This window comes from Methyloglobulus sp., assembly GCF_040079455.1.
Classification (GTDB): domain Bacteria; phylum Pseudomonadota; class Gammaproteobacteria; order Methylococcales; family Methylomonadaceae; genus Methyloglobulus.
Window position 1 is genome coordinate 1 of the sequence record NZ_JBEBKJ010000025.1, and the last position, 40,983, is coordinate 40,983.

Genomic DNA, 40,983 nt, shown 5'->3' on the forward strand with positions numbered 1-40,983 from the left:
ACAAGCAATTTAGTAAGTAGCGGCGTAGTCGGATTAGCCGAAGACCAAAACCAATGCTCCGGGCGGGAAACATAACCTTTTCGTACTGGATTTTCGTGGATATAGTTTAACTTCTGGCGATAAAACGCCGGATTTTCGATCTTCTTTGGGGCATTCGTCACCATCCAAAACTGATAACTTTCCTTTGCGTCTACAAACAGTTTCAAAACACTCGGTTCAGTAGCTTCCAGATTGGCCTTAAATTTAGCCGAAGTGAATCGTTTGAAGTCCCGCAAAAATCCTGCCATATCTGGCGAAGTAGCGATGAGATGAATATGGTTTAACATAAAAACATAACCGTTCAATTCCAACTCTTTGTTATCTTGGCAGTAACGGATCGAATCAGCTAAAATTTGCCAACGGTTATAACGGTCAAACAAATAATACCAACGCTGGACAGTTAGTGTGAGGTAGTAAGTTCCAGCATTTAGCTCGGTAGCTACGCGGCGGGACGGCATCAGGCTTCCTATTGAAGTATAAGTTAGGTTATTGTACCAAAACGGATGCCGTAGGTGATTGTGAGTAGCCAACACAACAGGGCATGTTGCCCCGTTCATCCGTTTTTTGAGGTGGTGGGATATGCCGCACGACAACAAACCCGTGCCGCAGAAAAACGTTAGGGACTGGGTTGCAAACCCAGTCCCGCGTTCGGGGTTTGCAACCCCGTCCCTAACGTTTCCGTAAAACTTAAATGACGTGGCTGCGCTTAATCAACGTGAAACCTACAGACGGGGCAACATGCCCCGTCCGGCTGAAGGGATTTTTAGAGATCCCCTGAACTGATAAAATTACTTTTCAAGTAAAACCAGCTTAGGTTTTATAAGATACAAATAGGAATCGTTTGTATTTTATAGTTTATTTGCATTATACTCTTTTCATCGTTAATCATGAGTGGAGGATAAACATGAAAATCAGCCGTATGGCATTAGGAAGCAGCGCGTTGACCGTGCTCTTTGCGTTAAGTGCGTCAATAGGCGCTGTGGAAAAGCCAAAATCAATGGATGACATGTGGAAAATTATTCAGGCGCAGCAACAAGAAATTGAAGCGATGAAAGCCCAAATGAACGGCGCAAAGGTAAGTGAACAACCGCCGGTTGCAAATGTAGCATCAGCTAGTGTTAAAAAGCTAGAACGCAAAACCGATGTGTTAAGCCAGGAAGTTGAAAAGTTACGCACCAACTTGGCAATTCCTGAAGAAGCCAAGTACAAAAGTGCTTATGGCTTGGGCCCTGCGGCATCGAAAATTTATCAAGTAGGGAAGGGTTTGTCGATTGGCGGTTATGGCGAGGCCAATTATCAGGCCTTTGTTGGGGATAAGGGTAAAAATGTCGATAATGCCGATATGGAACGCTTAGTATTGTACGCAGGTTACAAGTTCACCGATAACATCCTGTTTAATAGTGAAATTGAGTTTGAACATGCCACCACTGGTGAAGGTTCTGAAGAAAAAGGTGAGGTGTCCGTCGAATTTGCGGCACTCGATTTTTTCATCGATCCTTTAGCGAATATCAGGGCAGGTTTGGTGTTAATGCCGATGGGCTTTATCAACCAGATTCATGAGCCGCCTTTCTTCTTCGGCAATAACCGTCCCGAAGTTGAACGTCGCATTATTCCCAGTACTTGGCGTGAAGTGGGTGTGGGTTTGTTTGGTCAAATTACGCCAGAGCTGACGTATACCACTTATGTGGTCAATGGCTTGAATGCAGCGGAGTTTAGTTCCAACGGTATTCGTGATGGACGTGGTGGCGGTAGTCAAGCCAAGGCAGAAAACTTTGGCTATGTTGCACGCATGGATTATGCGCCTGAAGCATTGCCTGGCGTGTCGGTAGGTGGGTCAGCGTATGTGGGCAATTCCGGCCAAAATCAAACTTTTGCAGGGAAAAATCCTGATGTGTTGGTTCAGCTTTACGAAGGCCATGCCCAATGGAAATACCGGGGTTTGGAATGGCGTGCATTGGGGTCATGGGGACACATTAATAATGCAGATATTTTAAGTGCCGAAAGTAAACGTTTAGCGGGCTTAGCTACTGCTAACGGAGTGCCAACAACTCCGCAAACTATAGGCTCAGAAAATTATGGCTGGTACACCGAAGTCGGCTATGACATTCTGCCGCTCATCTTCAAAGATACCGCACAATATTTGGCACCGTTTTTCCGCTATGAGCAATTTGATACTATCGCTAAAGTGCCAGATGGATCTCCCGATGATGAGAATATGGATAGGCACATTTATCAATTTGGCTTGCAGTACAAGCCTATTCCTAATGTCGTGATTAAAGCGGATTACCGCAACATTGGTGCTAAAAAAGGTAGTGTGCCGGATGATTTTAATTTAGGCTTTGGTTTTATTTTCTAACAGAATCTTTATGGTCAGCATGGATTATAATTTCAGTAAGTTATGGGATTTTTTGAATTTTTAGAGATTCCCTTAATATTTAAGGAATGATGTAATTAGCTCCTCATTTCAAACTGAGAAGGTGTGTTTAGAATTCAAATCGCTATCACAATTGGCTGTATTGGTTTTACAGACTGGCGTTTTGCTTCTGGCTGAATGTGTTCTAAAACTAAAATGGGTGGCTTGAGATAAATAATGGAAATCTTCAGAAATAGACGGCTCATCATCACGTTGTTGCTACTTGCTGTGGCTATGCCCAGCTTTGCTAAGATTTTTTACAGCAAAAATGAGGCAATGGTGCTGGCATTTGGTGAAGGCGTACAGGTTGAAACGTTGTCGTTATTTCCCGATGACCAGCAAATGTCTACCCTTCAAAAGGAAGCCAAAGTTAAATTGGACTCTGGGTTATTCACTTTCTATGTTGGAAAAGAGAAGGACAAAATACTTGGCTATGCGGCAATTGAAACAAGCACTGTCCGCACTAAGCCAGAAACTTTAATGATTGTGCTAACTTCTGAAGGTGAATTACGTGATGTTTATACCCTGGCATTTCATGAGCCTCCTGAATATCAACCTCCAGAACGCTGGTTTGAACAGCTCAAGAAGCGACCATTGGCCGATATGGATTTTAATAAAGGGATACAAGGCATTTCGGGTGCAACTTTAAGTACACGGGCTGCTGTCAACAGTGTCCGCAAAGTGATGGCGGTCTACCAAACTATGCTAAAAAACCAGGGCAAAAACTGATGCGTTATTTTGTGACAGGTGAGCAGCACCGTAAATCCTTATTGAATGCGCTGGTGCTGATGTTTCTGGGTTATGTTGCTTTGCTATGGCTTAGTAATGGCATGATGTACTTTCACCACATGGATTTGACCGCAAAATCGGTGGTTGCCTATTACCTCGGGTCTGAGGAGGAATTCACCCAGCCCAGAAGCTATCAGGGAATGCTTGAAGTATCGCATTTTCACCTATTTTCTATGGGAATGTTAGTGGTGACACTGACCCATCTAATGTTAATGACGAATTTTTCTACCAGATTAAAAATCTGGTTAAGCGGATTAACCTATATTTCCGCACTCGCTGATGAGGCGGCGGGGTGGTTGGTTAGATTTGTTCATCCACTGCTTGCTTATTTTAAGATAGCCTCATTTGTGGTATTGGAGTTTTCTTTGGCAGCTTTGGTTTGCGTGGTTGCCGCCGCCCTCATTCGCGCAAGAAGGCTTATAGACGTTTCCACAGAATAAGCAAGCAACAAAGCCTTGACTTTAAAGTTGCCTAAAGTATCATTATCCGTTCCATTTGCTGCACTATAGTAGCAATCTCTAAAAATACAACACATAGGTAGGACAGATATGGGCTTTATCTTAGATATGACCGAAACATTAAAAACACCAGCCGGCATAATAGGCCTTCTTGTGATTATTGGCGTAGTTACTTTGCTGTTGAAATGGGTTTTCGCGCCACACCCAGACGACGAACAATAAGCTACACTCGATTTTTTGTTCTTAGGCCGCTAGTGATTTTTTGAATCGTTAGCGGCCTTGGTGTTTATAGCGTTTCCCATTATTTCCAACACCTTTGTCAGGTAGTCCGTACATTTTTTTTCGATAGTTCGAATTTTGAAATGTATCAATTTGTTTACCAAAAAATTTTCCAACTGCTTTTCCAAAAAGTGCCGGCTACTGGTATAGGCCTTTTTCGCGTTTTTTATGGACTGGTTGCCTTACAGGAAATTTTTTTCCTTTATTATTTCAATCACTTAATTTTTGATCCCGTTCCGTATATAGACGTTGAGTTTCCTGGTATTCCGCTTTTCCTCTGTCTATGGGGAATTGTGGCTGTTTGTGTGGCGGTGGGTTACCGATACCAGCTTGCGATAACCGCTAACTACGTATTCTGGATTGTTTTTGTGAATTTCACGCCGATGCAGCGGGATTTTGATGGCGGTTTTGATACCTTCATGATTGGCACGGGATTTTTTCTGCTGTTTATGCCGGGCGACCGAGCCTTTTCTATAGACAGTCTTCGCTACAAACTCAGCATGCCGTTCACCCATTACGCTGACTATCCACAGGCGACAGTTTCGGCTCTTGCTTACCACATCCCTGTATTGGTATGTCTGGGTTTCCTTTATCTGGATTCAGATGTTCACAAACTGTTTGCCGAGCATTGGCGGAATGGTTTGGGCTCCTGGTTACCGGCAACTCAGCCTTACTATGTCTCTGCACTTGATACCTCGCCGCTGTTAAATATTGAGTGGTTACAAAAAACGGTAGGCTATACGATTATGATTTTCCAGCTGACGTTTGTGTTTTTCTTTGCACATCGGCGATTAAGGGTCATATATTTGTTGGTTGGGCTTGCACTGCACTTGGGTATCATAATTACGTTGAATATCTACCCGTTTGGCATAGGCATGTTAATTTTTTACGTACTGCTAGTGCCGTTCAAATGGTGGCGCAATATCGCTCGGTGGTTCACGGCTAAACAACCTGCACTTACCGTTTTTTACGACCAACAATGTCCTTTATGTAACCGTACGGCGCTGACGCTTAATCACTTTGATCTATTCAAGTGCATAGACTTTAAACCTGCACAGCAATATGCGGTTAGTTACCCAGGACTGTCTTCAATAAGCATGAATACCTTGTTGACTGACTTATATGCCTTAGACGGGCAAAACAAGATTTATTCTGGCGTTGATACGTATCGGCAAATTTTGCTAAAAATGCGCTATTTAGCACCAGTCGGAATATTATTGGGTTTGCCAGCAATTAGGCAGTGGGCTGAAAAAAAATATCGCGCAATTGCCGATTCTCGCCAACGCATAAGCTGTGATGCTGGCTGTCCGGTTGATCCGCCGCTGCAAGATAAAACCTTATACCATCAAATATTCGAGCAGTTTGGCCAACAAAAACCCAAAGTCCTGTCCAGGAAATTAGCGAAAATAGTGATCGTACTGTTGTTTTTTCAATTAAATAGCACCATTCATTATGGGCTTTTCTACCGACTGCCAATAGCTGTTGAAAAAATTGCAATGAGTCAGCCCATTTCCCAGGCCAGCAATGCCCTACTCATGCTTTCTTCGACTTTTCTAGGCATTACCCCTCATGCGCTCTATTTACACGACCATTTCGCGGGTTATGACCGTATTCTGGCAATTACTTACCTAGACCAAAATGGAATCGAACACTGGTTACCTTTTGTCAATCAGCAGGGACGATTGCTTGCCCCAAACTGGGGTCGTGTCCATTCAATGTGGGCAAATATTGCTATTACCCCCACCATAGATAACCAGCGCTTACGCAAATTTATCATGAAAGTGACCGCTTTCTGGGGGCATGAATCAGGTTTAAATCTTGGCAATACAATCTTTAAAATAAAAATGAAGAAAATTGATGCACCTACGCACTGGGTATCAGATCAGCTGCATAAAAATTTTTTATCTCAGTGGGTTAACATAGGGATCGTAAGATGGTGCAATGAGCAAATTAGTTACGATTTACCTGAGGACATCAACGCCAACCTGGATTATTCGATGTCGAAGGACGTGCCGCGCAACTGAGTGATATGGGCGTCCCCTCGGTAGGCTTAAAAGCGCGTATGGACTGGGAGGCTTTTCGCACTGCCCTCGTTTGTTTATCGCGGCGCGGCCATTCCTGTCTATTGGTTGCCGTTAAACAAACGGGGCAATTCAAATCGTCGGGAACGCAGGGTACTGTTACAACGCTTCATCGGGCAATTTGGCAAACGCCCTATCAAAGGGCTTTTGTAACCTAAGGATTTATTGGCGACAGGTGGATGGGTTGGCTAATCAAACAGCAAATACCCTTTTTTATTCGGATTCACAACGACGCATAAGTACGGATAGCCAGAGCCAAGAGCGACCTGTTAGCGAGCCAAACTATAAACGGTCGCTAAAGTATTTGGAAAAACTGCTCTTGTTCATATGCCATGCAATTTTCAAACGTTAGTGGGTTATCGGTTAAACGTTGAATAACTAAAGCCCCCTGAACAGTGACCAGAAAATGTTCTGCTCGTACTTCGGCCTCTTTTGGTTGCAAACCCGCTTCCTGGCTTAACATACAGAGAGCTGTACACCAAGCGTCATAATCTTTTTTTAATAACGCCTTGATTTCATCTCTTGCTTCCCCAAGACTCAGTACATTCAACAGACAATTTTTTTGCCCAGCACAATAAAACGCCTTGAGCGTGGCCAGCATATTGCTGAACCGTTTTTCGGGTGTCTCTTGACGCACTAATAATGGCGCTATGACAAGCTGATGCAGTTGTGCGCTAATATAACTCACAACTGCCTTAACCATATCATCCTTACCTGCCGGAAAACGATGATAGAGACTTGATTTTTTAAGCCCTGTCACTTCGGATAGCCGTGAAATTGTACTGCCCTCATAACCGTGGCATCGAATTATTTCAAATAGCGATTCCACAAGAGAGTCGTTATCAATTGTTTGCAGTGCCATAAAACCACCCTTAAAAAATAATCTTGACATTGTACCGAACGTTCGTTAAATTGTCACTGTACCGAACGTTCGGCATATTATTAATTTAACTTTATGGTAGGAATTTAAGATGAACAAGGCAGCAATTATTATTTTTTCAGACCCAAAAAACGGCGGTGACGAAGCATTAGGCCGTGTGTTTAACGGCTTGGCGGCAGCTTATGACATTAAGCAATCTGGCGGGGAAGTAACCATTACTTTCCAGGGAGCCGGCACACGCTGGGCTAGCCTTCTTACGCAAACAGATCATCCGCTACATGGGCTATATGAACTCGTAAAAAGCAATGTTGCTGGCGTATCCTGTGGCTGTGCTGATTTTTTTGGTGCCGCTGAAGAAGCTACGGCGTGTGGTTTTGAGTTTATAAAAGAAAATCCAATTCCAGGTACTTCAGGATTGGCGAGTTTTGGGAAATTATTAAAATTCGGTACAACCATTTTAACGTTCTAGAAGTTGTATTAACCGCTGGTGGTCATGCCACCAGCTTTTTTTAGGAGAAGCACCATGCCTAACGCATTTGCCAGCATCAGTTTCACCGATAGCGTAAAAGCCGCTCAAACGCGCTATGGTAGCCGTGAAAATAACCGCCGCTTTGAACTTTCGGATGAGCCGCGCAATGAGCTGGGTAGCTTTGAGAGTGAGTTCATTGCGTCTCGTGATAGTTTTTATATGGCGACCATTTCAGAAAACGGTTGGCCTTATGTGCAGCATCGGGGTGGTCCGCCAGGTTTTATAACGGTGCTGGATGCTCGTACGATTGGCTTTGCTGATTTTAAAGGCAACCGGCAGTACATCAGCGTGGGTAATATAAATGCTAATGCGCGTACTTCAATGATTCTGATGGATTACCCTAATCGTCGCCGTCTTAAACTATGGGGCATTGCCCGTATTATTCATGAGGAGGAGGATGAACCTGACACATTCGCCCGCTTAGCCGTATCGAGTTACCGCGCACGGGTTGAGCGTGGCATGGTAATTCAAGTTGAGGCGATTGAGTGGAACTGCCCACAGCACATTACACCACGTTATTCGGAAGCCGAAGTGGATAAAGTGCTACAAACTTTACAAGAGGAGAATAGAGTGCTGCGTGAGCAACTGCGGCAACAAGATCAATCAAGTATGCCTGACAGGTAACAACTTCATTAATGTACAAAAGGAAACACTCATGAATACCCCACTAGAAACCCGTCCACCACTACCGCCGTTCACACGCGAAACCGCTATTCAAAAGGTACGCATGGCAGAAGATGGCTGGAATAGCCGTGACCCGCAACGGGTGTCATTGGTATACACACCGGATAGCCAATGGCGCAATCGTGCTGAATTTCCCTGTGGTCGTACCCAAATTGTAGAATTTTTAACCCGTAAATGGGCGCAGGAATTAGATTATCGGCTGATTAAAGAGTTATGGGCGTTTGAGGACAGCCGTATTGCCGTGCGCTTTGCCTATGAATGGCACGATGATTCAGGTCAATGGTTTCGTTCGTATGGTAATGAGAACTGGCAGTTTGATGCGAACGGGTTGATGGAGTTTCGTTACGCTTGCATCAACGATTTACCGATTGAAGAAACTGAACGCAAATTTTTCTGGCCGTTAGGTCGTCGGCCAGATGACCACCCAGGTTTAAGTGATTTGGGATTGTAAACACTCTCAAGATGCTCATTTTAACGGACTGAAAATATGAGCATCATTACACTTCCGTCTTTTGGAGGTTACGGCGCTAACGTAAAGCTTTAGCGATAATGAATTTGGCAAAGGTTCTCACATTCATTATCTCCACGATTTCAAATCCAGCGTTTTCTAACAACTGCTTCCACTCGCTTGGAGTACGTTCACGTCCACTTGTACCAATTAACATTTGCATGTCGAAAGCGGCTATGGTTGGATTAATATGGGTTTCCTCAGCAACGGCATCAGCAAAAAGTACAGATGATTGGTGAGTGGCAGTGACTGTTTTCAAGTTACTTAATATTGTTGTGCATTCTTCGTCACTTAAGCAATGAAATATGGCGGAAAATACGAAGAGATCATTGTCTGAGGCGGCGGTTGGCAAGGACCCAAACATATTGCCGCCCTGAAAATCAATACGCGCAAGTATATCGGCGGCCTGTCAAACACAATCGCTTTTAGATTGGGGTAGGAGTTAAGAATTGATATGGCTTTGCTGCCTTTGGAACCGCCGACATCAATAACACGCTCAAAAGCTCCCCAGTTAAAATCTAGGGGCAAGATTCAACAATGCTAACAAACACAGAGCCGATCTCTCGTTATGCTGCCCACGCGGCAAACCTAGCGAAATAAGGATTTGATGCGCCTCGTCGATATGATCGTTATTGGTCGTCATGCGATCAGTTTTTCCAATTGTTCATCAATAATTAACTGCGTTGGCTCGTCGCTATACTTAGCCCATTCTCCAAGAGCGATTAGAGCTTGTCGACTCGGATACTTCATCATCTTAAGGTCGGTGGCATTGACTTGGGTATGCCCACTCGAACGACGAAAATTTTCATCAACGCCTTGTTGTATTAAGGTAGGTAGCCAAGCCTCGCGCAAGTGCTTCTGGTAAGCCGTGTTTATTTTCATGATATACATTTAGGTGATTTTCTATACCCAGCATTTCCGCGTCGCCAAAGGTGTGCGGCTGCACAACGCTGGCAACGATCCGTCGTTTTTCTTCTTTCGATGAAAAACGACGCACTACACAATAGAAACCATTCGGATAAAGCCATTTTTCCGTCTCAGCGTTACGCTGGAGAGCATTGGGCTTTTTGATGCCAAGTTTCGGCCATTCTATGTTGTTCCCTGAAAAATGAGCAGGGTACAGTAATGGCACTGTACCCGATTCTGGTATCTCACGAAGATGCTCTTTCATTCGAAAATCAACAACTGGCCCTGTCGATACCTTGATGCCGATGTCATTCAACGAACAATGAATTACGGTTGAAAGTTCGATGATATTGAATTCTGGTGAAGTCGGTACATGGATAAAACGCTCGGAGTCATCGGGAAATACTATCCGGTTGAATGGGTGTGTATGTGTTATGAAATCAGCAAAACGGTCATCAGTCGACGTGGTCACCGTTACATCAGCTTGTTGACCGCCACGTTCAAGTAAGAGGATAATATTCTCTTGTAAAACATCATCATCCTTGAATGCCTTGTTACGCGAGTCGAACAGGTGTATATGTCGAATTGCTGCCCGTTCCAGTATAAAATCACGAAAAGGGCGGTAATATGGCCCATTACAGAAGCTACGAGGAATAATTGTAACTATTTCTCCACCCAATTCCATCATGGACAAAGCCAAGGCAACAAAAGCAGAATAAAGATTTACCGTTTCTATGCCTACCTCTCGAAGTAGCAGACGGTGACGGGAGTTATTGTTAATTTTTTTGTAAGGCGGATTCAAAATTGCATGAGTAAATCCGTTACCGAAACCAAATTGTATCCTGTTAACAGCCTGTTCTTATAACTGGAAAGCGAGTTATTTAATTCATTGTGGATAAAATCGTCCAATTCAAAGGCAGCTATTTCTATCTTTCGAAAATTTATTTCTGCAGCAATGCACCGTTCAAGAAATGCACTTGAAAGTGAACCAATACCCGCACCAGCATCAAGCAAACGACAGTTATCGATGTTTTTTGATGTAAACAAGCTGGCCATAAACTGAGCCGTCCTTGCAGGCGTAAAAAATTGGCCAAGTTGTGATTTTCGTTCGGCCTCAGTATTTTTCGATACTTTTAATCTTGTTTGTTCAACGGTGGCTAGCAATGGTGCGTCCTCTGATGTACTCAGTCCGATTATAAAGCAAAACTCCAAAGCTTACCCAACTGTACAACCGCTGAAAATCCTGGAAACGTAGCGTTAGCGGAGTGAAGATTTTTAGTCCCCCGAAGCGATAGTGCTGTGTGTTTTCACGAAGCGCTGTTTGCGGCGTGAAAATGCACAGCTTTACGACATTGCGTCGAGTCATTGCGTAACGATGTCCCATACCCCTTGTCGGGTATGGGACGAGGGTGGCAGGACGGCTGGGGCAGCCGCAGGCATTGGCGGTCGCGTTAAGTTTTTGCCGCTTGTTTGGACAGGACGTCCTCAAAACAAGCTTTCGCAAAAATAGCGACTCCCCGCGCTCTCCAATTTCACCCAGTAACAAAGCTAAACAGTAACAAAATAAGTTTGCCAATTTACCAAAAACAGTAAGTAGAAAAACTAGGAGCCGACCATCGCTAACGTAAAAGTAAGGGGCGCGCCGGTTGGCAGATTATACCGAAGCCGACGAACCCAAATAAACCAACAACCTTCAAAAGCGCCCGCGTCCGGCGCGTCCCTTTGACTGCCAGGTTAGGCCAGAAACAAGGTGATTTTTTAACATTCGACGTACTGACCTACTCTGAATTAGGTTCATTTTTTTCATTGATTGCCCTACAAAAAACCGAAGATATTAACAACACAAAACTTAAAAATGTTTGTATCAAAAACACCCCGATTTCTAACCCTTTATAGGGATCAATTTTTCCTTCAAGTTCCAAATACACTGTACCGGCAAGGATTGTTATGATTAAACAAGAAAATGTGACTAATGACTTGTATGTATTAATAAGTTTTAGGCAAATAAAAAACATTAAATATGGGATGCTTGTTAGTACGATATAACTTTTATAAACATCAGGTTTGCAATCACCGATATGTTTCCTGGCCCATTCGATTCCCATTTCTTTTACGTGAAAATTACACATTTCTGAAGAATGGCTAAGATTTACATTTATGTTTATAAGCAGAAAAATGACTAGAGCTGTATAACTGACTAATTTTAAAGTAGTCATAAAAAACGCTGTTGTTTGATTTGCCTAACGTAAGTTATACGACATAAAATATCGTATAACTATTATGGCTTGTCGTATAATCTTCATAAAATTACCCAATTCATTGTTTTGTATAAGTAAGATATAAAGCACCCGGACGTTCTATTATTACAATTACGTCAATTACACCTATTAAATATTCATGATAATTAGCCTACCAAAACTAGGCTTTAATCCACGCGGCATAATCAGTATAGCCTTTTTCATCCCCGCCATAAAAAGTCGCATTATCAGGCGTATTTAAAGGCAGTTTATTGGCAAACCGGTAAGGCAGGTCAGGGTTGGCAATAAACAATTTGCCGAAAGCCGCCATGTCGGCATGGCCTTCTGCAATTGCGGTATTAGCCAACTCTAAGTCGTAGCCGTTATTGGCCATATAATAGCCATTGAAACACTTCCTTAATTCCACATAATCAAGCTGACGCTCACCAGTCATCATGTCGCCTTCCAGGATATGCAGGTAAGCCAATGGAAAGTCGGAAAGTGCTTTGGCAACCGCATTGAAAGTTTGCTGCGGATTGCTGTCTTTCATGTCGTTAAACGAATTTTCCGGTGATAAGCGCACACCCACACGGTCTTTACCCCAAACTGCGACGACTTGTTTCGTCACTTCGATTAACAATCGCATACGATTAGTTATGTCACCGCCGTACTGGTCTTGCCGTTGGTTAGTGCTGTCCCTAATGAATTGGTCGAGCAGATAACCATTAGCCGAGTGGATTTCCACGCCGTCAAAACCCGCGCGTTTAGCATTTTGTGCGGCGTTGACATAATCGGCAATAATGCCGGGTATTTCATCCGTCGTAAGGGCGCGGGGCATTTCAAAATCTTCCAGGCCTGTATAGGTAAAAATCTGACCGTTAGGTTTGAGGGCGGAAGGAGCAACGGGTAACTCGCCGTTGATTTGTAATGAGGTATGGGAAATCCTGCCTACATGCCAAAGCTGGCAAAAGATTTTTCCGCCTACTTTATGCACTGCTGCTGTCACTTTAAGCCAACCTTCGACCTGGGCATCGGAATGGATTCCTGGTGTGCCTGGATAACCCAAACCTTGTGGAGAAATCTGGCTGCCTTCGGAAATAATCAACCCCGCGCTGGCGCGTTGCCGATAATATTCGACATTCATATCTTGAGGGACATTGCCTTCTGCCGCTCGATTTCGGGTTAAAGGTGCCATTATGATTCGGTTAGATAGTTCGAGATCGCCGAACTTGATGGGTGAAAACAGATTGGTTTTTGTTGATGACAAAATTAAGTACTCCGAAAAAATTTAGTTAAAAAATAATGCCGTACACTGTTGAAAATAGAGTGCATACTGCCATGGTTTAAAGCATCTTTTAAGCAATTATGAAATTATTTTTTCCTCTCTGCTTTAAGTAAAGAATACGCCATACCAGCCAGTAGCAACACACCAAGCACCAGCCCACCCCATAACAGCCAGATTTTATAATCCGGCGGGGATACCCAAGTGCCAGCAGGTGCTGTAACTGGTGAGCTTTGCGTAGCCGCATTGAGTTGTAAGAACGCCACTGGCAGCGAGTTTATGCGTTGGGTGTCGTACTCAGGCAGCATGGTGGTGATTGGAATGGTGTTGACGATGCTAGGGTTGTCGCCTACGTGCAAGGTAAATGGGGCTTTACCGCGCGCATTCCACACTACAGTACTTGGCAACCAGCCTAAGCTTAATGTGGGATTATCTGTGCCTATGCCGCCGCCAGATTGGTCAAATTGCAGCCGCCAAAAACGGGCATCAATCGGTTGCCATAGGATTTCAGGTGGATAAGGCTTACCATCGGCAAGACTGCGTAACAATGTGCTGGTGATTATTTTCCAAGGCTCGTTTGTGGCATTGCGAACTAAAAAGGTAACGTTGGTGACCGTGTTTGCTTGCGGTAGCTTTACTTTTAAGCGACTCGTTGGAAAATGCCCAAACGACTCAAAATCAATGTTCACTAGCCTTGATTTATCTTGATTTTCTCGACCTATAAAACGCGGCTCTTGCCATAGAGGTTGTGGCGCAACGGTTTGCAAGACATCATAATTTGCTCGCACTTGGGTGAGCGTAATGGTGCCAGTGTCAGTTGCATCAGAAGGGCGAATCTGTAAATAGCGCGAGTTATTTGAATAATCCCAATTGTTATTGAGCTTGATGGTATGTTGAGAAATGGTGTGATTTAGTTGGGCATACTCGTCAGTGCCGTTTTGATCGCTTGCGGTTTTTAACTGTTGCTGTTCAGTTCCGCTACTGGGTAAGGTGTTTAGTAGCGTTGCATCGCCTGCAATAGTCCAGTCTTTAAGGTCTATACTGCTTAACACTTGAATATTATGCAGCGTGTTTTCGCCACCCTGCCAATCAACTAAAAGCTCGCTTATCGGTGGGTGCTTAACGCCAAGGTCAATCAAAAAAACCGTACTTGCGGTATGTTTCACATCGCTAGAAGCCAGGTTAATTGTGGTCTTTTCTGCGCTTTTTTCTAATTGAAGCCGAAGCTCATTTGGGTTTTGCAGGGCATTTATTTTGATGGGTGAAAACTGTAACGGGATCGTTTCTTTGTGCGTATTTGTTTCTGGGTGCAGCGTATCATAAGGCACTAAGGCGTAAGGCACTTGCTCACCGGTTGCGTTGGTAATGGTAAGGTCTTGCAGAGTGCTGCTGCGTGTTGCTTGGTACACTTCAATCGGCAGGTCGCTTCGGTAAAATGGCTTAGTGGCACTTAGCCCAACTTGCTCGTCCACTTTTTCTTGAAAGCGAAAATCGACTGCAAGAACTGGTTGCGCTAAGAAGCTGCCGCTTAAGATAAGCAATATCGTACGGGACAATTTCATGCCGACACCTCTTCTGTAGCGTTGGTTTTGACGGGTGGCAAGGGCGCAAAATAACCCATCACCAGTAACATCAGTCCTGCGCCTATGAATGACACAATGCGTTCTACTGAGCCGTGCTGTGCTAAATCGAGCAAGAATATTTTAGCAACGACTAAGCCCATTAGCGCTGCCCCCATAATCCATAGCTTACGTTGTAGGCGTTTGTGGGCAATCACCATGAGAATAAATGCAGTAATCCCCCACAACAAGGTAAACGACATTTGTACGGTTGAATTGCTAAATATTGATGTCCATTCAAATGGTGTACCTGCCCAGTGATGCAATGTGCGTAGCAACATACCGTTGAGCAAAGCAAAGCCCATCATGCTTGCCAATGTGGGCTTAATTTCATGCAGTTTGTTGAAAGCTTCACCAACGGCACGTTGCCAAACAAGTAGCAAGAGCATCACGGCGGCGAGCGTTATATCTAACGGATTTAGTAGTGGAATATAGGGTAGTGGCGCGGCGTTGCCACTGGAATGCAACGACATGATTACAAACCAAGCCACTAAAAATACCGCCAAGGGAGTACAGCCAATCCAAAGCCAAGTGTGCTTGGTGTCAGTTTCTTGCCTTATACTTTGCCAGCGCGTAACAGCGCCCATGATCATCATCGGCACAATTGCCCAACCAATTTCTTGCCATACATTAGATTCGCTCACAGATTGACCAAGCTGATATCGCCATTCAATTACGCCTACAATTGCCATTAACCATAGCAACGGTGCGCGTAACAAAGCATGTTTTGGCAACACATCCCGTGTTAATATCCACATATAAACGGCAAAGGCTAGCGGCCATATGATGTAGCCGTAATGAGCAAATGGGTGGACATTATCAAAACCATTAATCGTTAATGCAATTACCATGACGGGCAGCAACAGTCCTGCCAAAGCTGTCAGTTTCGGCCATTTAAAATAACCCGAAGCAAAAGGCAGTAGCGCACTGGTTATAGCAACAAATGCAAGCCCAGTGTGTACAAACAAGTTTCTGGGCATAAATTCATCAATTGCCGTTAAGCCAGATGCCACCCACCATAACCAGCCCCACAAAGCTAATGAGGTTGTTAAAACGCCAAACTGGTCTGGGCGATATTTATTCCACAATGCGCCACAAGCCCAGCCAGATAACGCGATAAAACCCACACCTAAGAACATATTTTGGGTAGCAACCCCTGTTTGCCCAGTTAAGCCCCAGCCTTGCATAAAAGCACCTGCGCCGAGTAACTGTAGCGCCAAGCCTGACAGCGTAGGAAAAGTGCGATTTTGTTTTAAGCCTACCCACAACAAACCTACACCTTCTACCGCCCAGGCCGCTGAAGTCCAACGTCCATCTAAGGCGAGCGGCAAGGTAAGTGTAATAAAGCCTATGCCCAAAGCCAAAAAGCATTCACCCAAAAATTTGAGCGTGTCGCGTTTACGGATTAGCACCCACGAAGCTAAAGCGATGTAAAACATACCCAGTACCAGCGCACTATAAGCCAAGCCAAAGTGCGAATCGCGCAGCAACGCGTATTGCAAACTAAAGCCCACCAACGGAGTGCCAAATACTAACGTAGCATCGACATAATCACTGGCTTTGGTCGCTTGCCGATGTGCAAAAAGCACGGCAATTGCGGTGAACAGCAAAAAATGAATAATTAAGAAAGGTTCGGTCGTGGCAAAATGTTCGGGTTGATAACTTTTAGCACCCCATATACTGCCGATAATAAAAGTAAAGGCAAAGCCCAATACATTTAGGCCGCGCCAGCTTTTGTGGAACGCAATAAACGCAATAGCACTATTAAGCACCAAGTAGTAACTAAACAAACCAACGTGGCTACCATGACCCGTAGAGGTAAAAACAGGGGCTAAAAAGCCGCCAGTAAAGCCAAGGATAGCTAGCGGCAACGCTGATTGCTTAACGGCAATAAATGCCGACAAAAACGCCACCATAATCAGCAAACCAAAAGCCGCGCCTGATGGAATCAACTGATATAACTTGAATGCGGCAAATATCGTTAGGTACATGGCACCGATGCCGCCGCCCTGCAATGCCCATGAATATTCGGCACGTTGGTCACGCAAGCGCCACCCTATTACCAGCAAGCCTACACCAAGTAAAGCAACTGCCGTCAAGCGTAATTCAATGGGGATAAAGTTTTTATCAACAGCCAACTTAAGCAAAAAGGCAACGCCAATAAACAAAATGACAATGCCAGACCGCACCAAAGTATTCCCGCCAAACAGCCAGTCTTTAGCCGCTGAAATGGACCGTTCAATAAAGCCGGGGTCTTCTTCTGGTAAGTCCCAGTGGTTTGTAGGTGCAGGTTGAGTATGGGGTTTTTCATGGCTGGCTACAACTGGGGCACTGGCTGATGCTTTTTGAATGACCCCATCATCAAAATCCTTTACTGCGAATTTAGCTACTGTCTCAGTTGGTATTGCTGAAGAGAGGTCAGTAGTTATATTCGCTGCCATAGCCACTGGCGTTGTAGGCGGTGAGGCTTGCTGAGGTAACTTATCCAAGCGTTGTCTAAACGACTCTAACTGTATTCTTAACTGTTTAATTTCTCGTTCAAGCTCATCAATGCGGGTGCTTTTGCTGCCCGATGAAAACAATGCGAAAAAGGCAGAGATACCCCCAATACAAGCAGCTAAACTCACTAGCCCCAGTATGACAAAATGCAATTCCATGGATTTTCCCGGTAAAGATTTAATTCAAGCTGATGTTTCTGTAACTAACTCATTTTACATAAAAAACATTTGCCCTAATTATTTTAGATAGCGTCGTCAACGCATCACTAAGATTCGGCCTTGTGAAGTTTTAACTGCCGTTCGCCTTGAGCCTGTCGAAAGGCTTGTGTGCTTCGACAAGGCTCTCCTGAGCGTAGCCGAAGGGCTCAGCACGAATGTTAAGGTGTTGATTCCGTTAGTGGTGAGCTTGCACCACAGGCACTTCCTTCAGTCGTCGAACCATGAATGGAATCAATTTATTCAAAGTTTCCTAAAGTATAGTTGAATTGATTGCCCTTTCTCTTCACTTAACATTACCTGTGAATAGAGTTTGTAAAACTAGATATTCGTAAAAACGTGTGGAAAATGGTTGAAAAACCCGCGTATTTCACTATGTCAAAATCGGTAAGAATCTAGTGTAACAGTTACATGTCGTCGCTATTATGTAGCAACTGCACAATTAATAAAATCAATAAGATAGACTACCTATTTCCTTTCGCACGATTATGCGTCTTACATAGCATCTGGCAATTGCTCGAATCAGTTGCTCCACCTTTGCTCCATGCAGCAACATGATCAGCATCCATTTCACTCAAAGCCCACAGCTTAGTTTTAATGGCATCATGTCCAATAGCGCAAAGAGGACAGTTTGAAATGCCTTTAGCTTTAGCCTCTTCTGTTTGTTTCGCGTGAATTGATTTTTTGGTGGCCTCATCGAAAACACGAACATCCAGCAATTTTGTATCGGTTGACCCGCCTAAAATATACTCAAAAATTCCTTTTCGATTCTTTACATAAGGATCACTGTAAAGATTTTTTACCTTTTCGGATACCTTTTTAGGGTCGTAAGGGTTATTGTGATATGTCTCGTACAAGCGCCCCCACTCAAGACCACGCATTTCTGCTTCTACACCTGTAAATACCCCCGACACCCAATCAATAACGCTATTGAAATAGGTTTTAAGCTCACTAATTTTGTCGTCGTTACGGTGACGGCTCATGTAGTCGCCGATATTACCTTTGCTTACCCAATCTAACGCGGTTGCCAAAAATTCTTGCCTAAGTGCGCTGCCGCTGACATACGCCGCCCATTTTTGGATATGTGCATTCCTGCTGTTGCTAAATTCGGCTTTAGCGAGGGTCACAAAGCGGCCTGAATACACCGCATTCAACAATTCTTGGTTATTTAATGGTACACCGGCGATATTGATGGTTTTAAACCACTCTTTGATTTCGCTTTCAGTGCCTTCACAGACGTAAATTAGAAGATTTGTTTCCAAAATCTTAGCCTGCTTGTCCGATGCTATGCCGCTAAAGTATTGCTCCATGCCATTGTCATCTTTAATGGCAAACTTATTGGTGATAAAACGACCAAAGCTGGTAATGCGTTGCTGCCCGTCCAACACCTCAAATTTATCTTCATTGACTTGGTTAAAATAGATTAGCCCTAGTGGATAGCCTTTTAAGATTGATTCAATCACGGCCACATCTTTTTTGCCGTCAGCATAAATATAGTTGCGCTGGTATTCTGGCTGGATGGTTAATTTTCCTGATAAGCCAAACAAACCCTTGCCTTCAAGCTCGTTATATACAAAGCCTTCGCAAATGTCTTTTATTGTGACATTAGTTTTTAGGGTGGTTTTCATTTTTTTGGCTTTCTCCTTATCAAGAGACGAGCATAAGTGGATTTATACTCACTTCCAATTCTGATTACACCCCGTCTGTTCAAATCACCAGGGTTAGTTACATCTTCTTCGGTATATTCTCTAGTTTTTAATCCTGAATTGTTATCCCTGTCCGTTATGCCCATAATCTCAAACTGCTCAGGGCTATATTTGTCGAGAAAACTAATCGGTACACCCATTGCCCCATCATAATCACTTGGAATCGCATCAGTAAATGGCACTTCAATAGCATCGTAATTATCGTATTTGTCGTATGATTCTTTGCCTTTAATTTCTTTATGTTTGCTGAACCTTAAATTATCAATCATCGACATTAACGGCAATGGTTGATGGCGTCTTCCGTGGTCAAGATTGGTAAACCAACAAACATTCCTAAACTTCACCAAGCCAGTTTCGGGGTTATAAATCCCTTCCGCGTATTCATTGGCAAAAGGGGTTGAAAAATAGGCGTTGCCAGCGTGAAAACCGTTTCCCAGCCACATTTTATCGTTCTTGATTAACGGAAAAACTTCCTTATAAGTAATGGCATTCATATTACCTATAATCACAAACTGTTTATCGGCTTCTATAATCCACGCTAAAAACTCACGAAACAACGAGAAAGGTGGATTGGTAATAATAATGTCGGCTTCATCCCTTAATCGTTTAATTTCTTCGCTTTTAAAATCGCCATCACCCTCCAGGTAATGCCATTCCAAATCCTTAATATCTATTTTGCCGTCATGGGTACGGTCAGTAGTAAGGGTAAAAATTTTGCCATTAATGACGGTTTTGTTTTCGTCATACTGCGGATCGTTTATTTCAAACAAAGTCGCCTGATAGCCGTATTTATATTGCTTGCTATTCACCGCATAGCTGGTGCTAATGAGTTTTTTAAACCCGAAACGGTCGAAATTTTGGGCAAAGTATTTAGTGAAATTGCTCCATTCTGGATCATCGCAAGGCAGTAAAACCGTCTTGCCACGAAATATATTGGGGTCGTATTCTAAGTAAGCGTTGATCTCTTTTTCAATATCACTATATTGAGTGTAAAACTCATCATTTTTTGCCCTTTTTGCATCCGCTAAATTGTTATTTGCCAATTTTTACTCCTCAAACTTAACAGGACTTATAGGCGGGTCTCGCGCCGTCCTACAGCTATCCAACAATTGTTCAAACTTATCGACCATTGCGGTTGCTTAGAGATTTGCCACGAGCCAATCGGTCAACTTCACGCTATCCATTTTACCGGCCGCCAACTCCAAGATGACGTTGGCGGCATCAATTGGGTCTGCCTTCAAGTCAAGTCCATTCAAGCCAAGGAAAAGTACGCCGACACCGAACCCAACGCGCTTGTTGCCATCAATAAATGGGTGGTTCTTGACAATGCCTGACATGTAAGCCGCCGCTAAATCAGGCAATGTTGTGGCTTCGGTGTAATAAAGAAACTGTTTTGGTTTTGCCAAGGCGGAATGCAACAAGCCACTATCACGGATGCCGTCACTGCCGCCGTATTTTTGGAGTAGGCGGCTGTGAATCAGCAAGGTTTCTTCCAATTCAATCCAAATTGGCTCGATCATTTGGACAGGATTTCAAAGGTACGGTCGTATTTCTCAAGTGTGCGTTCAAAGCGTTCCATCTTCTGGGCGACGGATAGTTTGTTTTCCGCTGCACTGGCGACTTCTTCCCAATATTCCAGTTGTTTAGGGACGGAACGATGGGCTTTTTTTGCGGCGGCTTTCGCCCTTTCAAGAAAAGCGTCCGATACTTGGATTGTAGCCATGATGTTTACCTAAAAATATGACAATACATAACATTATATGACTTTATGTTATGTTTTCAAAAGGGAAAAGACACTTGTTGTTTGACCTAGCAAGCAGAATTAGCCTGTCTGGAATGACAGGAATCCATCCCCATCGGCTCCGGGGCTATTTTGCCGATCTGGACAGGGAAATCGACAACTGGCACAAAGCGGTATTTAACTATTTCGACCATAGGGTCACCAATGCTTACAACGAATCCGCCAACAATCACATCAAGCCAGATGCAAGGCAAGGCCGTGGTTATAGTTTTGAAGTGCTGAGGACAAAGGTGCTGTTCACAATTGCCAAGCACAAGTTAAAGAAGAAATCGTTTAAATCGGGAATCCGTGAAAATATTTTGGGCCATGGCTTGCCAAATAGTGATGAAAGTAACAAATGTACTGAACCATTCAAGCAAGAATTTCTTAATTTTGGGGTCATAATTCCACACGGTGCTGAAAAATGATATTTTTGGATTTTCCACAAGGTTTTACGAAACCCGTAAAAGTTTAGCGCCCCTATCACCTATAAAAAACAGGTTTTTTTAGTATTTGAATGCCGTTTACTCGTTGTATGTTGATAAATAATGTGTATGATTGCAGCCTAAGCGATACATAACGTCAAGCTACAAATAATTGAGATAAATCATGAAACTAATAACAGCGATTATTAAACCATTCAAGATGGATGATGTGCGGGAAGCCTTGTCTGAAATTGGCGTGGCAGGTGTGACTGCCACCGAAGTCAAAGGCTTTGGTCGGCAGAAAGGCCACACCGAGTTGTACCGTGGCGCAGAGTATGTGGTCGATTTTTTACCTAAAGTTAAGCTAGAAATCGCCGTGAGTGATGATGTGGTGGATAAGGCAGTGGAAACCATTGTAAATGCCGCTAATACAGGCAAGATTGGTGACGGTAAAATATTTGTGACAAGTCTGGATCAGGTGATACGTATCAGGACCGGCGAAACGGGAGAAGATGCCATCTAAACGGCGCTTAAGATACACGATGAAAACTAAAAATAATTATAAATACTTAGCCCTTACTTTACTTTTGGCTCCTGGGCTGGTTTTAGCGGCTGAATTAAACCAGGCGAATACCGCCTGGATATTGACTTCTACCGCGCTGGTGCTATTTATGACTATCCCTGGCTTATCGCTATTTTATGCAGGCTTGGTCAGGAGCAAAAACGTGCTATCGGTGTTGATGCAGTGTTTTGCGATTACCTGTTTAATATCCATACTTTGGTTGGCTGGCGCTTACAGCCTGATTTTCTCGGATGGCGGCGAGCTGCAAAAATACCTAGGTGGGATGTCGAAAGCATTTTTGCCAGATATAAGTACAGCTTCGTTAACTGGCGATATTCCAGAAACGCTGTATTTCATGTTTCAAATGACTTTTGCCATTATCACGCCAGCCTTGATTGTGGGTGCATTTGCCGAGCGGATGAAGTTTTCGGCGATGTTATGGTTTAGCGGTTTATGGTTATGCTTGGTTTATGTGCCGATTTGCCACTGGATCTGGGGTGGCGGCTGGTTAGCCTCATTAGGTGCAATGGATTTTGCGGGTGGCATCGTCATCCATATCAATGCTGGTGTTGCGGCTTTAGTTTCAGCTTTGGTTATCGGCAAGCGCAAGGGTTTTCCAACTACTGCAATGCCGCCGCACAACATGACGATGGTTGTAACTGGCGCGGGAATGTTGTGGGTCGGCTGGTTCGGCTTTAATGCGGGTAGCGCATTGACCTCAGATGGTCGCGCAGGGATGGCGATGTTGGTCACCCATATTGGTGCGGCGGCGGGTTCATTGACCTGGATGACAATCGAATGGGTACGTTACGGTAAACCCAGCGTATTAGGTATCGTAACGGGCATGGTAGCAGGCTTGGGTACAATTACCCCAGCATCCGGTTTTGTCGGCCCTGCGGGTGCATTAGCTATTGGCATAACCGCTGGCATCGTGTGTTTTTATGCTACCCAATTTGTCAAACGTAAGCTAATCATCGACGATTCCCTGGACGTTTTCCCTGTACATGGCATTGGTGGAATTACCGGATCGTTGCTAACTGGCGTATTTGCCGACATCAGCTTGGGTGGTATCGGACTTGCTGATGGTGTTACGATTAGCCATCAAGTTGGTGTTCAAGCCTTAGCGATATTAACAACTATCGCATGGAGCGGAATGTTCAGTTACCTTATCCTTAAGGTTTTAGACAATTTTATTGGTTTACGTGTGACCTCTGATGAAGAGGTTCAAGGACTGGATCAGGTCTTACATGAAGAAACTGGTTACTTGGATATTTAAGGCCAGCCAGCAGTTTCGGTCTAAATTTAGCCTGGGGTGGCGATCAATGGTTGATCGCTTCTCCGGGCTATTAGGTAAAGGTCGTTCAGGCTTAACTGGGATCAGCCCATTTAGCAAAGATAAAGGGGCTGATGAACAGAACTCATCAGTTAGGGTTAATTCTGGCCTTATCGCAGAACTCAACCAGAAATACCTCAAGTTACCAGAACCTTTCGCAAGCTTCCTTAAGCCACTTATCATTACCGTCAGCATAATTACTGCTTATGCTGTCCTAGGCTTTTATGTAGTGCCAGCGGTTTTAAAATCAAAAATACCCAGCATCATTCAGCAGGAAACTGGGAGGAAAGCCTCGGTTGCCAATATTGAATTCAACCCGTTTACGCTTATCGCCAGTATCCAGGGCTTTAAAATATTGGAAAAAAACGGTAAGCCGTTTGTAGATTTCGACAATTTCAACGTTGATATAAATGGCTTCCAATCCATCAAACAACTGGCTTTGGTGATTGATGAGATCTCCCTAAAAAAACCCGCAGTTCATCTTGCCAAGCTAAAAGACGGCAAATTTAATTTTGAAGATATGGCGAAACCTAAGAAGAAGGAAGAGCCAAAGAAACCGGATGATAGCAAGCTGTTCCCGCTCAATATCGTCAAGTTGTCGATAAAAGAAGGGAAACTATTCTGGGACGACAAACATTTCGCCAAACCCGTATCAGAAGAAATAACCCCAATTAACCTCAATGTAAGCAATTTAAGCACTGAGGCCAAAGCAAGCGGCAAACTGGATTTCAACCTGGCACTTAAGTCCGGTGGGAAATTGGACTGGAAAGCAAGCGTCGGCGTTAATCCGATCTTTTCCGAAGGCGGAATAAAGCTGGATAAGTTGCAGTTGCAGAAAGTGCTGGCTTTGGCCTTGTCTGAGACTGCCGCTTTCGATTTGCAAGGCCATGAGTTATTCAATATTGATTACAAGATAGAACAAGACAAAAAAAACCTGAAAGTCACTATCAAGAAAACCAAGTTTGAGCTAAAAGATTTTCAGTTTGCCGACAAAAGCGCCGACAAAAACCTTCTGAAAACACCGACTTTTTCCGTTGAAACCGATGCCATTATCACTGTCGCTAACAGCAACCTGGATGTCGTGGTTAAGAAAGCCAAGCTGGATAGCCGCGAACTGCAATTTTCCAATCAGGCATCCGATCCGATAACTGTTTCCATCCCTAATTTCAGCCATGAAACAGACGTGACTGTTAACCAAACCAAGGATGGACTTAAAGTCGCTGCGAACAAAGCCACTATAGCAATCAAGAATCTTTTATTAAATGGTCTTAACCAGCAAAAGGTCGAAGTTAAAATTCCTGAACTAACCTTAGAAACTAGCTATCAATTGGGTTTAACCCAGAAAGCCAAGGATATTCATGTTAGCCACGGCAAGTTTGAGTTTCACGATTTGCATCTGGCTGAAAAAGGGGAAAACGCAACTTTGGTCAAAATTCCGGCCTTTGGTCTTAGCGATATGGACGTCGATTTAAAAAATAGGGAAGTCAAGATAGCGTTAATATCATCGAAAGATGCCGAATTTCAAGCTTGGCTCAATCCCGACGGCTCACTCAATTATCAAAAACTGATTCCAACACCGGAAGGCAAAAAAGTCGAAGTTACCCGACCTGATTACGCCACCGCTAAATCTGTTGATTTCAAAGAGGATGTGAAAACCGCAGCCACAGTGACTACTGCGGCTGCACAACCGGTGTTACCTGAAAAAGATTGGCTTTTAAATATCAATACCTTAGAGTTGAAAAATTACGCAGTAAATTTTGAGGATAGAACGCTCAAAAAACCCGTAAAAATGACGGCTAAGCCGATTAATCTCAAAGTCAGCAACATCACCAATAAACCCGAAGCGAAACTGCCTTTTCAACTTGATATTGGTGTAAACAAAACCGGTTCTATAAAACTTAAAGGTGACACTGTAATTTCGCCACTTGCGGCAAAAATAGATCTCGATATAAAAAATATTGACCTGGACACTTTCCAGCCTTATGTCGATAAATTTGCGCGGTTAGATGTGCTGGATGGTAAATTCAACATCAATGGCAAACTAGCTGTCCAGCAGCCGAAAGATAAACCTTTGGATGTAAAATTCAAAGGCAGCACGGGAATTGCCAACTTGTTGACCCGCGACCACATCCAAAGCAAGGATTTTGTCAAATGGGTTAACTTAACATTCAAAGACTTAGATGTCGATTTATTGGCAAACCGTTATAGCGCTGCGCTGTTATTAATCGAAAAACCTTATGCCAAAGTCACCATCAGAAAAGATAAAACGATCAATTTTTCTGACATCATGATTCCTGAAAAGGGTGCAGCAGATAAGTCGGCAAAACCCGTTAAAACTGTCAAAGTGGCGCATAGCAAAACATCACAAAATACCAAACCAATTTTCAAATTGGATAAGGTCAAAATAGTTGATGGCTCATCAGATTTTGCCGACCTTTCTCTAATACTGCCGTTTGCCGCGCAAATAAAAAGCCTAGATGGCGGCGCACATGGCATTTCGTCAGATCAAAAATCCACCATCAAGGTCGATCTAAAAGGTAACGCCTACGACCTTGCACCCGTGGACATCAAGGGCGAAATCAGCCCATACCAGGGCAACTTCGATGTGGATCTCAAATTTGATGGGATGCCCATGCCTTTAGTCACGCCTTATATGGTGCAGTTTGCTGGATATAAGATTGAGAAAGGTAAGCTGACGATGGGCTTGCATTACCAAGTGGAGAAAGGCCAGTTGAAGGCATCGAATAATATCTTGATCGACCAGCTTGAATTAGGCGAAAAAGTTGATAACCCCGATGCCGTGTCGCTGCCGCTTGGTTTGGCAATCGCATTGTTGAAAGATTCCGATGGCAAAATAAAGCTGGATGTGCCGTTGACTGGTAGCCTGGAAGATCCCCAATTCAGCATAGGTGCGATTGTCGTTGATGCGCTGGTTAATGTGCTGACCAAAATAGTCACTTCGCCATTTAATGCCATTGCATCTTTGGCAGGTAGTGATGAAGATTTGAGTACAGTTAGTTTTGCGCCCGGTAAAGATGTATTGGACGCTAAGGAAACAGGCAAATTGGATGGCGTAGCCAAAGCATTGAAAGAAAAACCCGTGCTTAATATCGAAGTTAAAGGCGCGGCTTTTGAAGAACAGGATTGGCCTATTTTGCGTGAAGAAGCCTTATTGGATCAGCTTAAAAAAATCAAAGCGGTAGAATTGAGCGAGGATGCAGGCAAAAAAGTCCGTGCTGAATATGTGGAATTGACCGAAGACGACTACAACGATTTGTTGGCGGATGCGTTCATTAAACAGTTTCCAACCCTAGGCAAGAAAAACCTATTAGGTACGCCAAAATTGATTGGTTCAGAAGGCGATTTTTTTAAGGTTGCTAAACAAAAGCTGTCAGAAATTATCAAACCAGACCCAAAACGCCTTAAAGATCTGGCTTCAGAACGTTCCCAAGCCATCGCCAAATACATCGTTCAGAAAGGCGGCGTACCCAACGAGCGCGTCTTTATCCTGGATTCGGCGCTTGATCCTAAGCGGGAAGGTAAGGATATTGTCAGCGCTTTATCGTTGAAAACTAATTGATTAGCTGTAAAGAAATGTTTGTACCCGAAGTTATTTTATTGATTCGGTTATTTTATAAAATTAACCAGAACAACAGCACCATCTGATCGTCTATAAGCTCCCACAACTAGGTTTTTACTACCCGTTCTTGTCCATCAAGTAAACTGAATGTAACACTATCACTCGTTACAAGATTTCATGTCGTTCCACAAACACTTTAACTTGCCCCTTGGAAGATTCTTGATGGCTCTTTGCATTAGGTAATCAAACTATTGTTTCTTTAGGCCCTTGCACATCAGCGGGATCGCCTTCATAAGGCGTGGCGTATTTGCAGTCTTTTTGGGGGCAGGTTTTTTCCACGCCGCGTGTTTTGGTTTCCTTTACGACCAGGACGGGCCAATTGCATTCAGGGCAACTATCTTTTATCGGCGCATTCCAAAGCGCATAATTGCATTTTGGATATTCGGAACAGGAATAAAATACTTTGCTGTTACGCGATTTGCGCTTGAGGATAGTGCCTTTTTTGCATTGTGGGCATTCGACTTTTGTGTCTTGCGGTTTTTCCAGTGGCTCGATGTGCTTGCACTTGGGATATGCGCTACAGCCGATAAATTTGCCGTACTTACCGACTTTAAATACTAAAGGCGATTCACAGGTCGGACAAACGCGACCTTCGACGGTTTCCGGCGCAGTGCTGGCACTGGCATCGTCGTTCAAGTTACGGGTATACGCGCATTCTGGGTAGTTAGTACAGCCGATAAAGCGTCCATTTCGTCCAAGACGAATAGATAAAGGGCTGGCACAAAGCGGACATTTCTCGTCAATGGCTTCTTGGGTAACATCTTTGCGTTGGACTTGCGCTTCTTTTTCAATGATTAAGTTGCTGAACGGCTTCCAGAACTTGGTCATAAGCGGAATCCAATCCTGCTCGCCGCGTGATACCGCGTCCAGCTCATCTTCCAGATTGGCGGTAAAGTCGTAGTCTACATATTTGGTGAAATGTTCAGTCAGGAATTTGTTGACGATCCTGCCGACATCAGTCGGGTAGAAGCGTTTGGTTTCCAGCGTGACGTATTCACGGTTCTGTAAAGTCGAAATGATCGACGCGTAAGTGGACGGGCGGCCTATACCGTGTTCTTCCAGCGATTTGACCAAGCTGGCTTCGCCGTAACGCGGCGGCGGCTCGGTAAAGTGTTGTCCGGCGTTGATGTCATTGAGTTTGACCGGACGACCTTCTTCCATAGAGGGCAAAAAGTTTTCCTTATCGTCACTTTCCTTGGTGTCATCTTTGCCTTCCAAGTACACCGCCATAAAGCCTGGATTGGCAATGCTGGAGCCTGTTGCTCTGAAGGTGTGTTTGCCATCTTTGCCACAACTTAGATCAACGGCAACCAGATTCAAAGTGGCATGGATCATCTGACAGGCAATGCTGCGTTTCCAGATTAAATCGTAAAGCTTAAATTGCTCTGCGCTGAGGTGGGCTTTAAGCTGATTGGGCAGATGACGCGGATACGTTGGACGTATCGCCTCATGCGCTTCTTGGGCGTTTTTGGACTTGGTCTTGAACACGCGGGGTTCTTTAGGGACATTATCCGCGCCGTATGTTTCGGCGATCAAGGTGCGAATTTCTTGTACGGCATCCACAGACAGGTTCACGGAATCAGTACGCATGTAAGTAATCAAGCCAGCCGTTTCACCACCTATGTCGATACCTTCGTACAATTGCTGGGCTACCATCATGGTGCGCTTGGTAGTGAAACCCAATTTACGTGAGGCTTCTTGTTGTAACGTTGAAGTGATGAAAGGCGGAGCAGGATTGCGGTTTTGCTGCTTTTTTTCCAGCTTGCTGACGACAAGCTGACCGTCGGCGGCATCCAGTAAGGTTTGTTTGGTTTTTTCTGCTAATTCGCCATCGGTTATGCTGAATTGGTTGAGTTTTTCGCCGTTAAAATGCGTCAGCTTTGCTTTAAACGCCTGTTCCTGGGCGGTTAATGCGGCATCTATCGTCCAGTATTCGCGGGTTTTGAAAGCCTCGATTTCCAGTTCACGCTCGACAATCATACGTAAAGCGGGGCTTTGCACACGACCTGCGGATAAGCCACGGCGGATTTTTTTCCACAATAGCGGCGATAATTTAAAGCCAACTAGATAATCCAAAGCCCGCCGAGCTTGTTGGGCATTGATTAAATTGATAGCCAGTTCTGACGGGTTGGCAATAGCTTCAGTAACCGCTTTTTTGGTGATCTCATGGAACACAACCCGATGCACTGGCTTGTTTTTTAATAGGTTTTTTTCCTTGAGCAATTCGTACAAATGCCAGGAAATGGCTTCGCCTTCGCGGTCAGGGTCGGTAGCCAGATAAAGAACATCAGCCGCTTTAAGTGCCTTACTGATGGTTTGTACGTGCTTTTGGTTGCGCTCAATCAGCTCATATTTCATGGCAAAATCGTTGTCGGGATCAACCGCCCCCTCTTTGGGGACAAGGTCGCGGACATGGCCATACGAAGCCAACACATGGAAGTCTTTGCCTAAATACTTCTCAATGGTTTTGGCTTTGGCCGGGGATTCTACAATAACGAGGTTCTTGCTCATTCAATCAAATGCAAGCGGAGGGATTAATTTAAATAAGTGGGTACGAGGTCGTAAACTATATCTTCCATTCTGGAAAAGGCAATTTCTTCGTCCGGTTGGCTGAGCAATACCAGCATGACAATCCACTTGAGTTTTTCGATGGAGAGTTCTTCATCTTCGAGTGCCAGCGCACGGTCTATGACCACTTCCCGATTGGCGGAATTTAAGATGTCGCTACGTTCAAGAAACATAATTAGATCGCGGCATTCAAGATCCAGCTTGGCCTTTTCTTCATTGCTGAAAATGCGGAACGAAGTGGCAATCGTGGGACGTATTCCGCGTTGCAAGCTAAGCGATTCCAACCAAACAAAGGCTTTATTGACTTCGCAAGTCTCAAAACCCGCTGCCAATAATTCTGTCCTGACGCTGTCACTGTCTGGAAGAATTTCAAGCTCATCTTCCATATAATGTTCAAAAAGGTACATCAGGACATCAAAAATAGTTTCTTTCATAGGTTCAGTCGGTTTATTTCAAACGGGTATAGCTACCGCCAGCGTTCGCCTCTACGTATCCAGATAACTCCAATATCAATAGCATGGATGAGATGACTTCTACCGATGTTCTGGATTCTTCAACCAATTTGTCGATGGAAGTTGGGCTGAACATGACGCGATTCAATAGTGTTTGTTGCTCCAGGTCAAGCGTTGTTTGTAATGTTCCTCCAGAAATGTTTTCATCTTGTTGAATATATTGATTAAATTCTTCAAGAATATCCTGTGTGGTTTCGACCAGTTTAGCGCCTTCACGGATCAGTGCGTTGCAACCTCGCGCCAATGGGTTATGGATAGAACCTGGAATAGCAAAGACTTCCCGGTTTTGTTCCAATGCCATCCGTGCGGTAATTAATGAGCCACTTTGCTTGGCGGCTTCAACCACCAGCAAACCTTGGCACAGTCCGCTGATAATACGGTTGCGTCTGGGGAAGTGGTTGGCTTTTGCCAAAGTACCGGGGGGGAATTCGGACACCATCGCGCCGGTATTGACGATTTCCGTTGCCAAATCAATATGCCGCGCCGGATACACGCGATCCAGCCCAGTTCCTGCGACGGCAATGGTGTAGCCTTTGGCGCTCAATGCACCTTGGTGACTGGCGGCATCAATTCCCAATGCTAAGCCGCTGGTAATGACAAAACCGTATTGACTTAAAGTTTTGGCAAAGGCGGTGGCGGTTTCCATGCCTATTGTCGAGGGATTACGGCTGCCAACAATGGCAATCTGCGGCAGAGATAACAGCTCAGGATTGCCCCGTACAAACAGGACTGGCGGTGGATCGTGGATTTCTTTAAGTTGGGCGGGATAATCAGGATCAAACAAGGTAAGAACGGCATTATTGTTTTGCTCCAACCAGGCGAGATCAAAATCAACAATCGACCAATCTGGATTTTTAATGGCCTGTACGATGTCGCTTTTAAGACCTAACGCGGAAAGTGCCGCAGTAGATTCTGCAAATAACTGTGCCGGTGTATGGCTTTCGAGCAGCCTAAGGAAAGTCCTGCCGCCGACACCTGGCGTACGCAATAGCGCAAGCCAGTATTTAATGTCGTCGGTATTTGCTGGGTCGGATGTATTCAGGGGGTTTGGACTTTGTCGAGAACATGGATGGCTTGTGAGGCCTTCATGACCAACGCATAACTCACGCGTTCAAAAGGCCGGAAAACCATCAAAGTTCCGGCTATTTCATCAGGAAGCTTCACCTGATCGTTCTTGACCACGCTATAGGTATCCCTGGCAATTCTGCCACGTTTAAAGATTTCAAGCTCATGCCCCGGCAGTAAACCATCTTTAGTACCTTTATCAATCACGACGACATTATATTTACCAATTTGGTTTACCCCATCAAGCACATAAATAATGCTGCCTTTTATGCTTTCTTCGGGCGGTCTTGGAAAATAATTCAACGTGAACTGTTCCTCAGGTTTTGGCATGAGCCGGTCACCCAGCATAATATCACTGATTGATTTGTCGATAACAACAGTTGCCGGATCGCCTTCTTGCACCAGGGATGTATCGGCAATGTATTTGGCCTCATAGCCTAATACTTCGCCAGTTTCAGGACTTTTAAACGTCTCACCAGACCGATATAAGGTATATGTCGAGGTTTTCGGCTCGATAATTGTACGCACATAAAGTTTGTCGCCGGTTGCTGCAATCAGATGCTCACCCGCAAAATCGACCACATAAGGCGCGGTATTGAGTTCGTTGACACCGACAACTTTGGGAGAGGTCAAGTATTTGGCGATGGTTTCCGTAGGAATCAACTGAATGGCTGCTTTTTGGCTGGTTTCGCGGATACAGGGTGACAATTTGCCACCTTGTGCCATTGCAAAACTGGTACGGCCATTGTGGATATCCTCTTCACTAACGACACAAGTATCGCTAGACGGCATGACACCAGATTCTTGATAACCTTCGTTGCCCTTGGAAAAACTCAACCTAGGCCTGCCATCAACGACAGAAAAGTAAATGGTTTGCCCAGGATAAATCAGGTGTGGGTTTTTAATCTGGGAGTTGTAGCTCCACAGTTGTGGCCATTGGGTAGGATGATTTAGAAACTTCCCCGAAATATCCCATAAGGTATCACCTTGGACAACGGTGTATTGGTTGGGATGGGATGGATTGATCGATAATTCACCTGTTCCGTATGCCCATACTGATGCGCTTACAAAAAAAGAAACTACTAATCCTAAAAGTGTTCTAAAAACCATAGTGTATTCCCGTGGTGTCTTTTTAATCATTATGAATTCAAAGTTTAGATGAATTCATATAGAATTCCAGTATTAACTAATTATAGTGGAGAGTTTGTTGAGCGTTTTAACTATTCTCGAATTTCCTGACGACCGTTTGCGCAAAAAAGCGGCTGAAGTTCAGGTTGTCGATGGAAAAATCAAAAAACTGGTCGACGACATGCTGGAAACCATGTATTCGGCGAAAGGTGTCGGCTTGGCCGCAACCCAGGTCAACGTCCACCAGCGCATTGTCGTCATTGATGTGAGCGAAGCGAAAGATAACCCTTTGTGTTTGATTAATCCAGAAATTATTGCAAAAGACGGCGTTGAAGAGTCTGAAGAAGGCTGTTTGTCAGTGCCTGGTTTTTTTGAAACGGTTAAACGCGCCGAACACATCAAGGTAAAAGCCTTGGATAAGGAAGGCAAGCCTTTTGAAATGGAAGCAGATGCTTTACTAGCAGTGTGTATACAACACGAGCTGGATCATCTGGAAGGTAAATTATTTGTGGATTATATATCGTCCCTTAAGCGGCAGCGCATCAAGAAAAAACTGGAGAAACTCCACAAGCTGGAACAAAACTGACGTGCGGATTATTTTTGCGGGAACGCCCGAATTCGCCGTTCCGAGCTTACGAATGTTGTTGGCATCCAAACATGAAGTCTGCGCGGTCTACACCCAACCTGACCGACCTGCTGGCAGGGGCCGCAAAATGCAGCCCAGTCCGGTTAAAGAGCTGGCATTGAGTACCGGGATTCCCGTATTTCAACCCATTAGCCTAAAGCCAGATGCTGATTTGCAGCAACTTCGTGATTTGGACCCTGACCTGATGGTAGTGGTGGCTTATGGTATGATCCTTCCGCAAGCCGCTCTGGACAGTCCGAAATTCGGCTGCCTTAATGCTCATGGCTCCCTGTTGCCGCGCTGGCGCGGTGCAGCGCCGATTCAGCGGGCTTTGATGGCTGGGGACAAAAAAACTGGCGTAACCATTATGCGGATTATTCACAAACTCGATGCTGGTGATATGCTGCACAAGGAAGAATGTGCGATTACGGCACAAGATACCTCCGGTGATTTGTACGATAAACTGGCTGCTTTAGCTGCGGTTGGTTTGGAAAAAGTGCTTGCACAGATCGAATCTGGCACTGTGCAAGCTGAAATTCAGGATGAAAGCTTAGTCACTTACGCGGAAAAACTGAGCAAAACCGAAGCCGAACTCGATTGGACGCAATCTGCGGAACAATTGGATAGGATAGTAAGAGGACTTAATCCCTGGCCTGTCGCACAAACACGGTATAAAGGTCAGGTATTACGAATTTGGCAAGCCGAAACGTTGGCATCTGACATCAAAGCTGATCCCGGCACAGTCATCTGCACCAGCAAAACCCTGGACGTAGCAACCGGAGATTGCTTGTTACGTTTGCATGAAGTCCAATTGCCAGGTGGAAAACGAATACCTATTCAGGCTTTTTTGAGCGCGCATCAAGCGCATGGAGTAAAACTCGGTTGATTACATTTTGAATACTCGATGGATCGCTGCTCGTGTCATAACACGGGTACTGCAAGATGGACAGTCGTTGACATCGGCGTTGGATCACGCGCTTAAGACAGTTGAATCTGCCCAAGACAAAGCCTTTGTGCAAGCCTTATGTTATGGCGTATGCAGAACTTATCACCGCTTGGATTTCATCTTGAACACATTGATTGATAAGCCGTTAAAGTCGCTAGAAGTAAAATCGCTGATATTAATTGGACTTTATCAGCTTAAGTATATGCGGGTAAAACCTCATGCCGCTGTCTCGGAAACCGTACAGGCTGGACGTAAAATAGTTTGGGCTAAAGCGTTGATTAATGCCGTGCTTAGGGGCTATCTGAGGAAGCAAGACGAATTCGAGCAACAAGCAGATAAAGTCAAAACAGCGGCTTTAAGCCACCCTAACTGGTTGATTAAAAATATAGAACACGATTGGCCGGAACAAGCCGAAACAATATTGCAGGAAAACAATCAGCCACCACCGATGGCTTTGCGGGTTAATCTGACAAAAACGTCCAGAGATCAATATCTCCAATTGTTAATTGAGAAAAATTTATCAGCAAACCCTGTTAACTTTACCGCTACTGGAATTATTCTGGATAAACCCGTACCTATTGAGGCGTTACCGCATTTTGCCGACGGTTGGGTGTCGGTGCAAGACATCGCCGCGCAATTGGCGACAAAGTTACTTGATGTACAGTCAGGACAACGTGTATTGGACGTGTGTGCCGCGCCGGGCGGCAAAACCGCACATATACTGGAGCAACAACCTGATGTAAGTGAATTAGTCGCTGTCGATATTGATGAAAGCCGGATGCTGCGGGTGGGTGAAAACCTAAGGCGATTGGATCTGCAAGCAACGCTAATAATAGCCGATGCAGCCAAGCCTAAGGACTGGTGGGACGGTAAACCGTTTGACCGAATTTTGCTGGACGCGCCGTGTTCGGCGACTGGGGTAATCCGTCGTCATCCCGACATCAAACTATTAAGAAGGGAATCGGATATTGCCGCATTAACAATCCTGCAAAAAATCATCCTAAACGCCATCTGGCCTTTGTTAGCACACGGTGGAATGCTTTTGTATGCGACCTGCTCAGTGTTGAAACAAGAAAATGAAGACCAAATTGTTGATTTTTTATCAACGCATGAAGATGCTGTCGAACTACCAATCACCACTGATGAATGGGGAATTCCTGGTATCTGCGGACGACAAATTATGACGGGCGAATCCTCAATGGACGGCTTTTATTATGCGCGACTCGTTAAAAAATAAAACGGCACTATTGCTGTATTTATTATTGTTACTGATCCCAGCATCAGCTTACCCGAATGACACCGGGGTCAAAGTAACAAGCGCCGAAACCGCTTTGCTGGGTAACGATTATGTACTGACTGCTGACATTGACTATCAATTGAGCGAAAAAGCCATAGAAGCCTTAAACAATGGCGTGTCGCTATTCTGGACGTATGAATTTAAAGTCCAGGAACACCACGATTATCTTTGGGATAACACGCTGGTCGAAAAAAGCTTCCGTTACCGTATCCAATACCATGCTTTATTGAAGATGTATCGGATAACCAATGAAAGCAACGGCGCGGTAGATAACTTTTCCACGCTGCAATCTGCCATGGATTCGTTATCGACGCTGCGAGATTACCGGCTAGTAGAAAAAGCCAAAATTTCCGATCAAGAATCTTATATCGCCGGAATGAAAATCACTTTTGAACGAGATGCCCTGCCGCTACCCCTACGCCCTATCGCTTATACGAATCCGCAATGGTATCTTTCCAGTGACTGGTATTTATGGCCGTTAAAAAAATAAAACTGCCTATCTGGGTCTCTGTCGCCATATTGTTTGGCTTGATTCTGCTGTCGCTGCAATTGATGAGCTCAGCCCAGCAGGAATCATCGAAATTAAGTGCAATGTCTTCATGGCTACTGCTGATTAATGCCTTGGGTTCTGTGATTTTGCTGGGCTTAGTCGGTGCCAATATTTATTCTTTAGTACGGCAATTAAAAAAACGTGAAGCGGGCTCTAAACTCACTACTCGGATGATGTCCTTGTTTGTATTGCTGGCTTTAGCTCCTGCAGCCATCGTTTTTTTCTTTTCCATGCAGTTCCTGCACCAAGGTATAGATAGCTGGTTTAACGTCGAAATTGATCGGGCGATGGAAGACGCGCTGGAACTCAGCCAGGCTTCTCTGGACCAAAGAATGCGTTGGCATCTTCGGCAAACCCAGCAATTGGCGGAGAACCTGGATTATTCATCTGAGGCGATGGCAACCTTGGAGGTTGAAAACCTGCTCATGTTGTCAGGTGCATCTGAGGTCACGCTTTTTTCCAAGCAAGGCCGCATTATCGCCTCTAGCAGCATCAATCCCGGCGACATATTGCCCAGCTTACCCGATGAGAATATTCGCTTACAGCTCCAACGCAGCTCTGAATATGTGGCTTTAGCGCCAGTTAGGGAAGACCAATTGATGATCCGGGCGATAGTTGTCATCAAAGGCCAAGAGCCGCAATATCTGCAAGCACTTTATCCTGTTCCGGTACGGATTGCCGATCTGGCGGATTCGGTTGAATTTGCTTTTCTCCGCTATCAGGAGATGAATTATTTAAGGAACTCTCTAAAACGGAGCTTTTCTTTAACCTTGTCGCTGGTGTTATTGATGAGCTTGCTGGCGGCTATATGGGTGGCATTTATCAGCATACGCAATATCGTCGCACCGGTAAAAAACCTTGTCAAAGGCACGCAAGCAGTGGCTTCTGGGCTTTATGACCAACAGTTACCCGTTACTGCACAAGATGATTTGGGTTTTCTGGTCGAATCCTTTAACGTAATGACACGCCGAATCGGTGAAGCGCGGAATGAGATTAGGCGGACGGGTGTTGAGGTAGAAAATCAACGGGCATACCTGGAAACAATACTCGCTAATTTGACGGCAGGGGTGATCAGTTTTGATGAAGGCTATAAAATCCGTACGGCCAATCAGGCGGCTTACCGGATTTTTCACATTCATGTTAACCACTTTATTGGGCAAACTTTGCTGGAACTGGTCGAGAACTATCAAGAATTGGCCGAACCTTTAAAATCAATCCAGCGTTTGCTTGAACAAGCCGATGATATTTGGCAGCAACGGATCGCATTTTTAGGCCCGAATGGTCGCCAAGAGCTATTGTGCCGAGGAACACCATTATTTTCGCAAGAAGGTCAGCGAGTCGGTGCTGTTGTGGTATTTGATGATGTGACGGATTTGATTCAAGCGCAAAAAAGTGCTGCTTGGGGCGAGGTGGCGAGGCGTTTGGCGCATGAAATCAAAAACCCCCTGACCCCTATCCAGCTATCAGCAGAACGTTTACAAGTGAAGCTTGCAACAAAACTGGAAGCCAATGATGCCGAAATCTTGCAAAAGTCCACCCGCACGATAGTGCAACAGGTTGAGGCAATGAAAGAAATGGTGGATGACTTTGCCCAATACGCCAAACCGGCCAAAAAACAAGCCACTGATATAGACTTGGCTGTATTGGTACAAGAAGTGTTAGCATTGTATCCAGTAAAACCTGGGATACAATTCAAAGTCGAATTTGAAACCGGTGAGTTATTAATAAAAGGTGATCCGGTTAGTCTCAGGCAAGTGGTGCATAATTTAATTATTAACGCCCTGGAAGCCATAGGCGCTGAAGGACAAATCGAAATTCATTTATCCAGGGTGCAAAAAAACTATTCCGATTTTATCGAAATGGCGATTTATGACGATGGCCCAGGCATTAAAGAAGAGCAAATTGAACAAATTTTTGAGCCTTATGTCACCACCAAGACCAAAGGCACTGGCTTAGGTTTGGCGATTGTGAAAAAAATCATTGAAGAGCATGGTGGTTCTATATGGGTTGATACGCGCCGTAAGGTAGGTGCCGGTTTTATCATCCAACTCCCCACGGTTTAATGTAACAGCGTAAAGACTATGAATGAGCAAACACCTCGATTATTGGTTGTAGATGATGAGCCGGAAATTCGCCGTTTAGTGTGCGAAATTCTCGAAGATGAAGGTTATCAGGTTACAACAGCGGAAAACGCCACGGAAGCGCGAACGCTTAAGGATTCCACAAATCCTCATCTGATCCTGCTGGACATCTGGATGCCCGATACCGATGGCATAACTCTATTAAAAGAATGGGTTGCAGAAGATTCATTGCTGTGTCCCGTCGTAATGATGTCAGGGCATGGTTCGGTGGAATCAGCCGTGGAAGCCACCAAGCTCGGTGCTTACGACTTCCTGGAAAAACCCTTATCTTTGGCAAAACTCTTGCTGATCGTGGCGAGGGCATTGGAAGCCAGCAACTTACAAAGGGAAAATGCCGGACTTAAGCAACAATTGGTGACCGACATAGAACCAGTCGGCAAAAGTGCGGCTGTTGCCCGTACTAAAGACCAGCTAAAACGCCTAGCTCAACACGATACCAGAGTATTGTTCGTTGGTGAAGCTGGGGCAGGTAAAGAGCTATATGCCCGTTACTTACACAATAATAGTGCTAGGAGGGATGGTTCATTTGTCGATGTCGCGGTAGGCAGCATTTCACCGGAAAATGCCGCCGTGGAGTTTTTTGGCAAGGAACATGACAGCAGGGTTTTCCCTGGATTGCTAGAACGGGCAAATCGCGGCACCTTGTTCTTAAGCGAAATTGCCGGAATGGATCAGGAGACGCAGCTAAGATTGCTCAGTGCCTTAGCATCAAGCTCGTTCTTGCGTGTAGGCGGCAGCGAGGCAGTGCGGGTGGACGTTCGCGTACTGGCATCAACACGAATCGACTTGGCGGACGAAGTTAAATCGGGGCGCTTTCGTCACGACCTCTATTACTTGTTGAACGAAGTCACTTTAAACATTCAACCGCTAAGGGAACACAGCGAAGACACTCCAGGTTTGTTGAGTTTTTACGTTGACTATTTCGTCAGCCACGACAAATTGCCATTCAGGAAGTTTTCGATGTCTGCGCAGAATTTTTTACGCAACTACAGTTGGCGCGGAAATGTCAGAGAGCTGAAAAATCTGGTACAGCGACTGATGATTCTGGGTGTAGGCGAAGAAATCGAACTGGATGAAGTAAAACTGGCATTGGGGACTGTTATTAGTGATTCTGCGCCTTCAGCATCCATACCGGATTTTTATAACTTGCCCTTAAAAGATGCCCGGGATCAATTTGAAAAAGCTTACCTAGAGTACCACTATGAGCGTTCAGGTGGCAGCGTAGCAAAATTATCCTTAGCCGTCGGTATCGAGCGCACCCACCTGTACCGAAAATTGCATTCCTTGAACATCAAACTATAAAAAAATCTCCTTCTCCCTCTGGGATGCCTACATGGATGTAGGTAGTAGGGCAATGCAGGACGACAAACTGCTCCTGCGTTTGCTGCATTCAGTACATCCTGTACCTCAGCTATTGCCGAGAAGGTTGGGATGAGGGGATTCATAGGGAGTTCCTAAAGCTAAAGATGTTCATGTTAACGCACTAATTAAGCCCTTTCAGTAAATAAGTTTGATAGCAATGCAAAGATTTAGTATAATTCCGCTTCTTTTTTTAAGCCTTTAACAGCAAGACAAAGTAACGATGAAAACATTTAGTGCAAAGCCCGCAGAAGTTAGGCGCGACTGGTATGTGGTAGACGCAGAAGGCAAGACCTTGGGTCGTCTGGCATCTGAAATTGCAAGCCGTCTACGTGGCAAACACAAGCCTGAATATACCCCGCATGTCGATACCGGCGATTACATCATCGTCGTCAACGCTGAAAAGATTGGCGTTACCGGCACTAAAGAGCAAGATAAGCTGTATCAACATCACACAGGTTATATCGGCAATCTTAAAACTGTTAACCTAGCTAAATTAAGAAAAACATTTCCTGATCGCATTCTTAACACAGCGATTAAAGGCATGTTACCAAACAACCCACTTGGTCGTGCAATGTTCAAGAAATTGAAAGTATATGCAGGCCCTGAGCACGATCATCAGGCACAACAGCCTAAAGTTTTAGACATTTAAGCAGGAAGACCATGACAGCAGCAGCGCAATATTATGGAACAGGTCGTCGTAAATGTGCGATAGCTCGCGTTTACGCAACGAAAGGCACTGGCAAGATTACGATTAACACAAAATCGATTGAAGACTATTTTGGTCGTAAAACAGACCAAATGGTGTCACGTCAACCATTGGAATGCGTTGACATGGAAACCAAATTTGATGTCAATGTTTTTGTTAAAGGCGGCGGGCCTTCTGGACAAGCTGGTGCGATTCGCCACGGCTTGACCCGTGCGTTGATGGTATATGACGAAACCCTACGTCCCGCACTCAGACAAGCCGGTTACGTAACCCGCGATTCACGTATCGTTGAACGTAAGAAAGTCGGTTTGCATAAAGCCAGAAAACGTCCGCAGTACTCAAAGCGTTAATCGTTTATCTGTTCCGAGAAAAAGGCCTGTGTTTGCAAAAACACAGGCCTTTTTTGTTGTATGACGGCACATATATTTATTGTGTCGCTAACCGCGACGATTGATTAAATGCCAGCGCGTAGGGTGGATTTGACGCGCAAATCAGCCAGATTTAAAGATAAGCAAAGTATTTCCGCGTGTCGTAATCCACCATATCGAAGCTCATCACATTCGGCGGGTTAAGCCGCGCATGAACTCCAGTAGTTGTTTAGGCACAGTGGGTTTGCGCGGGCTAACCGCGCCCTACAACTAACCCGCCGTACGAGGTTTTTGCCTTTCTTCAGTCAAATCGCGTCGGTGCTGTGCGGTTCGACGGACACTAGCCCAAGTTGGCTACCGTCTTCATGGCTGATCGGTTGACCTTGGCAATCGGTCTCGAAGGTTATCTTGCGAACCCCAATAAATCGTGCCAAAAAATTTGGGGGTCGTACCTCACCGCCAACCCATAAAATACCCAACACACGGGATTGAGAGGCATTTAGTTTTACTCTGATCCCATTTTTCTTACGTAAAGTGCGAGACCATTTGTAATAATACCAGCTAACGCAACAAAAAAAGGAATTGTGTAAACAATAGCGGTGAGCCCTGGATTAAAATACTCACCTGATGCGACAGATTTGTAAAGCAACTGGGAGCTAGGTATTCCAGAAACAGCCAAAATAACGTATAAAACAATGCATTGGTTAAAGTGAGTGGCAACAGATGGTATTACAATGCCTTCCAAGCGAAAGTGAAATGGTTTAATTAAACAGGGCACTTCTAGAGGCAGATTTATAATGTCATTAGAGGTGACCATGAATATGAATAACATTCAAACGAAACGACCAAAC

General features: G+C 44.6%; 40 protein-coding genes. 20 read left to right on the top strand and 20 right to left on the bottom strand.

Features of this window, described 5'->3' with window-relative positions:
- On the bottom strand, positions 1-497 hold a 497-nt coding region (locus tag ABL924_RS07500; RefSeq protein ID WP_349026458.1), incomplete at its 3' end, for a hypothetical protein.
- Positions 498-943: 446 nt separating this feature from the next.
- Between ABL924_RS07500 and ABL924_RS07505 the strand changes: the two genes are divergently transcribed.
- From ABL924_RS07505 to ABL924_RS07525, 5 genes are all read left to right on the top strand, one after another.
- Positions 944-2,395 carry a hypothetical protein gene (locus ABL924_RS07505; protein WP_349026459.1) on the top strand — a complete coding sequence of 484 codons (1,452 nt, stop codon included), beginning with the start codon at positions 944-946 and terminating at the stop codon, positions 2,393-2,395.
- A 234-nt stretch (positions 2,396-2,629) separates the two neighbouring features.
- Positions 2,630-3,181, top strand: a complete 552-nt coding sequence (locus ABL924_RS07510) for an FMN-binding protein (RefSeq protein ID WP_349026460.1) — start codon at positions 2,630-2,632, stop codon at positions 3,179-3,181.
- Complete coding sequence (locus ABL924_RS07515) at positions 3,181-3,681, top strand: hypothetical protein (protein ID WP_349026461.1); 501 nt, start codon at positions 3,181-3,183, stop codon at positions 3,679-3,681. Before ABL924_RS07510 ends, ABL924_RS07515 begins: the two co-directional genes overlap by 1 nt.
- A 108-nt stretch (positions 3,682-3,789) precedes the next feature.
- Positions 3,790-3,921, top strand: coding sequence for a hypothetical protein (locus tag ABL924_RS07520; protein WP_349026462.1), 132 nt, complete (start codon positions 3,790-3,792; stop codon positions 3,919-3,921).
- A 140-nt stretch (positions 3,922-4,061) separates the two neighbouring features.
- Positions 4,062-6,002 (top strand): DCC1-like thiol-disulfide oxidoreductase family protein, encoded by a 1,941-nt coding sequence (locus ABL924_RS07525; RefSeq protein WP_349026463.1) that lies wholly within the window; start codon positions 4,062-4,064, stop codon positions 6,000-6,002.
- 352 nt (positions 6,003-6,354) lie between these two features.
- On the opposite strand, the gene ABL924_RS07530 is transcribed toward ABL924_RS07525, so the two are convergent.
- A complete protein-coding gene (locus tag ABL924_RS07530; protein WP_349026464.1) occupies positions 6,355-6,951 on the bottom strand; it encodes a TetR/AcrR family transcriptional regulator in 597 nt (198 codons plus the stop codon).
- Between the two features lie 79 nt (positions 6,952-7,030).
- On the opposite strand from ABL924_RS07530, the gene ABL924_RS07535 reads away from it, so the two are divergent.
- From ABL924_RS07535 to ABL924_RS07545, 3 genes are read left to right on the top strand one after another with little or no spacing between them, the layout of a single operon-like run.
- Positions 7,031-7,408 (top strand): DsrE family protein, encoded by a 378-nt coding sequence (locus ABL924_RS07535; RefSeq protein WP_349026465.1) that lies wholly within the window; start codon positions 7,031-7,033, stop codon positions 7,406-7,408.
- Positions 7,409-7,462: 54 nt separating this feature from the next.
- Positions 7,463-8,092, top strand: a complete 630-nt coding sequence (locus ABL924_RS07540) for a pyridoxamine 5'-phosphate oxidase family protein (protein WP_349026466.1) — start codon at positions 7,463-7,465, stop codon at positions 8,090-8,092.
- A 31-nt stretch (positions 8,093-8,123) separates the two neighbouring features.
- Complete coding sequence (locus tag ABL924_RS07545; protein ID WP_349026467.1) at positions 8,124-8,603, top strand: nuclear transport factor 2 family protein; 480 nt, start codon at positions 8,124-8,126, stop codon at positions 8,601-8,603.
- Between the two features lie 76 nt (positions 8,604-8,679).
- Here ABL924_RS07545 and ABL924_RS07550 read toward each other — a convergent pair whose 3' ends face one another.
- From ABL924_RS07550 to ABL924_RS07610, 13 genes are all read right to left on the bottom strand, one after another.
- On the bottom strand, positions 8,680-9,057 hold the full coding sequence (locus ABL924_RS07550; protein ID WP_349026495.1) for a methyltransferase: 378 nt from the start codon (positions 9,055-9,057) through the stop codon (positions 8,680-8,682).
- A gap of 114 nt (positions 9,058-9,171) precedes the next feature.
- Positions 9,172-9,303, bottom strand: a complete 132-nt coding sequence (locus ABL924_RS07555) for a hypothetical protein (protein WP_349026468.1) — start codon at positions 9,301-9,303, stop codon at positions 9,172-9,174.
- Positions 9,300-9,542, bottom strand: a complete 243-nt coding sequence (locus tag ABL924_RS07560; RefSeq protein ID WP_349026497.1) for a hypothetical protein — start codon at positions 9,540-9,542, stop codon at positions 9,300-9,302. The genes ABL924_RS07555 and ABL924_RS07560 overlap by 4 nt, the downstream gene beginning before the upstream one ends.
- Complete coding sequence (locus ABL924_RS07565; protein WP_349026469.1) at positions 9,469-10,368, bottom strand: Eco57I restriction-modification methylase domain-containing protein; 900 nt, start codon at positions 10,366-10,368, stop codon at positions 9,469-9,471. Before ABL924_RS07565 ends, ABL924_RS07560 begins: the two co-directional genes overlap by 74 nt.
- On the bottom strand, positions 10,365-10,730 hold the full coding sequence (locus tag ABL924_RS07570; RefSeq protein WP_349026470.1) for a hypothetical protein: 366 nt from the start codon (positions 10,728-10,730) through the stop codon (positions 10,365-10,367). Before ABL924_RS07570 ends, ABL924_RS07565 begins: the two co-directional genes overlap by 4 nt.
- A 614-nt stretch (positions 10,731-11,344) precedes the next feature.
- A complete protein-coding gene (locus ABL924_RS07575; RefSeq protein ID WP_349026471.1) occupies positions 11,345-11,782 on the bottom strand; it encodes a hypothetical protein in 438 nt (145 codons plus the stop codon).
- Between the two features lie 202 nt (positions 11,783-11,984).
- The gene (locus ABL924_RS07580; protein ID WP_349026472.1) at positions 11,985-13,070 is read right to left on the bottom strand and encodes an alkene reductase; all 1,086 of its coding nucleotides are present in this window, start codon (positions 13,068-13,070) and stop codon (positions 11,985-11,987) included.
- A 104-nt stretch (positions 13,071-13,174) separates the two neighbouring features.
- Positions 13,175-14,647, bottom strand: a complete 1,473-nt coding sequence (locus ABL924_RS07585) for a DUF3999 family protein (RefSeq protein ID WP_349026473.1) — start codon at positions 14,645-14,647, stop codon at positions 13,175-13,177.
- A complete protein-coding gene (locus ABL924_RS07590) occupies positions 14,644-17,361 on the bottom strand; it encodes a DUF2339 domain-containing protein (RefSeq protein ID WP_349026474.1) in 2,718 nt (905 codons plus the stop codon). Before ABL924_RS07590 ends, ABL924_RS07585 begins: the two co-directional genes overlap by 4 nt.
- Positions 17,362-17,882: 521 nt before the next feature.
- Positions 17,883-19,046, bottom strand: a complete 1,164-nt coding sequence (locus tag ABL924_RS07595) for a DUF262 domain-containing protein (protein ID WP_349026475.1) — start codon at positions 19,044-19,046, stop codon at positions 17,883-17,885.
- Entirely contained in the window at positions 19,043-20,167 is a 1,125-nt protein-coding gene (locus ABL924_RS07600; RefSeq protein WP_349026476.1) for an adenine-specific methyltransferase EcoRI family protein, read from the bottom strand. Before ABL924_RS07600 ends, ABL924_RS07595 begins: the two co-directional genes overlap by 4 nt.
- A 96-nt stretch (positions 20,168-20,263) precedes the next feature.
- Positions 20,264-20,644 carry a type II toxin-antitoxin system death-on-curing family toxin gene (locus tag ABL924_RS07605; protein ID WP_349026477.1) on the bottom strand — a complete coding sequence of 127 codons (381 nt, stop codon included), beginning with the start codon at positions 20,642-20,644 and terminating at the stop codon, positions 20,264-20,266.
- Entirely contained in the window at positions 20,641-20,847 is a 207-nt protein-coding gene (locus ABL924_RS07610; RefSeq protein ID WP_349026478.1) for a hypothetical protein, read from the bottom strand. Before ABL924_RS07610 ends, ABL924_RS07605 begins: the two co-directional genes overlap by 4 nt.
- A gap of 74 nt (positions 20,848-20,921) precedes the next feature.
- Here ABL924_RS07610 and ABL924_RS07615 point away from each other — a divergent pair, with 74 nt between their 5' ends.
- The 4 genes from ABL924_RS07615 (at position 20,922) to ABL924_RS07630 (ending at position 26,804) form a co-directional block, all read left to right on the top strand.
- A complete protein-coding gene (locus ABL924_RS07615) occupies positions 20,922-21,332 on the top strand; it encodes a transposase (RefSeq protein WP_349026479.1) in 411 nt (136 codons plus the stop codon).
- A 181-nt stretch (positions 21,333-21,513) separates the two neighbouring features.
- Positions 21,514-21,852: a P-II family nitrogen regulator gene (locus ABL924_RS07620; RefSeq protein ID WP_349026480.1), complete on the top strand. Its 339-nt coding sequence runs from the start codon at positions 21,514-21,516 to the stop codon at positions 21,850-21,852.
- 19 nt (positions 21,853-21,871) lie between these two features.
- Positions 21,872-23,167, top strand: a complete 1,296-nt coding sequence (locus tag ABL924_RS07625) for an ammonium transporter (RefSeq protein ID WP_349026481.1) — start codon at positions 21,872-21,874, stop codon at positions 23,165-23,167.
- Positions 23,106-26,804, top strand: coding sequence for a DUF748 domain-containing protein (locus tag ABL924_RS07630; protein ID WP_349026482.1), 3,699 nt, complete (start codon positions 23,106-23,108; stop codon positions 26,802-26,804). Before ABL924_RS07625 ends, ABL924_RS07630 begins: the two co-directional genes overlap by 62 nt.
- Before the next feature lie 243 nt (positions 26,805-27,047).
- Here the strand turns inward: ABL924_RS07630 and topA are convergent, their stop codons facing one another.
- From topA to ABL924_RS07650, 4 genes are read right to left on the bottom strand one after another with little or no spacing between them, the layout of a single operon-like run.
- Positions 27,048-29,375, bottom strand: coding sequence for a type I DNA topoisomerase (gene topA / locus ABL924_RS07635; RefSeq protein ID WP_349026483.1), 2,328 nt, complete (start codon positions 29,373-29,375; stop codon positions 27,048-27,050).
- Between the two features lie 23 nt (positions 29,376-29,398).
- Positions 29,399-29,866 carry a DUF494 domain-containing protein gene (locus ABL924_RS07640; protein ID WP_349026484.1) on the bottom strand — a complete coding sequence of 156 codons (468 nt, stop codon included), beginning with the start codon at positions 29,864-29,866 and terminating at the stop codon, positions 29,399-29,401.
- A gap of 13 nt (positions 29,867-29,879) precedes the next feature.
- Complete coding sequence (dprA, locus tag ABL924_RS07645) at positions 29,880-30,932, bottom strand: DNA-processing protein DprA (protein ID WP_349026485.1); 1,053 nt, start codon at positions 30,930-30,932, stop codon at positions 29,880-29,882.
- Positions 30,933-30,982: 50 nt separating this feature from the next.
- On the bottom strand, positions 30,983-32,119 hold the full coding sequence (locus ABL924_RS07650; protein ID WP_349026496.1) for a LysM domain-containing protein: 1,137 nt from the start codon (positions 32,117-32,119) through the stop codon (positions 30,983-30,985).
- Between the two features lie 97 nt (positions 32,120-32,216).
- Between ABL924_RS07650 and def the strand changes: the two genes are divergently transcribed.
- From def to rpsI, 8 genes are all read left to right on the top strand, one after another.
- The gene (def, locus tag ABL924_RS07655; protein ID WP_349026486.1) at positions 32,217-32,723 is read left to right on the top strand and encodes a peptide deformylase; all 507 of its coding nucleotides are present in this window, start codon (positions 32,217-32,219) and stop codon (positions 32,721-32,723) included.
- Position 32,724: 1 nt separating this feature from the next.
- The gene (gene fmt / locus ABL924_RS07660) at positions 32,725-33,648 is read left to right on the top strand and encodes a methionyl-tRNA formyltransferase (RefSeq protein ID WP_349026487.1); all 924 of its coding nucleotides are present in this window, start codon (positions 32,725-32,727) and stop codon (positions 33,646-33,648) included.
- Between the two features lie 7 nt (positions 33,649-33,655).
- On the top strand, positions 33,656-34,945 hold the full coding sequence (gene rsmB / locus ABL924_RS07665) for a 16S rRNA (cytosine(967)-C(5))-methyltransferase RsmB (protein ID WP_349026488.1): 1,290 nt from the start codon (positions 33,656-33,658) through the stop codon (positions 34,943-34,945).
- Entirely contained in the window at positions 34,923-35,495 is a 573-nt protein-coding gene (locus tag ABL924_RS07670) for a DUF4390 domain-containing protein (RefSeq protein WP_349026489.1), read from the top strand. Before rsmB ends, ABL924_RS07670 begins: the two co-directional genes overlap by 23 nt.
- Entirely contained in the window at positions 35,477-37,618 is a 2,142-nt protein-coding gene (locus ABL924_RS07675) for an ATP-binding protein (protein WP_349026490.1), read from the top strand. Before ABL924_RS07670 ends, ABL924_RS07675 begins: the two co-directional genes overlap by 19 nt.
- 18 nt (positions 37,619-37,636) lie before the next feature.
- Positions 37,637-38,998, top strand: a complete 1,362-nt coding sequence (locus ABL924_RS07680; RefSeq protein WP_349026491.1) for a sigma-54 dependent transcriptional regulator — start codon at positions 37,637-37,639, stop codon at positions 38,996-38,998.
- 280 nt (positions 38,999-39,278) lie between these two features.
- Complete coding sequence (rplM, locus tag ABL924_RS07685) at positions 39,279-39,707, top strand: 50S ribosomal protein L13 (RefSeq protein ID WP_349026492.1); 429 nt, start codon at positions 39,279-39,281, stop codon at positions 39,705-39,707.
- Between the two features lie 11 nt (positions 39,708-39,718).
- Complete coding sequence (gene rpsI, locus ABL924_RS07690; protein ID WP_349026493.1) at positions 39,719-40,114, top strand: 30S ribosomal protein S9; 396 nt, start codon at positions 39,719-39,721, stop codon at positions 40,112-40,114.
- Between the two features lie 323 nt (positions 40,115-40,437).
- Here the strand turns inward: rpsI and ABL924_RS07695 are convergent, their stop codons facing one another.
- The gene (locus tag ABL924_RS07695) at positions 40,438-40,566 is read right to left on the bottom strand and encodes a hypothetical protein (protein ID WP_349026494.1); all 129 of its coding nucleotides are present in this window, start codon (positions 40,564-40,566) and stop codon (positions 40,438-40,440) included.
- Between the last annotated feature and the right edge of the window lie 417 nt (positions 40,567-40,983).

Excerpts from the sequence above, each read along its gene's own strand:
- ABL924_RS07505 (WP_349026459.1), top strand. The coding sequence starts at position 944 with ATGAAAATCAGCCGTATGGCATTAGGAAGCAGCGCGTTGACCGTGCTC.
- ABL924_RS07510 (WP_349026460.1), top strand. The coding sequence starts at position 2,630 with ATGGAAATCTTCAGAAATAGACGGCTCATCATCACGTTGTTGCTACTT.
- ABL924_RS07515 (WP_349026461.1), top strand. The coding sequence starts at position 3,181 with ATGCGTTATTTTGTGACAGGTGAGCAGCACCGTAAATCCTTATTGAAT.
- ABL924_RS07520 (WP_349026462.1), top strand. The coding sequence starts at position 3,790 with ATGGGCTTTATCTTAGATATGACCGAAACATTAAAAACACCAGCCGGC.
- ABL924_RS07525 (WP_349026463.1), top strand. The coding sequence starts at position 4,062 with ATGTATCAATTTGTTTACCAAAAAATTTTCCAACTGCTTTTCCAAAAA.
- ABL924_RS07530 (WP_349026464.1), bottom strand. The coding sequence starts at position 6,951 with ATGTCAAGATTATTTTTTAAGGGTGGTTTTATGGCACTGCAAACAATT.
- ABL924_RS07535 (WP_349026465.1), top strand. The coding sequence starts at position 7,031 with ATGAACAAGGCAGCAATTATTATTTTTTCAGACCCAAAAAACGGCGGT.
- ABL924_RS07540 (WP_349026466.1), top strand. The coding sequence starts at position 7,463 with ATGCCTAACGCATTTGCCAGCATCAGTTTCACCGATAGCGTAAAAGCC.
- ABL924_RS07545 (WP_349026467.1), top strand. The coding sequence starts at position 8,124 with ATGAATACCCCACTAGAAACCCGTCCACCACTACCGCCGTTCACACGC.
- ABL924_RS07555 (WP_349026468.1), bottom strand. The coding sequence starts at position 9,303 with ATGACGACCAATAACGATCATATCGACGAGGCGCATCAAATCCTTATT.
- ABL924_RS07560 (WP_349026497.1), bottom strand. The coding sequence starts at position 9,542 with ATGAAAATAAACACGGCTTACCAGAAGCACTTGCGCGAGGCTTGGCTA.
- ABL924_RS07575 (WP_349026471.1), bottom strand. The coding sequence starts at position 11,782 with ATGACTACTTTAAAATTAGTCAGTTATACAGCTCTAGTCATTTTTCTG.
- ABL924_RS07585 (WP_349026473.1), bottom strand. The coding sequence starts at position 14,647 with ATGAAATTGTCCCGTACGATATTGCTTATCTTAAGCGGCAGCTTCTTA.
- ABL924_RS07590 (WP_349026474.1), bottom strand. The coding sequence starts at position 17,361 with ATGGAATTGCATTTTGTCATACTGGGGCTAGTGAGTTTAGCTGCTTGT.
- ABL924_RS07595 (WP_349026475.1), bottom strand. The coding sequence starts at position 19,046 with ATGAAAACCACCCTAAAAACTAATGTCACAATAAAAGACATTTGCGAA.
- ABL924_RS07605 (WP_349026477.1), bottom strand. The coding sequence starts at position 20,644 with ATGATCGAGCCAATTTGGATTGAATTGGAAGAAACCTTGCTGATTCAC.
- ABL924_RS07610 (WP_349026478.1), bottom strand. The coding sequence starts at position 20,847 with ATGGCTACAATCCAAGTATCGGACGCTTTTCTTGAAAGGGCGAAAGCC.
- ABL924_RS07620 (WP_349026480.1), top strand. The coding sequence starts at position 21,514 with ATGAAACTAATAACAGCGATTATTAAACCATTCAAGATGGATGATGTG.
- ABL924_RS07625 (WP_349026481.1), top strand. The coding sequence starts at position 21,872 with ATGAAAACTAAAAATAATTATAAATACTTAGCCCTTACTTTACTTTTG.
- ABL924_RS07630 (WP_349026482.1), top strand. The coding sequence starts at position 23,106 with ATGAAGAGGTTCAAGGACTGGATCAGGTCTTACATGAAGAAACTGGTT.
- topA (WP_349026483.1), bottom strand. The coding sequence starts at position 29,375 with ATGAGCAAGAACCTCGTTATTGTAGAATCCCCGGCCAAAGCCAAAACC.
- ABL924_RS07640 (WP_349026484.1), bottom strand. The coding sequence starts at position 29,866 with ATGAAAGAAACTATTTTTGATGTCCTGATGTACCTTTTTGAACATTAT.
- ABL924_RS07650 (WP_349026496.1), bottom strand. The coding sequence starts at position 32,119 with ATGGTTTTTAGAACACTTTTAGGATTAGTAGTTTCTTTTTTTGTAAGC.
- ABL924_RS07670 (WP_349026489.1), top strand. The coding sequence starts at position 34,923 with ATGCGCGACTCGTTAAAAAATAAAACGGCACTATTGCTGTATTTATTA.
- ABL924_RS07675 (WP_349026490.1), top strand. The coding sequence starts at position 35,477 with ATGGCCGTTAAAAAAATAAAACTGCCTATCTGGGTCTCTGTCGCCATA.
- ABL924_RS07680 (WP_349026491.1), top strand. The coding sequence starts at position 37,637 with ATGAATGAGCAAACACCTCGATTATTGGTTGTAGATGATGAGCCGGAA.
- rplM (WP_349026492.1), top strand. The coding sequence starts at position 39,279 with ATGAAAACATTTAGTGCAAAGCCCGCAGAAGTTAGGCGCGACTGGTAT.
- rpsI (WP_349026493.1), top strand. The coding sequence starts at position 39,719 with ATGACAGCAGCAGCGCAATATTATGGAACAGGTCGTCGTAAATGTGCG.